At 69.2% G+C, this 55,358-nt stretch carries 51 protein-coding genes and 2 pseudogenes; 32 read left to right on the plus strand and 21 right to left on the minus strand.

Annotation, left to right across the window (positions count from 1 at the left end; translation table 11 throughout):
- The 4 genes and pseudogenes from ACLBWX_RS03960 to ACLBWX_RS03975 form a co-directional block, all read left to right on the plus strand.
- A pseudogene (locus ACLBWX_RS03960) lies at positions 1–930 on the plus strand (IS481 family transposase); the annotation flags it as partial.
- Positions 931–1,306: 376 nt separating this feature from the next.
- Positions 1,307–1,846, plus strand: coding sequence for a methanogen output domain 1-containing protein (locus ACLBWX_RS03965; RefSeq protein ID WP_447675786.1), 540 nt, complete (start codon positions 1,307–1,309; stop codon positions 1,844–1,846).
- Positions 1,847–1,886: 40 nt separating this feature from the next.
- The gene (locus ACLBWX_RS03970; RefSeq protein WP_447675787.1) at positions 1,887–3,017 is read left to right on the plus strand and encodes a sensor histidine kinase; all 1,131 of its coding nucleotides are present in this window, start codon (positions 1,887–1,889) and stop codon (positions 3,015–3,017) included.
- On the plus strand, positions 3,010–3,684 hold the full coding sequence (locus tag ACLBWX_RS03975) for a response regulator (RefSeq protein ID WP_447675788.1): 675 nt from the start codon (positions 3,010–3,012) through the stop codon (positions 3,682–3,684). Before ACLBWX_RS03970 ends, ACLBWX_RS03975 begins: the two co-directional genes overlap by 8 nt.
- 380 nt (positions 3,685–4,064) lie before the next feature.
- Here ACLBWX_RS03975 and ACLBWX_RS03980 read toward each other — a convergent pair whose 3' ends face one another.
- Together ACLBWX_RS03980 and ACLBWX_RS03985 are read right to left on the minus strand one after the other, a co-directional pair.
- Positions 4,065–4,346, minus strand: a complete 282-nt coding sequence (locus ACLBWX_RS03980; protein WP_447675789.1) for a DUF2312 domain-containing protein — start codon at positions 4,344–4,346, stop codon at positions 4,065–4,067.
- A gap of 247 nt (positions 4,347–4,593) precedes the next feature.
- Positions 4,594–4,809, minus strand: a complete 216-nt coding sequence (locus tag ACLBWX_RS03985) for a hypothetical protein (protein WP_447675790.1) — start codon at positions 4,807–4,809, stop codon at positions 4,594–4,596.
- A gap of 299 nt (positions 4,810–5,108) precedes the next feature.
- Here ACLBWX_RS03985 and ACLBWX_RS03990 point away from each other — a divergent pair, with 299 nt between their 5' ends.
- Positions 5,109–5,303 (plus strand): hypothetical protein, encoded by a 195-nt coding sequence (locus ACLBWX_RS03990; RefSeq protein WP_447675791.1) that lies wholly within the window; start codon positions 5,109–5,111, stop codon positions 5,301–5,303.
- A 600-nt stretch (positions 5,304–5,903) separates the two neighbouring features.
- The gene (locus ACLBWX_RS03995) at positions 5,904–6,920 is read left to right on the plus strand and encodes an NAD(P)H-binding protein (RefSeq protein WP_447676052.1); all 1,017 of its coding nucleotides are present in this window, start codon (positions 5,904–5,906) and stop codon (positions 6,918–6,920) included.
- A 249-nt stretch (positions 6,921–7,169) separates the two neighbouring features.
- Here the strand turns inward: ACLBWX_RS03995 and ACLBWX_RS04000 are convergent, their stop codons facing one another.
- Complete coding sequence (locus ACLBWX_RS04000; RefSeq protein WP_447675792.1) at positions 7,170–8,567, minus strand: LLM class flavin-dependent oxidoreductase; 1,398 nt, start codon at positions 8,565–8,567, stop codon at positions 7,170–7,172.
- A gap of 342 nt (positions 8,568–8,909) precedes the next feature.
- On the opposite strand from ACLBWX_RS04000, the gene ACLBWX_RS04005 reads away from it, so the two are divergent.
- The 5 genes from ACLBWX_RS04005 (at position 8,910) to ACLBWX_RS04025 (ending at position 14,204) form a co-directional block, all read left to right on the plus strand.
- Positions 8,910–10,127, plus strand: a complete 1,218-nt coding sequence (locus ACLBWX_RS04005) for an acyl-CoA dehydrogenase family protein (protein WP_447675793.1) — start codon at positions 8,910–8,912, stop codon at positions 10,125–10,127.
- A 12-nt stretch (positions 10,128–10,139) separates the two neighbouring features.
- A complete protein-coding gene (locus ACLBWX_RS04010; protein ID WP_447675794.1) occupies positions 10,140–11,504 on the plus strand; it encodes an LLM class flavin-dependent oxidoreductase in 1,365 nt (454 codons plus the stop codon).
- 35 nt (positions 11,505–11,539) lie between these two features.
- Complete coding sequence (locus ACLBWX_RS04015) at positions 11,540–12,544, plus strand: aliphatic sulfonate ABC transporter substrate-binding protein (RefSeq protein ID WP_447675795.1); 1,005 nt, start codon at positions 11,540–11,542, stop codon at positions 12,542–12,544.
- A 128-nt stretch (positions 12,545–12,672) separates the two neighbouring features.
- A complete protein-coding gene (locus tag ACLBWX_RS04020; protein ID WP_447676053.1) occupies positions 12,673–13,413 on the plus strand; it encodes an ABC transporter permease in 741 nt (246 codons plus the stop codon).
- Positions 13,414–13,448: 35 nt separating this feature from the next.
- Positions 13,449–14,204 carry an ABC transporter ATP-binding protein gene (locus ACLBWX_RS04025; protein ID WP_447675796.1) on the plus strand — a complete coding sequence of 252 codons (756 nt, stop codon included), beginning with the start codon at positions 13,449–13,451 and terminating at the stop codon, positions 14,202–14,204.
- 43 nt (positions 14,205–14,247) lie between these two features.
- Here ACLBWX_RS04025 and ACLBWX_RS04030 read toward each other — a convergent pair whose 3' ends face one another.
- From ACLBWX_RS04030 to ACLBWX_RS04055, 6 genes are all read right to left on the minus strand, one after another.
- Positions 14,248–15,039, minus strand: coding sequence for a MetQ/NlpA family ABC transporter substrate-binding protein (locus ACLBWX_RS04030; protein ID WP_447675797.1), 792 nt, complete (start codon positions 15,037–15,039; stop codon positions 14,248–14,250).
- A 50-nt stretch (positions 15,040–15,089) separates the two neighbouring features.
- Positions 15,090–15,755, minus strand: a complete 666-nt coding sequence (locus ACLBWX_RS04035; RefSeq protein ID WP_447675798.1) for a methionine ABC transporter permease — start codon at positions 15,753–15,755, stop codon at positions 15,090–15,092.
- Positions 15,745–16,842, minus strand: a complete 1,098-nt coding sequence (locus tag ACLBWX_RS04040) for a methionine ABC transporter ATP-binding protein (RefSeq protein ID WP_447675799.1) — start codon at positions 16,840–16,842, stop codon at positions 15,745–15,747. Before ACLBWX_RS04040 ends, ACLBWX_RS04035 begins: the two co-directional genes overlap by 11 nt.
- A gap of 114 nt (positions 16,843–16,956) precedes the next feature.
- Positions 16,957–18,012: an alpha/beta fold hydrolase gene (locus ACLBWX_RS04045; RefSeq protein ID WP_447675800.1), complete on the minus strand. Its 1,056-nt coding sequence runs from the start codon at positions 18,010–18,012 to the stop codon at positions 16,957–16,959.
- 185 nt (positions 18,013–18,197) lie between these two features.
- A complete protein-coding gene (locus ACLBWX_RS04050) occupies positions 18,198–18,464 on the minus strand; it encodes a hypothetical protein (protein WP_447675801.1) in 267 nt (88 codons plus the stop codon).
- A gap of 238 nt (positions 18,465–18,702) precedes the next feature.
- Positions 18,703–18,876, minus strand: a complete 174-nt coding sequence (locus ACLBWX_RS04055; protein ID WP_447675802.1) for a hypothetical protein — start codon at positions 18,874–18,876, stop codon at positions 18,703–18,705.
- Between the two features lie 712 nt (positions 18,877–19,588).
- Between ACLBWX_RS04055 and ACLBWX_RS04060 the strand changes: the two genes are divergently transcribed.
- Positions 19,589–20,410, plus strand: a complete 822-nt coding sequence (locus ACLBWX_RS04060; protein WP_447675803.1) for a PAS domain-containing protein — start codon at positions 19,589–19,591, stop codon at positions 20,408–20,410.
- Between the two features lie 82 nt (positions 20,411–20,492).
- On the opposite strand, the gene ACLBWX_RS04065 is transcribed toward ACLBWX_RS04060, so the two are convergent.
- On the minus strand, positions 20,493–21,812 hold the full coding sequence (locus tag ACLBWX_RS04065) for a polyhydroxyalkanoate depolymerase (RefSeq protein ID WP_447675804.1): 1,320 nt from the start codon (positions 21,810–21,812) through the stop codon (positions 20,493–20,495).
- Between the two features lie 1,033 nt (positions 21,813–22,845).
- On the opposite strand from ACLBWX_RS04065, the gene ACLBWX_RS04070 reads away from it, so the two are divergent.
- From ACLBWX_RS04070 to ACLBWX_RS04085, 4 genes are all read left to right on the plus strand, one after another.
- A complete protein-coding gene (locus tag ACLBWX_RS04070) occupies positions 22,846–24,165 on the plus strand; it encodes a chromosome partitioning protein ParA (protein ID WP_447675805.1) in 1,320 nt (439 codons plus the stop codon).
- A gap of 87 nt (positions 24,166–24,252) precedes the next feature.
- The gene (locus ACLBWX_RS04075) at positions 24,253–24,708 is read left to right on the plus strand and encodes a hypothetical protein (RefSeq protein WP_447675806.1); all 456 of its coding nucleotides are present in this window, start codon (positions 24,253–24,255) and stop codon (positions 24,706–24,708) included.
- A 181-nt stretch (positions 24,709–24,889) separates the two neighbouring features.
- Positions 24,890–25,540, plus strand: coding sequence for a hypothetical protein (locus tag ACLBWX_RS04080; protein ID WP_447675807.1), 651 nt, complete (start codon positions 24,890–24,892; stop codon positions 25,538–25,540).
- Between the two features lie 304 nt (positions 25,541–25,844).
- Entirely contained in the window at positions 25,845–25,997 is a 153-nt protein-coding gene (locus ACLBWX_RS04085) for a hypothetical protein (protein WP_200930052.1), read from the plus strand.
- Between the two features lie 84 nt (positions 25,998–26,081).
- On the opposite strand, the gene ACLBWX_RS04090 is transcribed toward ACLBWX_RS04085, so the two are convergent.
- Positions 26,082–26,981, minus strand: coding sequence for a metallophosphoesterase family protein (locus ACLBWX_RS04090; RefSeq protein ID WP_447676054.1), 900 nt, complete (start codon positions 26,979–26,981; stop codon positions 26,082–26,084).
- A gap of 98 nt (positions 26,982–27,079) precedes the next feature.
- A pseudogene (locus tag ACLBWX_RS04095) lies at positions 27,080–27,556 on the minus strand (VIT1/CCC1 transporter family protein); the annotation flags it as partial.
- Between the two features lie 335 nt (positions 27,557–27,891).
- Here ACLBWX_RS04095 and ACLBWX_RS04100 point away from each other — a divergent pair.
- From ACLBWX_RS04100 to lpxK, 3 genes are read left to right on the plus strand one after another with little or no spacing between them, the layout of a single operon-like run.
- Positions 27,892–28,668 carry a lysophospholipid acyltransferase family protein gene (locus ACLBWX_RS04100; RefSeq protein WP_447675808.1) on the plus strand — a complete coding sequence of 259 codons (777 nt, stop codon included), beginning with the start codon at positions 27,892–27,894 and terminating at the stop codon, positions 28,666–28,668.
- Entirely contained in the window at positions 28,665–29,981 is a 1,317-nt protein-coding gene (locus tag ACLBWX_RS04105) for a 3-deoxy-D-manno-octulosonic acid transferase (protein WP_447675809.1), read from the plus strand. The genes ACLBWX_RS04100 and ACLBWX_RS04105 overlap by 4 nt, the downstream gene beginning before the upstream one ends.
- Positions 29,982–29,991: 10 nt before the next feature.
- A complete protein-coding gene (gene lpxK / locus ACLBWX_RS04110) occupies positions 29,992–30,975 on the plus strand; it encodes a tetraacyldisaccharide 4'-kinase (RefSeq protein WP_447675810.1) in 984 nt (327 codons plus the stop codon).
- Positions 30,976–31,129: 154 nt separating this feature from the next.
- Here lpxK and ACLBWX_RS04115 read toward each other — a convergent pair whose 3' ends face one another.
- The gene (locus tag ACLBWX_RS04115) at positions 31,130–31,912 is read right to left on the minus strand and encodes a helix-turn-helix domain-containing protein (RefSeq protein WP_447675811.1); all 783 of its coding nucleotides are present in this window, start codon (positions 31,910–31,912) and stop codon (positions 31,130–31,132) included.
- Between the two features lie 354 nt (positions 31,913–32,266).
- Between ACLBWX_RS04115 and ACLBWX_RS04120 the strand changes: the two genes are divergently transcribed.
- Genes ACLBWX_RS04120 through ACLBWX_RS04130 form a run of 3 tightly spaced genes read left to right on the plus strand, consistent with a single transcriptional unit; the run spans position 32,267 to position 35,870 of the window.
- The gene (locus ACLBWX_RS04120; RefSeq protein ID WP_447675812.1) at positions 32,267–34,477 is read left to right on the plus strand and encodes a TonB-dependent receptor; all 2,211 of its coding nucleotides are present in this window, start codon (positions 32,267–32,269) and stop codon (positions 34,475–34,477) included.
- Between the two features lie 2 nt (positions 34,478–34,479).
- Positions 34,480–35,646 carry a PepSY-associated TM helix domain-containing protein gene (locus tag ACLBWX_RS04125; RefSeq protein WP_447675813.1) on the plus strand — a complete coding sequence of 389 codons (1,167 nt, stop codon included), beginning with the start codon at positions 34,480–34,482 and terminating at the stop codon, positions 35,644–35,646.
- An 11-nt stretch (positions 35,647–35,657) separates the two neighbouring features.
- Positions 35,658–35,870, plus strand: a complete 213-nt coding sequence (locus ACLBWX_RS04130) for a hypothetical protein (protein ID WP_447675814.1) — start codon at positions 35,658–35,660, stop codon at positions 35,868–35,870.
- Positions 35,871–35,891: 21 nt separating this feature from the next.
- Here ACLBWX_RS04130 and ACLBWX_RS04135 read toward each other — a convergent pair whose 3' ends face one another.
- Positions 35,892–36,113, minus strand: coding sequence for a DUF2093 domain-containing protein (locus ACLBWX_RS04135; protein WP_056473797.1), 222 nt, complete (start codon positions 36,111–36,113; stop codon positions 35,892–35,894).
- A 147-nt stretch (positions 36,114–36,260) separates the two neighbouring features.
- Between ACLBWX_RS04135 and ACLBWX_RS04140 the strand changes: the two genes are divergently transcribed.
- The 5 genes from ACLBWX_RS04140 (at position 36,261) to ACLBWX_RS04160 (ending at position 39,923) form a co-directional block, all read left to right on the plus strand.
- A complete protein-coding gene (locus ACLBWX_RS04140; RefSeq protein WP_447675815.1) occupies positions 36,261–36,671 on the plus strand; it encodes a cytidine deaminase in 411 nt (136 codons plus the stop codon).
- A complete protein-coding gene (locus ACLBWX_RS04145; protein WP_447675816.1) occupies positions 36,664–37,497 on the plus strand; it encodes a purine-nucleoside phosphorylase in 834 nt (277 codons plus the stop codon). The genes ACLBWX_RS04140 and ACLBWX_RS04145 overlap by 8 nt, the downstream gene beginning before the upstream one ends.
- A complete protein-coding gene (deoC, locus tag ACLBWX_RS04150; RefSeq protein WP_447675817.1) occupies positions 37,494–38,237 on the plus strand; it encodes a deoxyribose-phosphate aldolase in 744 nt (247 codons plus the stop codon). The genes ACLBWX_RS04145 and deoC overlap by 4 nt, the downstream gene beginning before the upstream one ends.
- On the plus strand, positions 38,234–39,547 hold the full coding sequence (gene deoA, locus ACLBWX_RS04155; RefSeq protein ID WP_447675818.1) for a thymidine phosphorylase: 1,314 nt from the start codon (positions 38,234–38,236) through the stop codon (positions 39,545–39,547). The genes deoC and deoA overlap by 4 nt, the downstream gene beginning before the upstream one ends.
- Positions 39,548–39,626: 79 nt before the next feature.
- On the plus strand, positions 39,627–39,923 hold the full coding sequence (locus tag ACLBWX_RS04160) for a hypothetical protein (RefSeq protein ID WP_447675819.1): 297 nt from the start codon (positions 39,627–39,629) through the stop codon (positions 39,921–39,923).
- Between the two features lie 131 nt (positions 39,924–40,054).
- Here the strand turns inward: ACLBWX_RS04160 and ACLBWX_RS04165 are convergent, their stop codons facing one another.
- From ACLBWX_RS04165 to dnaK, 3 genes are all read right to left on the minus strand, one after another.
- Positions 40,055–40,690, minus strand: coding sequence for a class I SAM-dependent methyltransferase (locus tag ACLBWX_RS04165; RefSeq protein ID WP_447675820.1), 636 nt, complete (start codon positions 40,688–40,690; stop codon positions 40,055–40,057).
- 179 nt (positions 40,691–40,869) lie between these two features.
- On the minus strand, positions 40,870–42,030 hold the full coding sequence (gene dnaJ, locus ACLBWX_RS04170; RefSeq protein ID WP_447675821.1) for a molecular chaperone DnaJ: 1,161 nt from the start codon (positions 42,028–42,030) through the stop codon (positions 40,870–40,872).
- 154 nt (positions 42,031–42,184) lie between these two features.
- Positions 42,185–44,098: a molecular chaperone DnaK gene (dnaK, locus tag ACLBWX_RS04175; protein ID WP_447676055.1), complete on the minus strand. Its 1,914-nt coding sequence runs from the start codon at positions 44,096–44,098 to the stop codon at positions 42,185–42,187.
- A gap of 442 nt (positions 44,099–44,540) precedes the next feature.
- On the opposite strand from dnaK, the gene ACLBWX_RS04180 reads away from it, so the two are divergent.
- Entirely contained in the window at positions 44,541–45,512 is a 972-nt protein-coding gene (locus ACLBWX_RS04180) for a hypothetical protein (protein WP_447675822.1), read from the plus strand.
- 10 nt (positions 45,513–45,522) lie between these two features.
- Here the strand turns inward: ACLBWX_RS04180 and ACLBWX_RS04185 are convergent, their stop codons facing one another.
- A complete protein-coding gene (locus tag ACLBWX_RS04185; RefSeq protein WP_447675823.1) occupies positions 45,523–46,131 on the minus strand; it encodes a YqgE/AlgH family protein in 609 nt (202 codons plus the stop codon).
- A 216-nt stretch (positions 46,132–46,347) separates the two neighbouring features.
- Between ACLBWX_RS04185 and ACLBWX_RS04190 the strand changes: the two genes are divergently transcribed.
- Positions 46,348–46,830 (plus strand): redoxin family protein, encoded by a 483-nt coding sequence (locus ACLBWX_RS04190; RefSeq protein ID WP_447675824.1) that lies wholly within the window; start codon positions 46,348–46,350, stop codon positions 46,828–46,830.
- Between the two features lie 102 nt (positions 46,831–46,932).
- Here ACLBWX_RS04190 and thrB read toward each other — a convergent pair whose 3' ends face one another.
- The 3 genes from thrB to ACLBWX_RS04205 form a co-directional block, all read right to left on the minus strand.
- Positions 46,933–47,913 (minus strand): homoserine kinase, encoded by a 981-nt coding sequence (thrB, locus tag ACLBWX_RS04195; RefSeq protein WP_447675825.1) that lies wholly within the window; start codon positions 47,911–47,913, stop codon positions 46,933–46,935.
- A gap of 89 nt (positions 47,914–48,002) precedes the next feature.
- Complete coding sequence (gene ispH / locus ACLBWX_RS04200; protein ID WP_447676056.1) at positions 48,003–49,004, minus strand: 4-hydroxy-3-methylbut-2-enyl diphosphate reductase; 1,002 nt, start codon at positions 49,002–49,004, stop codon at positions 48,003–48,005.
- A 136-nt stretch (positions 49,005–49,140) separates the two neighbouring features.
- Complete coding sequence (locus ACLBWX_RS04205) at positions 49,141–50,565, minus strand: aminotransferase-like domain-containing protein (protein ID WP_447675826.1); 1,425 nt, start codon at positions 50,563–50,565, stop codon at positions 49,141–49,143.
- A 119-nt stretch (positions 50,566–50,684) separates the two neighbouring features.
- Here ACLBWX_RS04205 and ACLBWX_RS04210 point away from each other — a divergent pair, with 119 nt between their 5' ends.
- The 3 genes from ACLBWX_RS04210 (at position 50,685) to ACLBWX_RS04220 (ending at position 54,544) form a co-directional block, all read left to right on the plus strand.
- Entirely contained in the window at positions 50,685–51,014 is a 330-nt protein-coding gene (locus ACLBWX_RS04210) for a DUF1127 domain-containing protein (RefSeq protein ID WP_447675827.1), read from the plus strand.
- Between the two features lie 187 nt (positions 51,015–51,201).
- On the plus strand, positions 51,202–53,115 hold the full coding sequence (locus ACLBWX_RS04215) for a monovalent cation:proton antiporter-2 (CPA2) family protein (protein ID WP_447675828.1): 1,914 nt from the start codon (positions 51,202–51,204) through the stop codon (positions 53,113–53,115).
- Positions 53,108–54,544: an MATE family efflux transporter gene (locus ACLBWX_RS04220; protein ID WP_447675829.1), complete on the plus strand. Its 1,437-nt coding sequence runs from the start codon at positions 53,108–53,110 to the stop codon at positions 54,542–54,544. Before ACLBWX_RS04215 ends, ACLBWX_RS04220 begins: the two co-directional genes overlap by 8 nt.
- Positions 54,545–55,358 lie beyond the last annotated feature (814 nt).

The following is a 55,358-nucleotide window of genomic DNA, read 5'->3' on the forward strand; positions in this document are numbered from 1 at the left end:
CATGGAAGCGCCACCACGACGGAGGCAGTCCGTCGCGCGATCCAGCTACGTGAAGAGAGCGTAAGGGCGCTGGCCCGGCGCTACGGCGTCAGTCCGACGACGGTGCAGAAGTGGCGCAAACGGGCGACGACGGCGGATGCCCGGATGGGACCCAAAGAGCCGCGCTCCACCGTGCTCACGCTCGAGGAGGAGGCGATCATCGTCGCTTTCCGACGGCACACGCTGCTCCCGCTCGACGACTGCCTCTATGGTCTGCAACCGACGATCCCGCACCTGACCCGGTCCTCGCTGCATCGCTGTCTGGAACGGCACGGCATCAGCCGATTGCCCGAGATCGACGGCGACAAACCCAAGAAGCAGCGCTTTGCGAGTTACGCCATCGGCTACGTCCACATCGACATCGCCGAGGTCAGCACCGCTGAGGGCAAGCTCAGGCTGTTCGTGGCCATCGACCGAACCAGCAAATTCGTCTTCGTGCGGCTGGTCGAGAGCGCCGGCAAGATGGAAGCCGCTCAGTTCCTCCGCGACTTCATCGAAGCGGTGCCTTACCGCATCCACACTGTGCTCACGGACAACGGCATTCAGTTCACGTCACGCCAGCGGGATATCTACGACAGTCAGCACATCTTCGATCGTGTATGCGACGAGCATAACATCGAGCACCGTCTGACCAAGGTGAACCACCCTTGGACCAACGGGCAAGTCGAACGAATGAACCGTACGATCAAAGACGCGACGGTCAAACGCTACCACTACGACAGCCATGCTCAGCTGCGAACGCATCTGCATCTGTTCATCGATGCCTACAACTATGCCCGCAGGCTCAAGACGCTGCGCGGCTTGACGCCCACCGAGTTCATCCTGAACGCCTGGACGAAAGAGCCCGATCGCTTCAGGCTCGATCCGTCACACCTCATCCCGGGACCGTACATCTACGTCTCGCCGTCGACGACGAAGGGGAGCAGGGACGACGCATACTACGTAGGCTACGTCGAGCTCGACGGAGGGGAACTCGACCGCCTCGGGCCAGGTAAACGCCTGGTTCCGGGCATGCCCGTGGAGGTTCACGTCGCCACGGAAGAGCGTTCGGCCCTGTCTTACCTGGTCAAGCCGGTCCTGGACCAGTTCACCCGGACTTTCCGCGAGCGATAGGGTCCGTCGACGGATGTAACCGACGATTGCGTCTCGCTCATTTTTTGAACAACACATATATCTGGTTCTTACAGTCTTACTGTACAGTCACGTAGATTTTCACGAATGGCGGTGCTATCGATTTGAGAAGCTAAGTGCAGAGGGGATTCGTGCTATGGCGGATCAAGCGACCAGCGGCGCTGACTTTGGTGATGCGCCGATCTCGATCGACCGCGAGGGCTATCTCGGCCTCGTCGTCAAGGCCTTGAGCACGACCCTCGAGGACACCGTCGGGACGCGCGAGGCGAGCGGCTTCCTCAACCTCGTCGGCCTCGCGGTCTCCGAGGAGATCCAGAGGCAGTATCTCGCGGCGGCGGGCACGCCACGGCTGAACCGCAAGGTCCTTCCGGGCGCCCTCGTCGACCTGAAGCGGCGGCTGGGAGGGGAGTTCTACGTCATCGAGGACTCCGACGACCGCATCGTCCTCGGCAACCGCCGCTGTCCCTTCGGCGACCTCGTGAGGGCCTGCCCGTCGCTCTGCAACATGACCTCGCACGTGTTCGGCCACATGGTTGCGGAGAGCCAGGGCTATGGACGGGTTACCCTCGCAGACACCATCGCCCGCGGCGCCGGCAGCTGCCGGATCGTCATCGACCTCGACGCCGACGCTCCCGGCGAGGGAGGGCAGGCCTACTACGGACGCGGCGACGCCTAGGTCCGACTTCCACGCGCTCTTCGCGTTCGTCCCCGGCCCCATGCTGATCGTCCGCCGCGGGGGGCTGCTGCAGGCGCTCAATTCGGCCGCCCGCGAATCCCTTCCCGCGCTCCGGGTCGGTGAGATCCCGGTGGGGCACGGCCCGAAGCGGGACGCCTTCCTCAGGTACCTCGATTGCTGCGCCACGACGGGCGCCCTCGTGCCGGGCGCCGTGTTCCTGGAGGGCGTCGACGGCGTCCCGGAGCGCCATACCTGCCTCGGAGCCCGTGCACGCCTCCGGGACATGGGCGAAGGCGTGTCGGTCCTGCTCCATCTCGACGGGGCGGCGTTCGACCGGCGCTTCAAGGTCCTGTCCGGCAAGCTTCACGACGCCCGACGCATCATGCAGGAGCGCAGGCGCCGCGCGCGGCAGATGCAGGCGCTCCTGGAAGAGCGGGGCCGCCTGCTCGGCCGCCTGGAGGAGGATGCGGCGGCGCGCCAGGCGGCCGAACGCGAGCGCGACACGGTGCTGAACCGGTTGTACCGCGCGGGACAGGACGAGCGCCGCCGCCTTGCCCGCGATCTCCACGACCATGCGGGACAGCATCTCGTCGCCCTCAACTTCGGGCTGCGGCGCCTCACGTCGCGGCTGGCGGATCCGAAGGCGAAGTCCGAGATCGATCAACTCCTGCGGCAAGCCCAGGACATCGAGCAGGCCCTGAGACGCGTCACACTGGAATTGCGGCCCGCGGCGCTGGACGAGTTCGGCGTCGTCACCGCCTTGCGTCATCTCGTGGGGGAATGGGGCCGCACCACCGGTGTCGCCACCGAGTTCCAGCTGGTCGGACCCGAAGCGGCCTTGTCGACCGAGGTCGCCATCACGCTCTATCGCCTGACCCAGGAAGCTCTCACGAACGTGGCCAAGCACGCGGGCGAGCCGAGCGGCGTCTCCGTCGTGCTGCTGTTCGGCCTCGACCATCTCACGCTCACCGTCGACGACGACGGCATCGGCTTCGAAGCGGACGACGCCTCGTCCCGCGCCCTCGTCGCCCAGGGCAAGCTCGGGTTGATCGGGATGCGTGAACGCATGGCCCTGGTCGGCGGCAGTCTGGAGCTCGAATCCGCGCCGGGACGCGGAACCACGGTCATGGCGCGGATCCGCCTGGTGGAGGATGCATCCGAGGATGTCTGAGCGTTCCCTCATCCGGGCCGTCCTGGCGGACGACCATCCGGTGTTCCGTCACGGCGTGGCCGACCTGCTCGCCCAGACGGGCGAGGTCGTCATCGTCGCTGCCGTGGACAACGGTCCGGCGGCGGTCCAGGCCACCCTGGAACTGGCGCCCGACATCGCCATCCTCGATCTGGCCATGCCCGAGCTGAACGGCGTCGCGGTGATCCGAAGGCTCGGCGAGCGGCAGAGCCCGGCGCGCACGATCATCCTCAGCGTCTACGAGAGCCGGGTCTACGTCGATCAGGCGTTCGAGGCCGGAGCGGGTGGTTACGTCCTGAAACGCTCGGCCTTCCTCAACATCGCGCAGGCGGTGCGTGCGGTCTGCGCGGGTGGGACCTACATCGACCCCTGCCTGCCGGCCCGCTCCACGGGTCCCCATCGCCTCGTGGCCGGTCCCGTCCATGACGAGGACAGGGCTTCCCTGACGGATCGAGAGCGGGACATCCTTCGCTTCGTGGCGTTCGGTTTCACCAGCAAGGAGGTCGCGGACCGCCTCGGAGCCACCGCCAAGGCCGTCGAAACGCAGAAGGCCAGGGCCTGCTGCCGGCTGGGCATCACCAGCCGAGCCCAGATCGTCCAGTTCGCGATCCTGCAGGGATGGTTGCAGGGCGACATCCCGGTTCGGTGAGGCCCGGCCCCGTGGACGGCTCGGTGCCCGGTCCCGCGGCGCGGTGAGAGGGGGGCGGCCAGGGACGGTCCGGCCCTCGGAACCGCGTTGCTCCAGGGCCGAGCGATCCCGGCGGGTGGGCGAGAACGCGTCTCCCGGTCGGGGTGCCCTCCCCCGCCCGAGCGCAGCGGTCGTGGCGGGGCGATCAGGCCCGGGTCGCGTTCCGGAACGCTCGGCTGCGCGAGGCGGTGGAGCAGGACCGGGCAGGTCTTGCGCCGATCACCGGCCTCGCTCGGCCACCCCGCGCCCCGGCGACGTGAACGACGCGAGGATGCGCGCTGCCGGGGAGATCCTCCGACCCCCACGGCAGCGCGGCGCGCGATCGGGTTCCCGGTCGGCGCTCAGGCGGCCTCGGCCATCGGCGCCGGGCTCGGAGCCTCCATCGCACGCATGTAGACGTCGAGCAGCGTCTCGTGCTCGTCCCGCGCGTCCTGATCCAGCTTGCGCAGCTTCAGGATCTCCTTGAGGATCTTCACGTCCAAGCCTTCGCCCTTGGCTTCCAGGAAGATCTCCTTCTTGGCTTCCATGAGGTCCTTGATCTCCTCCTCGACCTTCTCCACGCGCTCGATGATCGAGCGGATGCGGTCGCCGGCAACCCCAACGGTGTCGATGGTGTCGGACATGCTCTCTCCTGGGCTGTTCCGACCCGAAACCTCGTGGGTCTGGGTAAGCGAGAGGTTAAAGCGTGCCGCGGGATGCGCGGGAATTTCTCCGCGACGCGGGAGCCGGGGCGCTTGCCGCCTCCGTCGCCGACGTCGCTCCGTGCCGAGCCCCGGTCGAGGCGCGACCCAGCGCGAATGGACAAAGCCCCGCCAGGAGGACCCGGCGGGGCTTTCGGACGTGTCGCTTCCGTGCGGAGCCGAAGCGTGTTCAGGCGGCGGCCACGGCCGCGCCGGCCGAAGCGTTCTGGTTTCCGACCTTGATGGCGCCGGCCTTGGCAGATGCAGGCGAACCCTGGGTCGCGGCGACGAGCTCGCCGGCGGACGGAGTGGCGCCGGCCTCGGGGCCGAGGCGATCGGCCAGGAAGGTCACCAGCGCGATATTGGCGGTGCCGGCAGCGAGAACGGCGAGGAGCAGGGTGATCATGGTGCAGGGCCCGGGTGTTCGTTTGCGTTGCAGCATCTATGACAGCGCCCGCGCCTCGTTGGTATGCCAGATGCCAAATACCAGTCATTCGCTGGCTGCATGCGTCGGCCCGAATACCGGCCGAGCCCCTACTTTCAAGTAGTATAATTCGGAATCCTCGGTCCGCGACGCGCTATTTTGCATGGACAGCGGTTTGGTGATCTGCTTAACCCGGGTCGGAAGCGCGCCCGGGGAACAGCCGAGTTCGTGCGTATCGCTTGGATATCGGGTCTTGCCCGCGGAATTAAGTGGAGTTCTGGATGTCTGCTGCCAGAAATCGTGAAGCTTCTGAACAGTGGATCACGCCGCCAGAGCCTGCGCTCGACCGCTACATACTGCGCACGCGCGGCCGTGCCGCGAACGATAACCAGGGTTCCTCTTCGAAGGTTTTTCCAATTTCGGCTTGCCTGGCGCTGAGCGGTGCGCTCACGCTCCTGGTTGCCCTCGTCCGCTGAGGCGGCACGGATGGCCGGCTTCGCCATGAGCGTCGCCGTGCGACAACGACCCGTTCGGGATTCTTCCCGGATCAAGGTGCTCCCGCGGGATCCGTCGCCGGACGCGTCGAGACGGATGCGTGCCTGACCCATCGTCTGGCGAAGGAGCGGCCCATGCCTCCGCCCGCGTCCAGGGGATCTGCGAGAGCGCATGGTTGCGGCGGGGGCTGAGCGAACCCGATGCCGTGGAAGGGGCGGCCCGTTTCGGGGTGTGGCCGTCGAGCGCCGGTCCGAACGCTTCCGGCTCGAAGACCCGATCGCACCCAGACCGTCGCGCGTTCTCACCCGTCCGGACCGCTGGCGCTGGTTCAGGACGGCCATCGCCGCGACGGATCGCATCGCTTCGCCCACCTCGCGCCCTCGTGAGACCGGTACAGCCACTCGGCGGAGCTTTGCGACCCGCTCTTCGCCCGCAGGTCCCGTCCCGCGATGACATCCGCGACAGGGCGCAAAGCCATGCGGCAGGAAGCACCGCGTTCCAGGGAACAGGCCAGATTTCACGCCGGGGATGCTAACGTGCAGCGGGAGCCGTCGGATCTGGTCGGACTCGGCACGGGAGGTGTGAGCGTGGATCGACCGAACGGCGGCCGACAAAGGCGCGTTCTCGTCATCGGCGGGACCGGCACGATCGGTCGTGCCACCGTGCGGGCGCTGGTGTCGCGCGGTCACGCGGTCTCGTGCCTCGTGCGACGCAGCGCAGAGCGCGCCGACCCGTCGGGACGAGCAGACCTCGCCCGGTCGCTCTCCGGTGCAGCCGTGCGGTACGCAGACGTCACCGATCCCGCGTCGCTCGATCGGGACGGGTTCCGCGGTGAGCCCTTCGACGTCCTGGTCTCGTGTCTGGCGTCGCGCACGGGATTGCCGGATGACGCGTGGGCGATCGACTATCGCGCGCAGGTGAGCGCGTTGCAGACGAGCAAGGCTGCGGGCGTGACGCACGTCATCCTTCTCTCGGCGATCTGTGTCCAGAGACCGATTCTCGCCTTTCAACGCGCCAAACTGGCGTTCGAGAGGGAGCTGATCGCATCCGGACTCGACTACACGATCGTGCGGCCCACGGCCTTCTTCAAATCGCTCTCCGGGCAGCTCGATCGCGTGAGACGCGGAAAGCCGTTTCTGGTCTTCGGGGACGGCAGGCTGACGGCGTGCAAGCCGATCAGCGACGACGATCTGGGAGACTATCTCGCCGAGTGCCTCGATCGGGAAGACCGGCGCAATCGCATCCTCCCGATCGGGGGACCGGGCGATGCGATCACGCCGAAGGCGCAGGGCGAGCGGCTGTTCGCCCTGCTCGGGCGCAAACCGCGATTTCGGCATGTTCCGGTCAGGCTGCTGGATGTGATCATCGCCATCCTGAGCGCGTTCGGGCGTCTGGTGCCGCCCCTCGCCGCCAAAGCGGAGCTTGCACGCATCGGGCGCTACTATGCGACGGAATCCATGCTCGTCCTGGATCCGGCGACGGGCCAATACGATGCGGACGCGACCCCTTCGACGGGTTCGCAGACCTTGTTCGACTATTATGCGCGCATCGTCCGCGGCGAGGCCGTCGTCGAGCGCGGCGATCACTCCGTGTTCTGAGGCAGACGCCCACCGATCTCGACAGATCGGGCCTCCTGACCTGCCGACCGGAGCCAGAGCACGGATGACCCCTATCCCGACCCCGCAAGATCCGAATTCCCGTCGCGGTGGAATCGATACCGGCCCGTACGATCCACGTTCGATGCGGGGGGCTCGTTGCCGGTCCGCATCCGGCCGCCGAACCGGAGCGCGCGTTCGCGCGATGTCGGCAGGTGGTTCGCAGCGGGCGGCGAATTTCCATTTTCTGCTTCACGAGGCCGCCAGCGAAGCCGCCGGCGCATCCCCGCGGAACCCGGCGCCGGGATGGGTCGCCTTGAGGAGCGGGCCTGCGCCCGGGAACAGCTTCTCGCGCAGCGTGCCCGCCGCGTAGCGGGTCTTGAAGGCGCCGCGCGATTGGAGTTCCGGCACGACGAGGTCGACGAAGGCCGCCAGGGTCTCGGGCGCCACCGCGCGGGTCAGGTTGAAGCCGTCGGCATCGGTGGCCTCGGCCCAGGCCACGAGTTCGTCGGCGACCTCGGAGGGCGCGCCGACGATGAAGGGCGCGCGCGCCCCGCGCGGGCCGAACGCGGCGAAGTCCGCCCGGGTGAAGGGCCGCTCGCCGGCCTGCGTCAGGTTCTCCACCAGGGACTGCATGGCATCGGTCTTGACGTAGGCCAGGGCCTCGTCGGGTCCCAGGGCCGACAGGTCGATGCCGGTCCAGCCCGAGACCAGGGCGAGCTGACCCTCGACATCGATGTAGCGCGCATACTCGTCGCGCAAGGACAGGGCCTCGGCGCGGGTCGGCGCCACGATCACCGTGGCGCCGAGGAACATGCGGATGTCGTAGGGGTCGCGCCCGGCGGCGCGGGCCGCCTCGCGCAGCTCGCGCACGGCCTTGGCGGCCAGGGGCTTCGTCTGTCCGTTCAGGAACACCGCCTCGGCGTGGCGCCCCGCGAAGAGCCTGCCCCGGCGGGAGGTGCCCGCCTGGTAGAGCACCGGCGTGCGCTGCGGCGAGGGCTCGGCGAGATGGCGGCCGTCGACGCGGTAGTACGGCCCGTCATGCCGGATGCGATGGACCCGTGCCGGATCGGTGAAGACGCCGCCGGCCCGGTCGCGCCGGACGGCGCCCGCCTCCCAGCTGCCCTCCCAGAGCTTGTAGGCGGCCTCCAGGAAGTCGTCCCCCGCGTCGTAGCGGGTGTCGTGCGCCCGGGCCGTGTCCTGGCCCATGCCGCGGGCGCCGCTCTCGAGGTAGCCGGTGACGATGTTCCAGCCGACCCGGCCGCCGGTGAGGTGGTCGAGGGTCGTGATCCGGCGGGCGAAGGGATAGGGGTGCTCGTAGGTCAGGTTGGCGGTGACGCCGAAGCCGAGGTGGCGGGTCGCCTGCGCCATGGCGGGCACCACCAGGAACGGATCGAGGTTGGGCGCCTGCGCCGCCCGCGCCAGGGCCGCGTCGGCATTGCCGCCATAGACGTCGTACTGCCCGAGCACGTCGGCGAGGAAGACCCCGTCGAAGAGGCCGCGCTCCGCGGTGCGCGCGAGATCCACCCAGTAGTCGAGGCTGTTGTAGGCGCTGCCCGTGTCGCGCGGATGCCGCCACAGGCCGGCCCAGGTATGGCCCGGCGAGGCCATCTGGAAGGCGTTCAGCCGGAGCTCGCGGCGCGTCGTCATCGAAGGATCCGTCCGGAGGAGGCGTGAGGGAGCAGGCGTGGCCTCGCCGGCCCTCGCCCGGGCAGGCGAGAGGCACCGGCGGGCGTCTGCGAAGTTCAGGGTATTGGTCCCGACCATTCGGTCAACAAGAACCTTCTTTTTCTGATCGCGTCTTCCAGAGCATGATCGTTCTTCCAAAGATGATCCCGGAGATACGTGTCCCAAATGCATGCAATCGCACGTCATTGCTGCGACGAAGACTTGAGTTTCTGGCGATAATCACGGATCTCAGCGGCTTCTGCCCGTGGTCTTCGGCCGGTTCGGGTGGGGTGCGCACGCAGCTCAGGACGGGATTGCAGGATCATGTCGCAAACGGATGCGGGCTGGGGTGCCGGCCCGAGCGCCCGCTACGAGGACCTCGCCGGGCGCTTTCGCCCGGCCTTCGCCGAGATCCGCGCCACCGCCGTGGCGCGGGACGGCGAACGCCGGCTGCCGCATGCCGAGATCGGCCGGCTCAAGGAGGCGGGGTTCACCACCCTGCGCCTGGCCGAGGCGGAGGGCGGGCACGGGGCGAGTCTGCCCGAACTGTTCAACCTGCTGATCGAGCTGTCGCAGGGGGATTCCAACGTCACCAACGCGCTGCGCGCGCATTTCGGCTTCACCGAGGACGTGCTGTGCTCGACCTCGCCCGCCTGGCGGGCGCGCTGGACCCAGCGGATCGCCGCCGGCCAGACCATCGGCAGCGGCGTCTCGGAGACCGGGGAGGCCAAGGTCGGCCGGTTCGACACCATCATCCGCCGGCGCGGGGCCGAGCGGGTCGTCGACGGCCGGAAATTCTATACGACCGGCTCGCTGTTCGCCGACTGGATCCACCTCTCGGCCCAGGACGAGGACGGCGCGCCCGTGGTCGCGGCGGTCTCGACCGAAGCGCCGGGCGTCGAGATCGTCGACGACTGGGATGGGTTCGGACAGGCGCTGACGGCGAGCGGCACCGCGCATTTCACCGGGGTCGTGGTCGAGCCCGACTGGATCAAGCCGGACCCGGCGCGCTTCCCCTACGCCATGGCGTTCTTCCAGCTCGTGCACCTCGCGACCCTCGCGGGCATCGGCCGGGCGGCGGCCGAGGACGTCGCCCGGCTGGTGGCCGAGCGCCGGCGCGTCTACAGCCACGGCAATGCCGCGCGCAGCGGCGACGATCCGCAGATCCAGGCCGTGGTCGGCCGCGTCCGGGGCAACGCCTACGCGGCCGGCGCCATCGTGCTGAAGGCGGCCGAGGCGCTGCAGCGGGCGTTCGAGGCCCGCCGCGACGGTACCGACACGACGGGTCCGGCGGCACTCGCGGATGTCGAGGTCAACCAGGCGGTCACGGTGGTGACGAACCTCGTGCTGGAGGCCACCACCGGCCTGTTCGACGCGCTGGGCGCCTCGGCGGTGAAGGAGAGCCTGGGTCTCGACCGCTACTGGCGCAACGCCCGCACCATCGCCTCCCACAATCCGCGGATCTACCGGGACCGCATCGTCGGGGCCTTCGCGGTCAACGGGACCGCGCCGCCGCGCGAGTACCGCGTCGGCGCGGCCTGAGGGAGATTCGCGATGCCGGCCCGCTCCGACCGCATGCGCCTCGGCGCCTTCCTGTATCCCGGCGGGCACCACGTCGCGGCGTGGCGCCACCCGTCCGCCCAGGCCGATGCCGGCGTCAACGCCGCGCATTACCGGCGGATCGCCCGAACGGCGGAGGCGGCGAAGTTCGACCTGATCTTCCTCGCCGACGGCGTCGCGGTCCGGGGCGAGGACATCGACGCCCTGAGCCGCACGGCGATCCGCTACGTCGGGCAGTTCGAGCCCCTGACCCTGCTCTCCCACCTCTCGGCGGTCACCGAGCGGATCGGCCTCGTGGCCACCGCCTCCACCACCTACAACGAGCCGTTCCACGTCGCCCGCAAGTTCGCCTCCCTCGACCATCTCAGCGAGGGCCGGGCGGGCTGGAACCTCGTGACCTCCGCCGACCCGCGCGAAGCCTGGAACTTCAGCCGCGAGAGCCACCTCGCCCACGCCCATCGCTACGCCCGGGCGGAGGAGTTCGTCGACGTGGTCCGGGGCCTCTGGGATTCCTACGCGGACGACGCCTTCGTGCGCGACCGGGAGTCCGGCCGGTTCTTCGACCCGGACCGGTTGCACCTCCTCGCCCACGAGGGCGCGCACTTCTCGGTGCGCGGGCCCCTCAACGTGCCGCGCCCGCCCCAGGGCCACCCGGTCGTGGTGCAGGCGGGCTCCTCCGAGGCCGGCAAGGCGCTGGCCGCCCGCACCGCCGAGATCATCTTCACGGCCCAGACGACCCTGGAGGACGCGACCGCCTTCTACGCGGACGTGAAGGGCCGCATGGCCGGTTTCGGGCGCGACCCGGACCATCTCAAGATCATGCCCGGCGCCTTCCCGGTCGTCGGGCGGTCGGAGGGCGAAGCCCAGGACCGCTACGGCGCCTTGCAGGATCTGATCCACCCCGTGGTCGGCCGCTCGCTCCTCGAACAGCTGGCCGGCGCCGACCTGTCGGCCTATCCGGACGAGGCCCTGGTGCCCGACCTGCCCGAGACCGAGGGCGGCAAGAGCCGGCAGGCCCTGATGCTGACGCTGGCGAGGCGCGACGGGCTGACCATCCGCGAGCTCTACCTGCGCATCGCCGGGGCGCGCGGACACTGGACCCTGGTCGGCACGCCGGACCGGATCGCCGACGCGCTGCAGGAGCGCTTCGAGGCCCACGGGGCGGACGGCTTCAACATCATGCCGCCGACCCTGCCCGGCGGCCTCGACGACTTCGCCGCCCTGGTGATCCCCGAGCTCCAGCGCCGCGGCCTGTTCCGCACGGACTACGAGGGCCGCACCCTTCGCGAAAACCTCGGTTTGCCGCGGCCGCCCCATCGCCACCCCGCCGCCGCGATCCGGGGGCCGACCGCCCCATGACCCGTCCTCCCTCTCCGCACCAGGACCCCGAACCCATGACGTTTCCCCCGCGGAACCGCCGCGCCTCCCGCACCCGCCGCCGCCTCCTCGCCGTCGCCTGCGCCGCCCTCCTGCCGCTGGGCACGGCCCGGCGGAGCACGGCCGCCGAGGTGACGGAGGTCCGCCTCGACTGGGCGACCTACAACCCGGTCAGCCTCGTCCTGAAGGACAGGGGGTTCCTCGAATCCGCCCTGAAGGACCGGGGCATCGCCGTGCGCTGGACGCAGTCGCTCGGGTCGAACAAGGCGCTGGAATTCCTCAACGGCGGGGCCATCGACTTCGGTTCCTCGGCCGGCGCGGCCGCCCTGCTGGCGCGCATCAACGGCAACCCGGTCAAGGCGATCTACGCCTACTCCCAGCCGGAATGGACCGCCCTGGTGACCACCCGGGACAGCGGCATCCGGACGCCCGCGGACCTCAAGGGCAAGCGGATCGCGGTGACGCGGGGCACCGATCCGCACATCTTCCTGATCCGCGCCCTGCAGGGCGCCGGGCTCACCGAGAAGGACGCCAAGCTCGTCCTCCTCCAGCACGCCGACGGCCGCACCGCCCTGGAGCGCGGCGACGTGGATGCCTGGGCCGGCCTCGACCCGATGATGGCGGCCTCCGAGATCGAGGGCGGCACCCGGCTGTTCTTCCGGGACCCGGCCGCCAACACCTGGGGCGTCCTCGACGTGCGCGAGGATTTCGCCAAGGCCCATCCGGACCTCGTCCGGATCGTCCTCGCCGCCTACGAGCAGGCGCGCACCTACGCGATCGCCAACCCGGAGGCCGTGACGCGCGCCCTGGTGGGCGCGACGAAGCTGCCCGAACCCGTGATCGCCCGCCAGCTCGCCCGCACCGACCTCACGCGGCCCGAGATCGGCGGGGTCCAGGCCGAGAGCATCCGGGCGGCGGGCCTCGCCCTGCAGCAGGCCGGCGTGATCCCGGCGGAGACCGATGTGGCCGCGGCCGTCGACGGGCTGATCGATCCCCGCTTCGCCGCCGGGTCCGAGCGGTGAGCGCGGGCGCCGCGTCCCGGCTCCTCGCGCCCGGCGCAGGCGGCGACCGCGCCGCTCCGGCCACGACCGGGCCGAGCCATGCCTGGCGGCGGAACGCCGGGCGCGCGGGCGGGCGCCTCGTCCTCGGCGTGCTGATCCCCCTGGCCCTCGCCCTGGGCTGGGAGCTCGCCATCCGGTCCGGCCTCGCCCAGGGGCGGCTGCTGCCGCCGCCGAGCCGGGTCCTCGGCACGCTGCTGGCGCTGGCCCAGTCCGGGGACCTCCGGCTGCATGTCCAGGCGACGCTGCTGCGCGTCGCCCTCGGCTTCGTGGCCGGCGCCGGGGCGGGCATCCTCGTGGGCGCCCTCACCGGCACGCTCCCGCTCGCCCGGCATCTCCTCGACCCCAGCCTGCAGGCCCTGCGGGCGGTGCCCTCGCTCGCCTGGGTGCCGCTCTTCATCCTGTGGCTCGGAATCCTCGAGACGCCGAAGGTGGTGCTGATCGCCGTGGGCGTGTTCTTCCCGGTCTATGTCGGGGTCTCGGGCGCGATCGCCTCGGTGGATCGCAAGCTGGTGGAGGTCGGGCGCATCTTCCGCCTGTCGCGCCTCGCGCTCGCCCGCCGCATCCTGCTGCCGGCGGTGCTGCCCGGCACCCTCGTGGCGCTCCGCACGGGCCTCGGGCTCGGCTTCCTGTTCGTGGTCGCGGCCGAGCTGATGGGCGCCTCGGAGGGGCTCGGCTACCTCCTGGTGGACGGCCAGCAATTCGGGAAGCCGGACCAGATCCTGGCGGCCATCCTGGCCTTCGCCGTGCTGGGCAAGCTCGCCGACGGCCTCCTCGTCCTGGCGACCCGCCCGCTGCTGCGCTGGCAGGATGTCGGCCGCGGCACCCTCTAGGACCGCCCCATGGACCTTGCCTCGGACACACGGCGATGCTGACGATCCAGGACCTCTCGAAGACCTACGCGGACGGGACGCAGGCGCTCGCCGGCCTGACCCTCTCCCTCGCGCCCGGCGAGATCGTCGCCGTGGTCGGCGGCTCGGGTTGCGGGAAGACCACCCTCCTGCGCCTGGTGGCGGGCCTCGACGCGGAGACGGCGGGTCTGATCCGGCTCGACGGGACGACCATCGACGGCCCGCATCCCGGCCTCGGCCTCGTCTTCCAGGAGCCGCGCCTGCTGCCCTGGCTCACCATCGCCGGGAATGTCGGCTTCGGCCTCGCGGACCGGCCGGCGGCCGAGCGCCGAACCCGCGTCGCCCGGGCGCTCGCCCGCGTCGGCCTCGCCGACCATGCGGGGCGTTGGCCACGCGAGCTCTCCGGCGGCCAGCAGCAGCGCGTCGCCATCGCCCGGGCCTTCGTGGCCGACCCCCGGGTCCTCCTGCTCGACGAGCCGTTCTCGGCCCTCGACGCCGTCACGCGCGAGGACCTGCACCGCCACCTGCTGGCGCTGTGGGCCGAGACCCGCCCGACCATCGTCCTCGTCACACACGACGTCGCCGAGGCCGCTTCCCTCGCGGACCGGGTCGTGGTCATGCGCCCCCATCCCGGCCGCATCCACCGGACGGTCGCGGTCGACGCGCCCCGCTCGGGGGATGCCGTGGCCCATCTCCGGACCTCGCGGGGCCTGCGGACCCTGCTGGACGAGTCCCTCGCCCCATCCGCACGGCGGGCGGCCCTCGCCGTCTGACGGGCGTGCCCGGACGCCGTCGGCGCGTCCGGGCCTCGGCGCCCTACCAGCTCGTGAGCACCGCCCCGCCGAAGGTCGCCTCCACGAAGGCCTTGGTCTCGGGCGTGCGGTAGCTCTCCACCAGGGCCTTGACCCAGGGCTTGTCCTTGTCGGCCTCGCGCACCGCCAGCATGTTCACGTAGGGTCCCTTCGGCTCTTCCTTCAGGAGCGCGTCGGAGGGCTTGAGGCCGGCGGGCGTCGCGTAGTTGGTGTTGACCGCCGCCGCGTCCACGTCCTCGAGGGCGCGGGGCGTCTGGGCCGCATCCACCTCGATGAAGCGGAGCTTGCGCGGGTTCTCGACGATGTCGGCCACCGTGGGCTTGAAGCCGGTGCCGGCGGCGAGCTTGATCACGCCCTTGTCCTGCAGGAGCAGCAGCGAGCGCCCGCCATTGGTCGGGTCGTTCTGGATCGCGATCGTGCCGCCGTTCGGCACCGCGTCGAAGCTCCGGTGGCGCTTCGAATAGATGCCGAGGGGGAAGTTCACCGTGAGGCCGACACCGGTGATCCGGTAGCCCCGGTCGGCCTTCTGGTTGTCGAGGAAGGGCTGGTTCTGGAACGAGTTGGCCTCGATCTCGCCGGCCGACAGCGCCTCGTTCGGCACGACGTAGTCGGAGAACTCGATGATCTGGAGGTCGAGACCGTTTTTGGCCGCGTTCCGCTTCACCGCCTCGAGGATCTGCGCGTGCGGCCCCGGCGTCGCCCCGATGCGGATGCGCGTCAGGGGCTCGGCCCGGGCCGGCCCCGGAAGGACGGCAGAGGCGGCGAGGAGGGCGGCGAGGGTCAGGGCGCGCAGCATGGCGGATCGTCCGGTTCGGTAGCGGAAGGGTTGGACGGGAGAGCGGCGCGTCAGGCCGGGCGGATGCGCCGGTTCAGGCGTCGCGCCAGGCCCTCGCCGACGGTCTGTACCGCCTGCACGAGGACGACGAGGACGACGACCACGGCCAGCATCATCTCGGGCCGGAAGCGCTGGTAGCCGTAGCGGATGCCGAGGTCGCCGAGACCCCCGCCGCCGACGGCGCCGACCATGGCCGAGAACCCGAGGAGCGAGACCACCGCGAGGGTCAGCCCCGACACGATGCCGGGCAGCGCCTCGGGGATCAGCACCTTGGCGATGATCTGCCCCGGGCGGGCGCCGAAGGCGCGGGCCGCCTCGACGAGGCCCGGATCGACCTCCCGGATCGCCGCCTCGATCAGGCGCGCCAGAAAGGGGGTCGCCGCCACCGTGAGCGGCACCGTGGCGGCGAGGGTTCCGATGGAGGTGCCGGCGATGAGCCGCGTGAAGGGGATGATCGCCACCACCAGGATGATGAAGGGCGTCGAGCGGGTCGCGTTGACGACGAAGCCCAGCACCGCGTTCGCGATCGGCGCGGCGAGGAGTTCGCCCCGCCGGCTCGTCGCCAGGAAGATCCCCAGCGGCAGGCCGAACAGGGTGCCGAAGGAGGCGGCGAGCGCCACCATCGTGAGGGTGTCGAGGGTGGCCTGGACGAGGAGGCGGATCAGCTCAGGCGACACGGAACGCCTCCTGGGCCGTCGGCAGGTATCCCAGGATCTGGCTCTCGACGCCGTGCTGCGCGAGGTAGGCCCGCGCCCGTGCCGCCACGTCGGGCGCCGGCGGCAGCCCGATCGCCAGGGAGCCGAAGGGACGGCCGCCGATCTCGTCCACGGTGCCGGCCAGGATCGCGGCCTCGATGCCGGTCTCGCGGGCGAGCCGCGCCAGGATCGCGCTGCCGTCCGGCGCGTCCTCGAAGGCGATGCGCAGCACCACGGTCGCGCCGGGGCGGCCGCCGGTGCCGATCCGCGCCGCCAGCGCCGGCGGGAGCCCGTGCCCCATCTCACCGGCGAGGAGGGAGCGGGTGATCTCCGCCTGCGGCCGGGTGAAGACCGCGAAGGCCGAGCCCTCCTCGACGATCGCGCCGTGCTCGATCACCGCGACCCGGTCCGCCACGGCGCGCACCACCGACATCTCATGGGTGATGAGCACGATCGTGAGGCCGAGCTCGCGGTTGATCCGGCCCAGGAGCGCCAGGATCGAGCGGGTGGTCTCCGGGTCCAGGGCCGAGGTCGCCTCGTCGGAGAGCAGCACGTCCGGCCGCGTCGCCAGGGCGCGGGCGATGCCGACGCGCTGCTTCTGCCCGCCCGACAGCTCGGCGGGATGGCGCCCCGCCTGGTCCGCCAGCCCCACGAGGGCGAGCAACTCGGCGACCCGCGCGCGGATCGCGGCCGGCGCCCAGCCGGCGATCTCCAGGGGCAGCGCGACGTTGCCGGCCGCGTCCCGCGACGAGAGCAGGTTGAAGTGCTGGAAGATCATGCCGACCCGGGCGCGCAGGGTCCGCAGGTCCCGCTCGCGCAGGGCCGACACCTCGGACGTCCCGACCCAGACGCGGCCCGAGCTCGGCCGCTCGAGGCCGTTGATCAGGCGGATCAGGGTCGACTTGCCGGCGCCGGAGCGCCCGATGATGCCGAGGATCGACCCGGCCGGAACCGCGAGGTCGATGCCCTGGAGGGCGGCGACGGCCGGGCCGCCGCGCCGGGGCGCATAGGTCTTCGAGACGGATTCGAACCGGATCACGGCCTCGGCGGGATGGGCGGTCGACGGCATGGACGGGGATGATCCGCGGCCCGGTCCCGCGCTTGCCGGCTCGAGGAACCGGAAGACGGGAGCGGGTCTCATGAAGCACAAGATCGGGCTTCGTTTATCCGCGTCCGATCCGCATCAAGTCAATGAAAGCAGAGACCAAATTACGCCGCCGCAGAGGATGAAGCCCGTGGTGCCGGACGGTCGCGCAAGAAGGTTCTTCCCCGAAACCGCGCCGCGCGCCGCGCCGGCGCCGACGAGCGGATCGGCCTCCCGGACCGGCCGCTGCGCTATGCCGTGCCGACCGCCGCGGTCCGGTCCCGCCGGCTCGTCTCCCGCCGCGAGGAGGAACGGGAGAAGGACGGCGGCGAAGGCTTCCGGATGCGAGTAGTTGATGCCATGGGCGGCGCCCGGAATGACGGCGAGACGGCCGCGAGGCAGGGCACCGGCGAGGTCCGCGACGAAGGCCCGGGGAACGATGTAGTCCCGCGTGCCCCAGACCACGAGCGTCGGCTGCGCGATCCGGCGCACCTTCTCCCCGATGCGATTGTCGACCATGCTGCGCAGGGTCAGGATGTAGCGTCCGATCCCGCCACGGGCATAGTCGGAGAGCGCCACCCCGGCGAGCGACCAGCGCTCGAACGGCGCGATGGCGATGAAGCCGATGACCTGCCGGATGAGGTTGCGCGCCTCCGGGTCCGGCGTCGGCCCCTGCAGCACGAGGCGGTCGACGAGCTGGGGATGAGCGAGCGCCAGCTCGACCAGCACCTCGCAGCCGAGGGAATTGCCGACGAAGGCGGCGCGCTCCAGCCCGCTCGCTCGCATCCAGGCCGCCAGCGCATCCGCGAGTTCGCGAACCGTCAGAACGTGGCGAGGCTTCTCGCTCGCGCCGAAGCCGGGCAGGTCGGGTGCGTAGACCCGGACGTGAGGGGCGAGCGCGCGCGCGAGCGGAACCATGTAGCGGCTCGACATCCCGAGGCCGTGGACGAGGATCACGGGCAGCCGGTCGTTCGGGACGGGGTCGACCGAGACGCGGGCCCGCATCGTCCGGCCGTCGACGCGGATCCGCCGCGCCGCGAGCCGGCGCCGCTTCGCGCCGCAGTCCCGGCCGGCGCACCGCCGGGCCCAGGCTTGGACGAGAGCCAGACCGGCCCAGATCCCGCCAGCCGTCACGAGGATCCATCGCAGGGGCACACGCGTCTTCCCGTTTCGGCCAAGGTCGGTCTCGCACCGGGCGCCGGCAAGGGCCGCCTGCGGCAAGACGCGACCAGCGACGCGATCGTTCCGGGGGCCAGCCGGCGCGCTCGGTGCGGTCTGCGCCGAACGGCAGCGGACCTTCCGCTTGGGCAGGGGCTCGTCCGTCGCGATCTCGACCTACGTCACGCGCTGTCCCGCCGAGCCAGCAGGATCGCGGCGCGAACGACGCCGCGCTTCAATCGCGCGACCGAAATCGCGTCCGTGTCGGCCATGCAGGCCCATTCGCGAGAGGCGGCGTGATCCGCGAGGTCGATCCGGGCGCCGTCGTCGAACGCGAAGGCCGTGATGGTCGGATCCGCGAGACAGGCGTCGACGGCCGCGCCGACATTCTCCTCCGTCAGAGGCCCTGCCAGGAACGTGTTGTCTCGGATGCCGTCGACGCGCGTCATACCGCAATCTTCGCATATGTTGGGCCAACGCCGACATGCGCGCGACCAAAGCGGTGCGGTGCCGCCGGGCCGGCCGCGCTCCCCGGACCGTCGCCATCTCCCTTGGAGTGGCCGCGCCCGCGACGGCCGTCACCCGGGCGGTGCGGGTCGTCGGCGCCTCACCCGCCCGCCGACGATGCGAGGAACGCCGGCGCCCGTCGGTTCCGGCCGAACCCCGCGCGACGCCCGGGGCCGGGGTTCAGAAGGCATCGTAGGCTTCGGCCGTGCCCGGATGCGCCTCCAGCGTGAGCTTCCGGATATCGACTCCCGGGATGGCGCCCGCTTCGGATATCGGGGGGCTCGTGAACATCACGGCCCAGAAGGCCAGGGTGGCCACGCCCAAAGCCGCGGCGAACAAGGTTGACCTACGCATCGGATGAACCTCTTCAGGATCGTCGGGGAAAGAAACTCTGCCGTTCTCGAGTCCGGATCGCCGGATCACGCGTCGTCAGTGGGAGGCGGAACGCGGGCCGATCGCCGGTCCGGAGGCGGTCCGGCGGTCCCGTTCGAGCCGTGCCGTCTCGATGAGCGCGAACGGGTTCTCCGCATCGGCCAGCGCGGACATCGTCGACCCCACGGCCGGCATCCGAGCCTGTTCGAACAGCGCGAGGACCGCGAATAATCCCCAGATCGTCACAATCAGAACGGGCGGTTTTTGGTCTCGCATCGGGATCTCCCACCGAACGATCCGCGATCACTGAGCCAACTTCGGTCGATCCGCCTCCCCCATTCGTCGGATGTGCTGGTCGAATATTGCATCCCGGAAAATCGACGAATGAGATCTGTTTCCGGCGGCAACGAAGATGCTTGGGGCGGGCCGCTCAGATTTTTGTCACGAGACCCGTTGCTGCGGGATCGCGATTGTGCGACGAACCTGTGTCCGTGCAGAGCGAGACGGGAGAGCCCAGGTCGGCGCGAGCCGGTCATGGCGTCCAGGAGCGACCGCCCCCGGGAGCTCCGAGGCACAATCCCGTAGCGCTGGACGATCTGGAGTGCGACGCCGCGTGCGTCACCGATGGGCTGGCGTCGTCCTTTCGAGGGCGAGTCCGGCTCGCAGGCACCCGCGACAGAGGGGGGCGACCGAAGTGCTTGGTGCGGGCATTTCGTGCCCGCCGGTCGAGGAGTGTGCCATGTTTCCCGATGACGACGAATTCGAATTCGTTGGCCCAGATCGCGGCTGGAACTACGAGCCCTCGCGGGCCGAGCTGTTCAAGCAGTTCAGGTCGCCGGTCTACACGACCGATGCGGATGGCTGGCTGACCTATTACAACGATGCGGCGGCCGAGCTTTGGGGCTACCGCCCGGAACTCGGCAAGACCCGCTGGTGCGGCGCCTGGCGGATCTTCACGACCGACGGTGCTCCGCTGCCGCTGGACCAATGCCCGATGGCCGTGGCGATCAAGGAAGGGCGGCTGGTCCGGGGCGTTCAGGCGGTGCTGGAACGGCCGGATGGCACGCGCATTCCGTTCATGCCCTATCCCACCCCCCTGCGGGACGCGTCGGGCGCCGTGGTCGCGGCGTCCAATCAGCTGGTGCAGATCACCAACCTCGGCCGCCGGGACGCACTCGGCCAGGAGGCTTTCGGCGCGGACGGGCAGGCGCCCGGTTTCGACGATCTGACGCGCGATCTCCAGGCCACCCTGGCCGCGCGGGCCGATGTGGAGGTCGAGTACCGCGTGGACTGCGAGCGCCTCGGAGGATGGACCGGCCCCGCCGCCGAGAAGCGGACGCTCCTGCATCAGATCGAGCGGCGGCGGCAGCGGCGGCGGGCGGTCCTCGACCGGCGCCTGGACGAACTCCAGCGGCGCACGACCGCACTCATGTCTGCCGAAGTGACGGCGCCCGGTCCGTCCACGGCGGCCGCCTGGATGGGAGCCTTCCGGGCGCAGCCGACGTCGTTTCACTGACCCTGCGGGTCCGCCGATTCCGCGGCCCGGCCCAGCTCCGCCTCAGGCGTGCAGGGCCGGGTCTCGGACCTGGAGATCCGCCTCAGGCATGCAGGGCCGGCGGGACGCCGGCCGAGGCCTGCGCCGCGATGGCCACGAAGGCCGGCAATGCAGCCGCCTCCGGGCGCTGCACCGCCTCCGCGACCGGAACGGGGCGGATCTCCGCTCGGCTCGCGGCCGCGTCGCCGTGCGCCGCGATGAAGGCGCTGATCTTCGGGACGATCTCGGCCCGGAAGCGCGAGCCGTTGAAGATCCCGTAGTGGCCGGCTCCGATCTGCAGATGGTAGGCCTTCTTGTCGGGCGACAGGTTCGGCGTCAGGTCCAGCGCCGCGCGCGTTTGGCCGATGCCGGTGATGTCGTCCTTCTCGCCCTCGATCGCCATCACGGCACAGCGGCGGATCGCGCCGAGGTCCACCGGCCGGCCACGATGCTGCATCTCGCCCTTCGGCAGGCGATGCTCGATGAACACGCTCTCGATGGTCTGGAGGTAGTACTCGGCCGTGAGGTCCATCACCGCCAGGTACTCGTCGTAGAACTCGCGGTGCTTCGTGGCCGAGTCGCCGTCGCCCTGCACGAGATGATCGAACATGTCCCAATGCGCGATCCGATGCCGGTCGAGGTTCATGCTCAGGAAGCCGGCGAGCTGGAGGAAGCCGGGATAGACCTTGCGGCCGTGCCCGATCTGCGGCCAGGGCACCGGGTGGATGCAGTGCCGCTCGAACCACTCGATGGCGTGTTCCTGCGGGAGCTTGTTCACCGCGGTCGGTGAGCGGCGGGTGTCGATGGGGCCGCCGACCAGCACCACCGAGCGGGGCAACCCCCGGCGATCCTCGGCCTCCATGCGGGCGATGGCCGCGAGGACGGGCACGGAAGGCTGGCACACCGCCATCACGTTCAGGTCGGGGCCGAGCGCCTCGAACAGGTCCATGCAGTAATCGATGTAGTCGTCCAGATCGAAGGCGCCGGCCGATTGCGGCACCTGCTTGGCGTCGGCCCAATCGGTGATGAACACCTGATGCGTGTCGAGGAACGCGCTCACGGTGCCGCGCAGCAGCGTGGCGTAGTGGCCGGAGAGCGGAGCCACCAGAAGCAGCTTGGGTTTGGTCGAGGGCTCGCCGAAGGCGATGACGCGGCAGAACGGTTTTTCCCAGACGACGCGCTCGACCGCAGGCAGGTTGAAGCTCGGCTTGGCGTAGCTGCGCGTCGTGCGCTCGAACAATTCGCAGGAGGCGGCCATCGCGCGGCTGCTCGACGTGTAGGCGAAGGGGCTGAAGGGGCTCTGGCAGGCGGTTCGGGCGACACCGGCAGCCATGCGCGCCGGCATGAGCATCAGGTCGCAGACGTCACGCATCAGGTACAGCATACGGGTCTATCCTTCCGGCTCGCCAAAATCGAAGCCGTTCGTCCAATGGTGCTTAACGCTCCAGCACTATGTTGCGTTGCCTGCAGGCAGCGCGCGCATTCCTTGAGCAGCCTGCGCGAGGGTATACCAAGTGTCGCCCCTCTGGTTCCCGACTTTCGGGTCGACGGACGAGATGGCGCGGGGTGGTGCGTTTAGGCAACATAGTTCCAGGGATGGCGCTGATCCGCCTGGCCTGTCCTCCGCGCGGGCCTCGCTCCTCCGCCCGGCGGCGCGGACCGCTCGGGCACCCTCGCGGGCTCAGGGCTGCGGTCCCGCCCTGCGATGGCCGGGCATGATCCGGGTCATCGAGCCCATCGGCGTCGAACCGACGGCGGACCGGACTCCGCGCCGGAGGCGAATCCAGGCGGCCGTCGCCGCCCGGTGTCCCGACGCGACCACGGAGGTCATTCCCGGCCTCCCGGAGGACGACCGCGTCGTCGGGGTGCGGCTTCCCCGCCTCCATCCGCTGGCGTGGCGTGCGGCCCGGGAGCCCCGGGGCGACGTCGTCCTGTCCCCCGCTCAATCTTCACGCTTGCGTGAGTCGGGCCGGACCCGGTCATGCCGTCTTGCCGCAGCATCCGGCCGAAGTGCGGAAGCTGTTCTTCACCTATGTTCAGCAAAGCGTAGCAATCGCCGCGGTGGCGCGGTGCTGCGCCACAAAAGCCATACGTTAAGATTTTGCCAACACGTGCCGGGGAGCCTGATTGACAGGCGCAGGAAATTGCAACCCTGATGAATCCACCTCGCGGGTCGTACGCGAAGAGGATGGACCCGAGAAATGAGTTGGCTTTCGCTCCGCAAATCGACCGCAAGCGAAAGCAGGGCGCCGTCTTCCCAGCAGGCCGAAGCACCGACACGGACATCAATACCCGAGGTGCCTTTCATTCGCATGGGCGAAGAAGTCGAGACGTCTGAACTTTCACTGGGGGCCGAAGACCTTTCCCTGGATTCTCTTGGACAGCACAATGAGAGCCTGCGTTTCCGCGTCGCCGAAATGTCGGAACGCCTCGACGACCTGAAGTCGCTCCAGACGGATTTCTCGGCCCTGCTGGTGCCGATCGTGGCCATCACCGAGGAATTGCCGCGGGCCAAGGTCCGCACGGCGGAGCTCGAGACCCTGCTGGCGATCGAGCAGGGCAATGCCGCCACGCTCCGGCGCGACCTCGCCGACGCCACCGGCCGCCTCGCCGCGGCGACGAACGACGTCGCGGCCTCCAAGATCCAGCTGCACCACCTGGAGACCAGCCTCCAGGCCCGCGACGCCGCGGCCGAGGAGGTGCGGATCGCCCTGCGCGACAGGACCCTGCAGGCCGAGAACCTGGAGCGGCGCCTGTTCGCCGAGACCGAGCAGAGCCGCGCCCTGCAGGGAGAGAGCAAGGCCCTGCGGGTCGAGGCCAAGGCCCTCGACCAGGCGCTCGCGCGCTCGGACAGCGAATTGCAGGACCTGCGCGAGAGCCGCCACGCCCTCGACCGCGACAACCTCCGGCTCCAGAACCTCAGCGAAGCGCAGGCGGCGCAGCTCGCCGAACTGACCGCCCGCGCCCAGGAATTCGAGAACCAGGCCGAGGCCGGGCGCGTCGCCCTGCACACGATCGAGCAGCAACTGGCGGCCGAGATCGCCGCGGCCCGGAAGGCGGAGGCCCAGTCCGAGGCCGAGATCGCCAATCACCGCACCGAGCGCGCGAGCCTCGCCATGCGGGTGGAGGCGGCCACGAGCCGGCTCGCCGCCACCGAGCAGATGCTGGCCCAGCTGCGCACCCAGCTGCGCGAGCGCGACGAGGCCGGCCGCTCCGCCGAGCGCGGGCTCAAGGAAGCCTCGATCGAGCGCGTCACCCTGGAGCGCCGCCTGGAGAGCGCCCAGGCGGATCTCGCTCGCCAGAACGAGCGCTTCCTCGAGATGCAGCGGACCCGTTCGGAGTTCGAGCATCGCTGCGCGATGCTGACCAAGGCCATGGCCGCCAAGGACGCGGCCCTGGAGCAGGCCCTCGGCCGGGCCGCGAGCCTGTCCGACCGCATCGACCATCTCGTCCACCGCCAGGAGGTGGAGCGCGCCGATTTCGAGACCGTCAACCACCGCCTGATCGAGGAGCTCCAGCACGAGCGCTCGGAGCGCAAGCTCGCCCAGGGCGCCCTCGACATCGCCCGCGAGAGCCGGATCGCCCTGCAGAAGCAGCACGAGGCCCTGCGCCGCTCGGCCCGCACCTTCGCGGCGGACGAGGCGGCGCGACCCGAGCCGGCCCAAGCCTCGGCCCCGGCCCCGGCCCCGGCCGAGCCGAGCAACGTCCGCCCGTTCACGCCCGCGCCCGAGAAATAGGGTCCGCGCCCGCCTCGACCCAGCCTCGCCGACCCCTTCACCCCATCGAGAGACGACGCGGCGGAGACCCCGCGCAGGGAACACCACATGTCCGAGACCGCCCTTCGCGACCGAGAGACCTCTTCCGCCGGGGCCTGGCTGATGCGCAGCCTGCCGAGCCCGAACAACCGCGGCCCGGCCGCGCCCGAGCCGCAGCAGGCCTCCCAGATCGAGGCCGGCACCGGGCGCAAGCGCGACTGGTCCGCCTCCCTCGACCTCATCCACGAGGCGACGGCGGCCATCCGCATCAGCGAGGAGCGCGCCGCCGAACTGGAGCAGGAACTGGAGCGCACGGTCGCCCGTGCCCTGGAGCGGGCGACCGCCCTGGAGGCCCAGGTCGCCGCCGCCCAGACCCGGGCCGACCTCGCGGAGCGCCGGGCGGAGGAGGCCGAGGAATGGCTGGCCCGCCTGCACGATGCGGTGGTGGACGGCTTCACCCGCCGCCCGTCGCAGGACGAGACCGCCCCGGCCCAGACAGCCCCGGCCCAGGCCGCCTCAGTCTAGGCCGCCGTCTCCCGACGCGCGGAGCTCCGGAGCCGCGATCCGCGGACCCGCGTCCTCGCGAGACCGTTGGTCACGATCGTTTCCCCATCGGGTTCCCGCCTTCATGCTCGCCTCCGAGTCCCCTTCCAAGTCCCCTTCCAAGTCCTCCATCATGTCCTCTTCCGCCATGTCTTCCTCTGCCATGTCCTCTGTCGCCTCCCCTCTCCCGTCGCCCGTGGTCGCCATCGCGCGCGCCCGGCTGCCCGTGCGCCACGGGGCGGGGATCGCCGAGGTGCACAAGCCCGGGGTGCACAAGGCCGGGGTGCATGGGGGCGAGTCGCTCGAGGTCGAGACCGAGGAAGTCGAGCTGGATGAGCGGGCGGCGACCGAGCGACTCCCCGGCCAGGCCCTGGCCCTGGTGCCGCCTGCGGCGGCGACCCCGGCCTCGGAGCTCGGGGCGACGACCCTGCGCCTCGTCGAACACAGCATGGAGACGATCCAGGCCCTGCACGCGCGGGTCGACACGATCTCGGACCAGGCCCGGGACCTGATCCGCCTCACGCATCGCGAGCGCGTCGAGCAGCAGGGCGAGCTCGACCGCGTCCGCGCCGAGGCGGCGACCTGGCGGCGCCAGGCCATGGAGCTGGAGATCCGGCTGCGCGAGGCCCAGCTGCGGGTCCGCGAGGCCGAGATGGCGCAACGCGAGGCCGACGCCGCCGCCCTCGAGGCCCGCCAGCGGGCCCGTGCCGCCGAGGCGGAGGTTCAGGGCCTCGAATCCTACCTGCGCCGGATCAGCGACTTCCTGCAGACCAATCTCGGCCGCGGTCCGGTCCGGTCCTCCCGCGACGGCTGACCGGCCGGCGCGGGAGAATCAGCGCCGGGTCGGGATGGGGTCGACCGCGCCTCGCCTGCGCGGACCGGCCCGTCGGCCCCCGCGCTCTCCCGCGGAAACGATGCTGCGGTGCAAGCGTGGCCATTCGTTGAGAAGGTTGGCGGTTTTTTCAGTCCAAGCGTGGAATACCAGTATTTTCGCTGCGACGCGGGATCGAATTCTGCTCGTCCCGGACGCCCAGGACTTGCGTAGTCTGAACCGGAAGTTAAGACTTCAACTCCGCCAAAATAATATCGCGTCTAACCTTTTTGACGGGGTGACAGCCATGTCCAACGTGATTCGCGTGAAGCCGACGCATGACGGCACCTATACGGTCTATCGCGGCGAAGCTGTTCTGGTCAGCGGCCTGACCCGCCTGCAGGCGGAGCGCTATCAGGCCAGCATCGACGCCCAGGCGAAGGTCCTGGAGGACGCCTGAACTCTTGCCCGAGTACCTGCCCGGGCACTTGCCCGAGTACTTGCGTGAGTACTTGCCCGAGGCGATGCCCTGTTCGGCGTCGCCTCAGGTCCGGGCCAGCGCGAGCGCACCGAGATCCGCGATCATGCCGGTCTCGGTCAGGCCCCGCTCGATGCCGGCGACGGCGTAGCCCGTCGCCCCGCGCGTGATCGTGTAGAGGTGGTAGCTCGCCCGGTGATGCCGGGCGTCGCCCCGGGCCGAGGCCGAGGCGGCCCCCACCACCGGAATCGACGTCCCCCCCGGCCCCGGCACGAACGCGACGCTGCGGACGTGGTTGTGGCCGTGCAGGATCAGCTCCGCGCCCGCATGGGCGACCATGGCGGTGAAGGCCCCCGCATCCTTCAGTTCGCGCCCGGCGCTCGTGCCGCCGGGATGCGAGGGATGGTGGATCATCACCACGCGGAAGGGTGGCTCGGGCTCGGCCCCGAGGGTCCGGAGCATGGCCTCGGTGGCGGCGATCTGCTGCGGGCCGAGGCGTCCGCTCGCCATCAGGGGCTTGGTCGGGATCGCCGAGGACAGGCCGATCAGCGCCACCGGCCCGCGCCGGCGGAGGTACGGGAAGTGCCCGGGGATGCCGTCGTCCCCCGCCGTCCAGGCGCCGCAGGCCAGCAGCAGCCCTTCGAGGGAGCCGCGCACGTAGGCGTCGTGGTTGCCCGGCACGAAGCTGACGGCGTCCGGTGCGCCGAGGGCTTCGAGGAACACCTTCGCGGTCGACCACTCGCTCGGCAGGCCGATGTTGCAGAGGTCGCCCGTGCAGGCGATGTGGTCGTGCCCCTGCGCCTGGAGGTCGGCGACGAGGGCGGCCAGCACCTCCATGTCGTGGGCGTCCTTGCGGCCGCGCTGCCAGTTCACGTAGCCGGTGGCGCGCTTGCTGAGGAGCTGGCGCAGGCGCGGTCGCGTCAGCGGCCCCACATGGGGGTCGGTCAGGTGGGCGAGGCGGAACATCATCCCCCAGTGGACGGTCGACGATCGGGATTTCGGGCTCGGCATCGCCCCATCCGGGCCTGACGGTCAACCCTCGGGGCGCGAATCCCGCCCGCGCGTCAGGCGCTGCCGATGGCGATCCCGGCGAGCAGCACCAGGGCGCCGCCGAGGACGACCTGCATCGCCGCGCGCCAGAACGGGGTGGCCATGTAGCGGGTGCGGATCGCCGCGATCACCAGCAGTTCCACCACCACCACCAGGATCGCCAGGGCCGTCGCGATGCCGAAGGCGTTCGACCAACTGGACGGGATCGCGTAGGGCAGCGTGTGGCCGAGGCCGCCCAGCGTGGTCATCGCCCCGCAGACCAGGCCGCGCATCCAGGGCGTCCCGCGCCCGGTGATCTGCCCGTCGTCCGAGAGCGCCTCGGTGAAGCCCATGCTGATCCCCGCCCCGATGGAGGCGGCGAGTCCCACCAGGAAGGTGGCGCCGTTGCTGTGGGTGGCGAAGGCGGCCGCGAAGATCGGCGCCAGGGTCGAGACGGATCCGTCGATGAGCCCGGCGAGGCCCGGCTGCACGTAGCGCAGGACGAAGGCGCGGTGCGCCTCGGCCGCGCCGGCTTCGATGGCGGCGACCGGATCCGGAGCGCCCGGGACGGGAGAGATCAGCATCGTGAGCACCCTTTCGCGCCGCGAGTCCTGTTTGGATTGATTCCAATCTATAACTTGGAATGGATCTAAACAAGCGCCAAAGACCGCTTTCTGTCTCCGAAACGGCCGATCGCGCCCCCGGGACGCCGTTGCGCCGGCCTCGGGATCGGAGCTAGACAGCCCGCTCGCCGCCCGGCGCGCCCGCGCGCGCCGAGCGGGCCGGCCCCGTGGACATCCCCTCCCCGAAGGCATCGCCGGTGCGCCGGCGACGCGAAAGCGACGTGATGAGCCTCGTCAAACGCATCGGCCGCGCGCCCGCGGTCCAGCAGGCCCTCGGCATCCTCGCCGGCGGCTATCTCCGGCTCGTGCGGCGCACCAACCGCTTCACGATGGAGCCGGCCGCGCCGGATGCCTGGCTCGACGGGCTCAGCCCCTTCATCGCCGGCATGTGGCACGGCCAGCACACGATGATCTCGTTCATGCGCCGGCCGCACGACCGGATCGCCACGATCATCTCGCGCTCGCCCGACGGCAACATCAACACCATCGCGCTCACCCGGATGGGCGTTCGGGTCATCCGGGCGTCCGGTGCCCGCGGCCGCGCCCTGCGGGATGCCAAGGCGAAGGGTGGGGCCGAGGGCCTGCGCGCCATGCTGCGCGCCCTGAAGGACGGCGAGTCGGTGGCCTTCAGCGCCGATGTGCCGAAGGTCTCGCGCCGGGCCGATGCCGGCATCCTCACCCTGGCGCGCTTCTCCGGCCGGCCGATCGTCCCGGTGGCGGTGGTGACGAGCCGGCACTGGCGCTTCGACAGCTGGGACCGAGCCTGCCTCGGCCTGCCCTTCGGCCGGGGCGCGATGGTGTTCGGCGAGCCGATCCTCGTGCCGCGCGAGATCGAGCCGGACGCCCTCGAGACCCTGCGCCTGCGGCTGGAGGCCGAGATGAACCGCGTCCACGACCGGGCCTACACCCTGGTCGGTCGGCCCGATCGGGTCGGCCCCCACGACCGCGTCGGCCATCCCGACCGGGTCGGGGCCGGCCGCGGCACCGGGGAGCCGGCATGAAGGCGATGGCGAAGGCCCCGCCCCTGACGGCGATCCTGCGGGCCTATCGCTCCGGGCTCTATCTCGGCGAGCCGGCGGTGGCGGGCCTCCTCGCCTGGCGCGCGCGCCGGGGCAAGGAGGATCCCGGGCGCCTGGCCGAGCGGCGCGGGCTGCCCGGCCGGGCGCGGCCCCTCGGCCGCCTCGCCTGGATGCACGGGGCGAGCGTCGGCGAGGTCCTGTCCCTGGTCGGCCTCGTCGACGGCATGATCGCCCGCGGCTTCTCGGTGCTGGTGACCACCGGCACCCGCAGCGCGGCCGACCTGATCGGGCAGCGCCTGCCGGCCGGGGCCGTGCACCAGTACGTGCCCCTCGACGCCCCGCGCTGGGTCGACCGGTTCCTCGACCATTGGCGGCCCGACCTCGCCCTCGTCGCCGAATCCGAGATCTGGCCGAACACGATCCTGGGCCTGCACCGGCGCGGCATCCCGCTGCTCCTCGTCAACGGGCGGATGTCGGAGCGCTCGGCGAAGGGCTGGGCCCGGACGCCGCGCACCGCGGAAGCCCTCCTGGCCCGCATCGCGATCTGCCTGGCCCAGACCGAGGCGGATGCCGATCGCTTCCGCCGCCTCGGCGCGCCCCGCGTCAGCATCTCGGGGAACCTCAAATACGATTCCGAGGTGCCGCCGGCGGACGGCCAGCAGCTCGCCCACCTGCGGGACCTCATCGGCGACCGCCCCGTCTGGGTCGCGGCCAGCACCCATCCGGGCGAGGACGCCGTGGCCGCCCGCGCCCATGCCCGCCTGCGGGCGCGCTGGCCCCGGCTCCTCACCATCGTCGTGCCGCGCCACCCCCATCGCGGCGGCGACGTCGCCGCCTGCGCCGGGGCCGAGGGCCTGACGAGCGCCCGGCGCTCGCAGGGCGGTCGCCCCCATGGCGGCATCGACCTCTACGTCGCCGACACCCTGGGCGAGCTCGGCCTGTTCTACCGCCTCAGCCGCATCGTCTATCTCGGCGGCTCCCTGGTGCCCCATGGCGGCCAGAACCCGATCGAGCCGACGCGCCTGCGGGCCGCGGTGCTGCACGGCCCGCACGTCCACAACTTCACCCAGGTCTACGAAGCCCTCGACGGGGCCGGCGGCGCCCTGGCGGTGGCCGATGCCGACGCCCTGCCGGCGACCCTCGACGGCCTCCTCGGCGACCGCCCCCGCATCGAGGCGATGAACCGGGCGGGGGCGGAGGCCCTCCGGCCCTTCGAGGGCGCCGTCGCCCGCACCCTGGCGGTGCTCGATCCCTTCATCGCGCAGATGACCCTCAAGGCCATGGCGGCCCCGTGAGCGCCGGCTGATGCGCCCCCCCGCCTTCTGGGACGCGGCGCCCGGCCACCCCGCCGCCCGGCTGCTCGCGCCGCTCGGGTCCCTCTACGGCCGGCACACCGCCGCGCGCATGGACCGCCCCGGAGCCGAAGCCCCCTGCCCCGTGCTCTGCGTCGGCAACTTCACCCTGGGCGGGGCCGGCAAGACCCCGACCGCCCTGGCGCTGGCCGCCCGGCTGCGGGCGCTGGGGGCCAACCCGGCCTTCCTGACCCGCGGCTATGGCGGGCGCCTCGCCGGGCCGCTGCGCGTCGATCCGGCCCGCCTCTCCGCCGCCAAGACCGGCGACGAGCCCCGGCTGCTGGCCCGCGTCGCCCCGACGATCCTCGCCCGCGACCGCCCGGCCGGCGCCGCGCTCTGCGTCCGCGAAGGCGCCGACGTCATCGTGATGGATGACGGCCTGCAGAACCCGAGCCTCGCGAAGTCGCTGTCGCTGGCCGTGGTCGATGCCGGCGCCGGCCTCGGCAACGGGCGGCCCTTCCCGGCCGGCCCCCTGCGGGTGCCCCTCGCCCGGCAATGGCGCCACGTCCACGGGCTCGTGCTGATCGGGACCGGAGACCGGGGCGAGGCCGTGGCCGAAGCGGCGCGCGCCCGCGGCCTGCCCGTCCACCGCGCCCGCCTGGTCCCCGGCGCCGATCTCACGGGCCGCCGCGTCCTCGCCTTCGCGGGCATCGGCCGCCCCGAAAAATTCTTCGCGAGCCTCGAAGAGGCCGGCGCCGAGATCGTCGGCCGCCGCAGCTTCGCGGACCACCACGCCTACGCCGCCGCGGACCAGCGGGCGCTGGCGACCGAAGCCGACCGCCTCGGCGCCGACCTCGTCACCACCGAGAAGGACCACGTTCGCCTCTCGCCCCCCTTCGCCGCCCGCGTCGCGGTCCTGCCGGTCAGTCTCGCCTTCGCCGACGACGGCCCGCTGCGGGTGCAGTTGCGGAGCCTGCTGGGAGCGACACCGGGATAGAGGGATGCGCCCGGTCCGCTTGGGTCGAAAACCTTCGAAGACGGGTCTCGGATCGGAAAGGGGTATGGGCGGGCTTCCCGCGTGGAAGCCCCGCGACCCGACGCGGTGATCGCCGAACGTGACGGCGCGGTCTGGAAGTGACGCGCCGAGCGGCCTAGCGACCTCTCGCACGCCTCCAGGCAAGGGGCGTCATGAGCGTGTGGCGCTTGAAGGCCGCGGCGAACTGGCTTGGGTCGTTGTAGCCGACGAGGGCGGCGATGGCGGCAACCGGCAGCGGGGAGTCGGCGAGGAGCGCGGACGCCCGATCCAGGCGGCGGCGGGTAATGAAGGCGTAGGGAGGCAAGCCGTAGGAGGCACGGAAACAGCGGCTGAAGTGATGCTCGCTCATGTCCAGGACCCGCGCGAGGTCTGGGACGCGCAGATCGCCGCCGAGTTCGGCTTCGATGTAGGCGACGACGTCGGACCTCTGCCGCCTCGTCAGACCCTGGACCGGAGCTGCCACGGGCGCGGGCTGCGTCTGCGAGCGCGCAAGCCGATGCATCACGATCGCGAGGGCATGATCGTAGAACGCCGTGGCGAAGCCGTGCAGTCCGGCCTCCTCCCACATGGCGGTGAGCGTGGCGCTCAGCAGCGCGTCGTCGTGGAAGGTCGAGGCCAGGGCTTCGAGGTCAAGCCGCCCGCCCGGCAGTTCGGTGACCAGCCCCTTCCAGCGTCGCTCGGAGATCCCGAGGCCGAGCAGGCTCAGGCGGGGGCCGAAGCCCTCGCCGCCATCGTAGGGCGCGCCGAGCCCGATCCGGCCCGGCGTGAAGAGACCGTCGAGCTTCTGGGTTTCGCTGTGCCGGAACAGGCGGCCGCCTCCGCTCGTGCAGAGGTGGATCCAGAGCGAGTCCGTGTTCTCGTAGGCACCGTCGAACGCCGCGTAATCCGACTGGATCATCACCGCATCCCGGCGAACATCGTTCCGCCGGATCTCACGCGTCGACCTGATCAGCCGGGGAACGGGGGTTGTGCTCATGGGATCGCCAGCATTGCAGGAGCCGCACGGGGTTGGTCGACCTGCGGTCGGAGAACATCACCAGATCGGACGCTGCGAACGACGGGGCGTAGATTGTAATTGTTCAAATTTCACTGTGTATCAGCGCAACAGAGCGAGCATTTCTTCAATAGACCGGATTGAATAGCAGGATATCCATATTTTTCCCGGGAATCCAATACCACCCGTCGTCGGGGGGTGATTAAGCCGATCGTTGACCGGCAGCCTTTCGTCGCCGGCAAACGACGCGAGACGGCGATGCGGGACGGTCTACAAAAGCTCTGGAATGCGAGTCTGCGCGGCGTCGTCCTCGGTACGCTGATCTCCGGAAGCTTCGCGCGGGCGGCCTACGCGCAGGGGGACGGGCAGGGCGTGACCCTCGCCGAACTGAGCGTCGAGGGCGCCGGGATGGGCCGGTCCCCCGGGATCATCGGCGCACCGCCACCGGCCTATGCCGGAGGGCAGGTCGGGAGCGGCACGCGGGTCGGTTTTCTCGGCAACAGCACCGTCTTCGACACGCCGTTCAACATCACCGGCTATACCGATACGCTGATCCGCAACCAGCAATCCCAGAGCCTCCTCGACGTCGTGTCGAACGACCCCTCCGTCCGCGCGGTCACCTCCGCGACGGGGGCCGCGGGCGAACAGCTCTACATCCGTGGATTCCCGGTCTATGCCGCCGACATCGCCTTCGACGGGCTCTACGGCCTCGTCGACCAGCGTCGGCCGGCCATCTACAACGTCGAGCGCGTCGAGGTGCTGAAGGGCGCGAGTGCCCTCGTCAACGGCATCTCCCCCATCGGCGGTATCGGCGGCAGCATCAACCTGATCCCCAAGCGCGCCTATGACGAGGCACTGACCCGCATCACGCCGTTCTTCATCTCGCGGAGCCAGTTCGGCACGGCCGTGGATGTCGGCCGTCGCTTCGGTGCGGCCGGGGAATGGGGCGTGCGCGTCAACGGCGTCTACCGCGACGGCGGATCGGCGATCGACCGCGAACGGCTCGAGATCGGTTTCGGCTCGGTCGGCGCCGATTATCGCGGCGAGCGCGTGCGCGTCTCCGTGGATCTCGGCTACCAGAGCAACGATTACCGGCGGAACCGCTCGTTCCTCACCGTCGATCCGGACGTCGTGATTCCCCGGGCCCCGGATCTCACCCGCAACCAGAACCAACCCTACGAGTTCCAGCGGACGCAGACCCGGTTCGGGGCCTTCCGCGCCGAGTACGACGTCGGCGCCGACACCACGGTCTACGCGGCGTTCGGCGCCCGCTCGACCCGGGAGAGCGCGCTGGCCAACTTCCAGAGCCTGAGTTCCTCGACGGGCGACCTCAGCGGCCTGTTCGCGCGCCAGCAATACATCGCCGAGGCCCAGACCGCCGAGACCGGCGTGCGAACCCGCTTCGTAACGGGACCGGTCGCTCATCGTGCCACGCTCTCGGCCGCGGGCTACTGGGCCACCACGAGCTACCCCAAGGCCGTGCAGTTCCTGAGTGCCGGCCCCTCGAACATCTACGACCCAGCCGCGATCGCGGCGCCGTCCTATGCGGACATCGACATCGGGAATGCCCGGGGCTCGCTCACCGTCAACCGCAGCATCGCCTTCGCCGACACCCTGTCCTCCCTCGATGAGCGCGTGCTGCTCACGGTCGGGGGCCGCGTCCAGCAGATCGGAACCAAGGGATACGATTTCACGCCCGGCAGCCCGACCTTCGGCGACGCGACGTCGCGCTACGACAAGGTAGCGGTCACACCGGCGGTCGGCCTCGTCATCAAGCCGCTGGAACACCTCTCTCTCTATGGCAACTACATCGAGGGCCTGCTCTCGACCGGCGCTGCGCCGATCACGGCGAGCAACGCCAATCAGGCGTTGCCCCCGACCATCGCCGACCAGAAGGAAGTCGGCCTGAAGTACGATTTCGGGGTGGTCGGCGTGAGCGCGGCCCTGTTCGAGATCAACCAGCCCAACGCCTTTCAGGACCCGGCGACGCGCAACTTCGCCCTCAACGGGCTCCAGCGGAACCGGGGGATCGAGTTGAACGTATTCGGCGAGTTCGCGCCGGGCCTGCGCCTCATCGGCGGCGTCGCGTTCACGGACGGGCGTCTCGTCCGCACCGAAGGCGGGACCTTCGACGGCCGGATCGCGCCGGGCGTGCCCGCGACCACGGTCAACCTCTACGGCGAGTACGACCTGCCGCCGTGGCTCGCGCGAGGGCTGACGCTGACCGGGCGCCTCATCCACACGGCGTCGCAATTCTACGATCAGGGCAACCTGCAGCGCATTCCGGACTGGACCCGGTTCGATGCGGGGCTTCGCTACACGTTCCTGGGCTCCTGGGATAAGCCCGTCACGCTGCGGGCCACCGTCGAGAACGTCACGGGCGAGAATTACTGGGCCTCCACCGGGAACGGTTTCCTCACCCTCGGAACGCCCCGGACCTACCTTCTGTCCGCGCAGCTGGACTTCTGACGATGGCGGCGAGACCCGGCCCCGACGCGCCGCGCCTTCGGGCCTTCCGGCTCTGGTCGTTCGTCCACACGTGGACGAGTCTGATCAGCATGGTCTTCCTGCTGATGCTGTGCCTGACGGGCCTGCCGCTGATCTTCCATCACGAGATCAACGGCCTCCTCGGCTACGAGCCCGAGCTGCCGGCGATGCCCGCCGGCACGCCGCATGCCTCCCTCGACCGGGTCCTCGAAGCGGCCCAGGCCCTGAAGCCCGGTCTGGTCGTCCAGTACGTCGTGTTCGACCATGACGAGCCGGATCTCGCCTTCGTCAATCTCGCGCGGGATGTCCGCTCCGCCCCCACGGACCTGACGATCCTGGCCATGGACCGGCGCAGCGCCGCGCCGCTGCGGGAACCCAAACCCAACGAAGGGCCGATCGGCTTCCTGTTCCGGCTGCACGTCGACCTGTTCCTCGGTCTCGGCGGCAAGCTCTTCCTCGGGGCGATGGGCCTCCTGTTCGTCGTGGCCGTGGTCTCGGGTGTCGTCCTGTACGGCCCGTTCATGCGGAAGCTCGATTTCGGCACCGTCCGGCGCGACCGGAGGCAACGGATCAAATGGCTCGACTGGCACAACCTCATCGGGGTCGCGACGCTCGCCTGGGCACTGATCGTCGGTGGGACGGGGGTGGTGAACACCTGGGCCGAACTGATGCTGAAGGCCTGGCAAGTCGGCCAGCTCGCCGAGATGACGGCGCCTTATCGCGACGCGTCCCGCCCCACCCGGCTCGCATCCCTCGCCGGGGCCGTGGCGACCGCGAAGGCGGCCGCGCCCGAGATGACGCCGCGCTTCATCGCCTTCCCCGGCACGATCGTGAGCAGCAACAATCACTACGCGGTCTTCATGGCGGGCAACACGCCCCTCACCGCGCGCCTCCTCAAGCCCGCCCTCATCGATGCGGAGACGGGACGATTGACCGACATGCGGGCCATGCCCTGGTACATGCAGGCGCTTCTGATTTCCCAACCGCTGCATTTCGGCGATTACGGCGGGTTTCCGTTCAAGGTCGTCTGGGCGCTCCTCGATGTCGCGACCATCGTGGTTCTCGGCAGCGGACTGTATCTCTGGATCGACCGGAGACGGTCGCGCTCCGCCGACCGCCCGACTTCGTCCACTGCTCTGCCCAACACTTAGGACGCTTTCCCATGCGGCCACGCATCTGGACCGTTCCCGTCATCCTCAACAGCCTGATCGTGGTGAGCCTTCTGGGCGCGCTCGTCGCGGAAGAGGTCTGGGATGGGGTCGCCGGCGCCTTGCTGTCGGGCATCCTTCTGTATGTGTTCGGCAAGGGCTTGCGTCGACCATCCTCGCCAGGGCTGGCGAGCGGAGCGCGGTCACGGGCACGACCGTCGCGTTGACCGATCGGATCGCGAAAAACCCTAGCCCGGCCGTCCGGTCTCGGCGAGGCGCTTCATCACCGCCTCGGGGCTGGCATAGGCCTCCTGCAGGGTCGCGCTCCAGTAGCGCAGGGCGTCGAGGGCGATCGCCTCGCCCGTCACGGCGCAGCGCACGAAGCTGCCGGGCTTGATCACCCGCATGGTGCCGTCGCCGTACTCCACCACCGCCTCGCCGGAGGCGCCGCGCTCGAACCGTCCCAACATGATCGTCTGCCTTCCGGGCTCCCGTCCGCTCCGTCATAGGAGCCGGGTCGCGCCCTGTCGATGCGGATGTCCACGGCGGCGCCCGGCCCTCGACAGCCGCCCCGCTTGGTGCCTAAGTCGGGCGATGCCGCGCAACGTTCCGCCCCGATGAGTCCGGACCTGTCCCGCCTGTTCGAGGCCGCCCGCGCGGCGCAGGCGCGGGCCTATGCGCCCTACTCGCGCTTTCCCGTCGGCGCGGCGCTCCGCGACGAATCGGGCGCCGTCCATGCCGGCTGCAACGTCGAGAACGCGGCCTATCCGGTGGGGACCTGCGCCGAGGCCGGCGCCATCGCCGCCATGGTGGCGGCGGGCGGGCGCCGGATCGCCGCGATGCTGGTCCTCGGCCCGGGGCCGGGCCTCGTGACCCCCTGCGGCGCCTGCCGCCAGCGCATCCGGGAATTCGCCGGGCCGGAGGTCCGGGTCCACGTCGCCGACGCGGCGGACATCCGCGCCGCTTTTTCCGTCGGGGCGCTGCTGCCCGATTCCTTCGGCCCGGACAACCTGGTGTCCCATGCGTGAGCCGGAGCCGGGTGTCCAGGCCGCCGCCGGACTTCTGCGCGCGCAGGGGTTCGGCGGACCGTTCGCCTGCGCCATCGTCACCGGCACGGGTCTCGGCGGATTCGTGCGTGACCTCGACACGACCCTCTCGGTATCCTACGCCCAGATTCCGGGGTTTCCGGCCCCGCGCGTGAGCGGCCATGGCGGCCGCCTCCATGCCGGGCGGCTCGCGGGGCGCCGGGTCCTCGTCTTCGAGGGGCGCGCCCACGCCTACGAGGCGGGCGACGCCGCCGTCATGCGGGTGCCCCTCGCCGTCGCCCAAGTCCTCGGCGCAGAAGCGCTTCTCCTCACCAACGCCGCCGGCTCCCTGCGGCCGGCGGTCGGTCCCGGCAGCCTCGTGGCACTCACGGACCACATCAACCTCTCCGGCCTCAACCCCCTGATCGGCGAGGCCAGCGACGCCCGCTTCGTGCCCATGGTCGGGGCCTACGACGCCGGCCTTCGCGCCCATCTCGTTGAAGCCGCACGGGAATCCGGGATCGCCCTGCATCAGGGGGTCTATGCCTGGTTCTCCGGCCCGAGCTTCGAGACCCCGGCGGAAGTCCGCATGGCCGGCCATCTCGGGGCCGACCTCGTCGGCATGTCGACGGTCCCGGAGGTCATCCTCGCCCGCTTCTACGGCCTGCCCGTCGCCGCCCTCTCGGTGGTGACCAACCTCGGCGCCGGCATCGGCGACGGCGATCCCCACCACGCGGAGACCAAGGCCGCCGCGGCCCGGGCCGGCGACGCTCTCGCCCGCCTCGTCGCCGCCTTCGTCACCCGCCTGCCTGCGAGTGCCCCCCGATGACCGACGCCGCCTCCATCGCCCGACGCGCCCTGCCCCTTCTGGATCTCACCGACCTCGGCGATTCCTGCTCCGAGGCCGACATCGACAGGCTCTGCCGCGACGCTCGGGCCAGCGCGGTCGCCGCCGTCTGCGTCTGGCCGCACTACGTGACCCACGCCGCCCGGCTGCTCGCCGGATCGCCTGTGCGCGTCGCCACCGTCATCAACTTCCCCGCCGGCGGCGACGACATCGAGCGGGCCGTGGAGGACACGACCGAGGCGCTCGCCGACGGCGCCCATGAGATCGACCTCGTCCTGCCCTATCGCAGCTTCCTGGCCGGCGAGACCGGTCGGTCGCAGGCCATGCTCGCCGCGGTCCGAGACGTCTGCGATGCCGGTCGGCTGCTCAAGGTCATCCTCGAGACCGGCGCCCTGGCGGTCCCGGAGGTCATCGCCGCCGCGAGCCGCCTCGCCATCGCGTCGGGAGCGGATTTCATCAAGACCTCCACGGGCAAGAGCCCGGTCTCCGCCACCCCGGCGGCGGCCGAGGCGATGCTCTTCGCCATCCGGGACCACGCCGCGGGGCATCCCGTCGGCCTCAAGGTCTCGGGCGGCCTGCGCAGCGTCGCCGATACCGGATCCTACCTCGCCCTCGCGGACCGGATCATGGGACCGGACTGGATCTCGCCCCGGACCTTCCGCCTCGGTGCCAGCAGCCTGCACGCGGCCCTGGTCGCGGCCTCCGCCGAAGTCGCCCCATGAGGCTGCCGCAGGAGCTCATCCGCGCCAAGCGCGACGGCGGGGAGATCCCGTCCGACGAGATCGCGGGCTTCATCCTGGGCCTGACGGAGGGACGGGTCACCGAGGGACAGGCCGCAGCCTTCGCCATGGCGGTCTACTTCCGAGGCCTGTCGCGTTCGGAACGCGTGGCGCTGACGCGAGCGATGACCGAGTCCGGCACCGTCCTCACGTGGGATCTGCCTGGGCCCGTCCTCGACAAGCACTCGTCTGGCGGGGTCGGCGACGCCGTCAGCCTCGCGCTCGCGCCCATGGTCGCGGCCTGCGGGGGCTACGTGCCGATGATCTCGGGCCGCGGCCTCGGGCATACTGGCGGCACCCTCGACAAGCTCGCGAGTATCCCGGGCTACGACGCGATGCCGGGTCTCGACCGCTTCCGGCGGGTCACCGCGGAGGTCGGCTGCGCCATCATCGGGCAGACGGCCGATCTCGCGCCGGCGGATCGGCGCCTCTACGCGATCCGCGACGTGACCGGTACGGTCGAGTCTCTTGATCTGATCACCGCCTCCATCCTGTCGAAGAAACTCGCCGCCGGCCTCGACGGACTCGTGATGGATGTGAAGACGGGCTCGGGAGCGTTCATGGCCGAGCGTGCCCAGGCCCAGGGTCTCGCGCGCAGCATCGTCGATGTCGCGGGCGGGGCAGGCCTACGCACGGTGGCGCTGATCACCGACATGGATTCGCCCCTCGCCTCGGCCGCCGGAAACGCTTTGGAGGTGACCTACACCCTCGACTATCTGACCGGCCGCGCACGCGAGCCGGCCTTTCACGCGGTCACGCTGGCTCTTGCCGCAGAGATGCTGATGGTCGGCGGACTCAGCTCCGACCTCACCGAAGCCTCCACTCGATTGGAGGAGGCTCTGAGTTCGGGACGCGCGATCGAGATTTTCGCCCGGATGGTCGCCGCGCTCGGCGGACCCGCCGACCTCGTCGAACGGATGGGGGCTTACCTGCCGCCGTCACCGGTCGTGCGGGCCATTCTGGCGGAGGCGGACGGCTTCGTCGCCTCGGTCGCAACGCGGGACCTGGGCATCGCGGTGATCGGACTCGGCGGGGGCCGAACCCGGCCGCAGGACGACATTGATCCGCGCGTCGGCCTCACCGGTCTGCCGCGCGTGGGAGCCAGGATCGCTCGCGGTCAGCCGCTCGCGACGATCCATGCCCCGGATATTCAGACGGCCGAGCGGGCCGAAGCCATCCTTCGGTCGGCGTATCGCATTGCTCCGGCGCCGTCGGCATCAGGACCCGCGATCCTGGAGCGGATTACGGGATAGGCCGGTACCAGACTCTCGCGTTGAACCCCGACCGAAAGGATCGCCACGCTCAGTAGTCGTAGCGGCCGTGTCCGCGGTGATGATGATGGTGATGCCGGTCCCAGCCACGGTGATGATCCCAGCCGTGATGGCGGTGACCCCATCCCTGATGGCGGCCGCGGTGGCCATAGTCGTGATCGTGATGATGGTGCCGGTGATGGCCCCATTCGCGATGGCCACCCCAGTACTGGACAGATGTGATGGCGCTCTGCTGATCGCCAAGCATGGGCGTCGCCAAGGGCGCGGACTGCGCCGTAGTTGCGGCTGCGGCGAGGCCTCCGGCCAGGGTCACAGCAACGAACAGGGCTTTCAGTCTCCGGGAGGAACCGGCGCGTGAAGTGGGCATCGTGAAACTCCTGTTTCGTTCGCGAAGACGAAAATCACCCGTCACGATACGAATAGGAGATCAGCACTGAACCCACCCTGATAGTGCCCTTCAGCCTGCGTTCGGAAAAGCCGGTGTTGCGCTCATGGTCGGCGATAGACCCAGACGCGAGCCGGCGGCAGGTTCAGCCAAACCCTATTCGAACGGCTGGCTGTGTAAGTGCCGGCATCGCAGCGCGCCGGGATCGGCGGAACTACGGCGTAGGTAAACTGCACAAAGGGCGCGCTCGGATGCATCATCTCGTGGGCAGCGTTCAGGAGGTCGAGACGCTGTTCAAGCGGCTTCGTAAACAGCGGTAGACTCGAGACCATTGCCGCCGCTTTCTCCTTCAGCATCGTACCGAAGGTCTCGCGAATGTTGTAGGCGTCGCCCCGCAGGATGGTGGCCCGGGGGAAGCGTTTCTGCAGCAGCTTGCAGAAGTCGGGATTGTACTCCACCAGGATCAGGCGCTCTTGCTCAATGCCGCGTCGGATCAGCGCCTCGGTGACGGGGCCTGTCCCCGGACCGAGTTCTATGACCGGTCCGGGGACGCGGGGGTCGACATAGGAAGCCATCGTGCGGGCAAGCATCCTGCCCGACGGTGTTACGGCCCCTGTAACGAGGGGCCGCTCGAACCAAGAACGCAGGAAGCGAGCCTCGTCCTCCAGCGGGTCCCGCTTCGTACGGTTGGCACCGGAGGCGGGGTCGGCTTTTGCGCTGAAGCGGCGGAGCGGCGGCAAGACCCTATGTCCTTAGATCACGGGTTGGGAAGGAAAGGCTAGACGACGAAGCTCTCCGACAGTCAAGCTTGCAACCCTCGAACGCGCCCCAGCGCTCACAAGGATTGCGGAAGCGGTGCCAGTCCGCCACATGCGACAACCGTGGCCGAACGGGTTTTGATCCGCAGGATATTGCAAATCTACGTCCTGGCCGCTCCGCCGAGCCCGTCAAAGAAGTCTTTGACTTTGGAGAAAAAGCCGGCGCTCTCAGGGTGATTCTCGTCAGAGGCCGATTGATCGAACTCCTGAAGCAATTCGCGCTGGCGCTTCGAGAGGTTCTGCGGGGTCTCGACGAACACCTGGATGTAGAGGTCGCCCACATCCCGCGATCGCAGCACCGGCATGCCCTTTCCCTTGATACGGAACTGCTTCGCCGTCTGGGTGCCGGCGGGGATGCGAACCTGGGTCTGCGAGCCGTCGATGACCGGGACGGTGATCTCGCCCGAAAGGGCCGCGGAGACCATCGAGATCGGGACGCGGCAAAACAGATCGGCCCCGTCGCGTTGAAAGAACTCGTGCGGCTTGATCGAGAGGAAGACGTAGAGATCGCCAGCCGGACCTCCGCGAAGGCCCGTCTCGCCCTCCCCGGCCAAGCGAATGCGCAGGCCATCATCAACACCGGCTGGAACGTTGATCGATAAGGAGCGCTCGCGCGTCACCCGGCCCGCGCCGCTGCAGGCGCCGCAGGGATCGTCGATCACCTCGCCGCGACCGTGGCAGTTCGGACAGGTGCGCTCGATCGCAAAGAAGCCTTGCGCCGCGCGGATGCGGCCGTAGCCGCCGCAGGTCTGACAAGGACGCGGCTTGGAACCGGCCTTGGCTCCCGAGCCCGAGCAGACTTCGCAGGTGACCGAGGTAGCCATCTTGATGGTCTCGGCCTTTCCGCTGAAGGCCTCTTCGAGAGAGATCTCGAGATTGTAGCGCAGGTCCGCACCGCGCTCGCGGGTCGGGCCACCACGTGCCCCACCGCGCCCGGGAGCGGCGCCGGCCCGACCGTCTCCGAAGAAGTTGTCGAAGATGTCCGACATGAAGTCGCCGAACTCGTTGCCGAATCCGGGGCCGCCGGCGCCACCCTGCTGAAAGGCGGCGTGACCGAAGCGGTCATAGGCGGCTCGCTTCTGTCCGTCGGAGAGGCATTGATAGGCCTCGTTAATTTCCTTGAACTTGAGCTCGGCCTCCGCATTCCCCGGATTTCGATCCGGGTGGTAGGTCATGGCGAGCTTGCGGAAGGCGACTTTCATCTCGCCGTCGGTTGCGGTCTTGGAGACGCCCAGGATCTCGTAATAGTCCCGCTTCGACATTCCCGTCCTCAAAGTCCACCGGCGCGACGATCCAACGAGATCACGCCGTCCTCGTCATATACGGTGCTCTCGATACCCGCTCGGCTCCGCCCCTGGTGCAAGCCGGACATGGCACGGGGCCAGATTGCTCCGGCCCCGTCTTCAGATGCAGGCGTTATGCCCGCTTTTTCTGATCCTTGTCATCGACTTCCTGGAAGTCGGCGTCGATGACATCGTCCTTCTTCGCCTCACCAGCGCTGGCTTCGGCGCCTGCCTCACCAGCCTGATTGGCGGCGTACATTGCCTCGCCGAGCTTCATCGAGGCCTGCATCACGTCGGTTGTGCGTGCCTTGATCACCTCCACGTCGTCTCCGTCAAGAGCGGTGCGGAGCGCCGTGATCGCGGTTTCGATGGCGCCCTTGTCGTCGGCGGAGACCTTGTCGCCGTACTCCTTGACCGACTTCTCGGTGGCGTGGATCAGGCTTTCGCCCTGGTTCTTCACCTCGACGAGTTCGCGGCGCTTCTTGTCCGCCTCGGCATTCGCCTCGGCGTCCTTGACCATCCGCTCAATGTCGGCATCCGACAGGCCGCCAGAGGCCTGGATGCGGATCTGGTGCTCCTTGTTCGTCGCCTTGTCCTTGGCCGTCACGTTGACGATGCCGTTGGCGTCGATGTCGAAGGTCACCTCGATCTGCGGCATGCCGCGCGGGGCCGGCGGGATGCCCATCAGGTCGAACTGGCCGAGCATCTTGTTGTCGGCTGCCATCTCGCGCTCACCCTGGAAGACCCGGATGGTGACCGCGTTCTGGTTGTCCTCGGCCGTCGAGAAGGTCTGCGACTTCTTCGTCGGGATCGTGGTGTTGCGGTCGATGAGCCGCGTGAACACGCCGCCGAGCGTCTCGATGCCCAGCGACAGCGGGGTCACGTCGAGGAGCAGAACGTCCTTGACGTCGCCCTGAAGCACGCCGGCCTGGACCGCCGCGCCGATGGCAACGACCTCATCCGGGTTGACGCCCTTATGGGGCTCCTTGCCGAAGAACGACTTTACGACTTCTTGGATCTTCGGCATGCGGATCATGCCGCCGACCAGAACCACTTCGTCGATCTCGGAGGCCGAGACTCCGGCGTCCTTGAGCGCCTTGCGGCAAGGCTCGATCGTGCGCTGGACCAAGTCGTCTACGAGGGACTCGAATTTCGCGCGGCTCAGCTTGAGCGCGAGGTGCTTCGGGCCCGTGGCATCGGCCGTGATGTAAGGCAAGTTGATTTCCGTCTGCGTCGCCGAGGACAGCTCGATCTTAGCCTTCTCAGCGGCCTCCTTGAGACGCTGGAGGGCGAGCTTATCCTTTGTCAGGTCGATACCCTGCTCACGCTTGAACTCGCTCGTCAGATATTCGACCACGCGGTTGTCGAAATCTTCACCGCCGAGGAAGGTATCGCCATTGGTGGACTTCACCTCGAACACGCCGTCGCCGATCTCGAGGATCGAGACGTCGAAGGTGCCGCCGCCGAGGTCGTAGACCGCGATGGTGCCGGCCTTCTTCTTGTCGAGGCCATAGGCGAGCGCGGCCGCAGTCGGCTCGTTGATGATGCGCAGCACCTCGAGGCCGGCGATCTTGCCGGCATCCTTGGTGGCTTGGCGCTGAGCATCGTTGAAATAGGCAGGTACCGTGATGACCGCCTGGGTCACAGGCTGGCCGAGATGCGCCTCTGCCGTTTCCTTCATCTTCTGCAGAGTGAAGGCGGAGATCTGCGAGGGGGAGTATTTTTTGCCGTCTGCCTCGACCCAGGCGTCGCCGTTGTCACCACGGACGATCTTGTAGGGGACGAGGCCCTTGTCCTTCTGCGTCATCGGATCGTCGTAGGTGCGACCCACGAGACGCTTGATCGCGAAGAAGGTACGCTCGGGGTTCGTGACCGCCTGGCGCTTGGCCGGCTGACCGACGAGACGCTCGCCCTCGTCGGTGAACGCGACGATGGACGGCGTGGTGCGCGCGCCTTCCGAATTCTCGACGACCTTGGGCTGCGTGCCTTCCATGACGGCCACGCAGGAATTGGTGGTGCCGAGGTCGATACCGATTACCTTACCCATGGTGGGATCCCTCTGTTGTCGTTTGGTCAAGCAGACCGCCGAGCCCCGAAGCAGCTCGGCCCATGGCTGTGCAAAACTGATTGTGTGAGAACGGGTTTGAGCACCGGTTCGCACCCCGGAATGGTGCAGAGCCGGGTCTTAATCCCGCGTCTCGGCCGATATAAGAAGGGTGTCGCGACGCCGCAAGGCGACGCACCGCGACGAGGTGCGTCCGAACCGTTCGTTCTGCGTTATCCCCCTCATCGCCCTGGACTTCGGGGCGACCCGCTGACATCTCGGAGGCCATCTGCGCGCCTATGGTACCGGCTTCGCTCACCTGCACCATGAACGATGATAACCATCGTCGCCGTCATGGCAGGTTGGTTCGCACATGGTAAGTGGTGTGTGAGCGTGCTTGGCTGCGCATCCCGTCGCTTCCACGGAAATAGGCCCGAAAGTTTCGATGCGTCTGACCCGCGTACTCCTTCTCCTGCCGGTGCTGGCAGCCATTCCGCATCCGGCCTGTGCGCAATCGTTCTTCGAGGAATTGTTCGGGATCGGGCGGGCGGCGAGGCCGCCGGTGCCCCCGCGTGGTGTCCCTACCGCTCCGCCGGCGCCGGTGCCGGGCGTGCCGGGTGACGGCGCCCCGCCCTCCTCTGTCGAGGTGCCTAGGGCGCCGCCGGTTCCGCGCCAGCCCGTCGTCCTGAGGGCTCCGTCCGAGGACAACGTGATGGGGCAAGAACTGTTGCTCAACGGGTTGAGCGGCAGCCTGAAGGTGGAACGCGCGGGTACTGGGGCCACGGCCCGCATCGTACTACCGGGCAACAAGATTTCACAGCCGGTGGAGACCTGCAAGGTGCCGCTGAACGCCGGCTCGCCGCTGGCTCTCTCTTCGGAAGGGCGACCCGAAGGTTTGGGCCGGTTCGAGGTTTCGGGTGGCGAATGCCCCCTGAGGCTCGACGTACTCGACGGTGCCGTTCTGGTGAAGTCGCTCTCCAGTCCCGTCTGCACCTTCGCGGCAGCCGATTGTGCGACGACACCGACCGGCCTTTGGGGGCCGGCGGCTGCGACGCTCATTCCACGAGCCGGTGAGTTCGAGGCCGCACGCGGCGGCGCCGACCGTGCGGTGCGGGAAAACTACAAGCTGATGAGCCAGCGCCTGCGCGGTCCGGAACTCCGCCCCGTCGTAACCGAGCAGGCGGCCTTCTCCTCTGATCGCGAGCAGATGTGCCGAACCTATGCCCGTGAGGGCGCGCACGGGTTCTGCAATCTGCGCTTCACCGAGGCCCGGGCCCTCGCTCTCGCCACCCGCCTCGGCGTGAACACAAGCACCGCGGCACCGAGCGCCTCGGCGGCTCCGCCCCGCCTGCGACGCAAGCCGCCGGTCGAAGGCATGAACCCGGATTCGGGTGGCGCCCCCCTTGCTGATCAATAGCCATCAATGCTCAGCTGTGGCCGGCGCTGACCGAGAGCATCGCCAAGTCGATACCGTTGTTGCGCAGTGTGCGATCGTACTTCGCGTCGAGGGCGGTGTGGAAGATCATGTCGGGGTCGGCTGGACAGACCAGCCAGCCGTTGGCCAGGATCTCGTTCTCAAGCTGTCCAGCCTGCCAGCCGGCATAGCCAAGAGCCAGGACCGCGCTGGCTGGACCGTCTCCCGCCGCGATCGCCCGGAGGATGTCCACCGTCGCCGTGAGGCAGATCCCATCGTCGATGATCAACGTGGATTGGTCGATGTGGAAGTCGTCGGTGTGGAGGACGAAGCCGCGCTTTGCGTCCACCGGTCCGCCCATCAGCACCGGCATGTGACCGACGCGCTCGCGTAGCCGGATCGCGTCGGTCTCGCTCGCGATATCGAGCTGGATCAGCAGATCGGGCATGTTCAGGTCGGAGACGGCCTTGTTGAGGATGATCCCCATCGCCCCGTCGGCGGAGTGCGCGCACAGATAGATCACCGACCGGGCGAAGCGCGAATCCGCCATGCCCGGCATCGCTACGAGAAACTGACCGTCTAGATAGGCGGGGTCACCCGCACGGGCCTGAGAACGCTGCATCCAACCATGCTACGCGGGCAGGCCGCGTTGTCCAGAGCATGGCACGCCATCGGATCGATATCCATTGCATCGCGGCGATCGAACCTCGACAGGCTAACTCCTGCGAGCTAGACGGTTTTCCGTGTGTCGGAACGTCGTGCCGGCCGAGTGCAACGATGTGGCAAGGACCGAGGCGCCGCTGCTGCGGATGCCCCGGCGATCTCAAGGAGACGACGGATGACCATTCAGGTTGGCGACCACCTCCCCCAGGTCACGTTCCGCGTGAGTGGAACGGACGGTCCGGAAGCCAAGACCACCGACGACCTGTTCAAGGGCCGCCGCGTCGTTCTCGTCGGCGTGCCCGGCGCGTTCACGCCGAGCTGTCATCGCAACCACTTGCCTGGCTTTGTCGAGAAGCAGGCCGAGATCAAAGCGCGGGGCGTCGACGCCATCGCGGTCACCTCGGTCAACGACGTGTTCGTGCTCGACGCGTGGCAGAAGGCGAGCGGCGCTGAGCCGCTCGAGTTCCTCGCCGACGGCAATGCCGAGTTCGCCAAGGCGATCGGCCTCGATATGGATGGCGCCGGCTTCGGACTAGGCACCCGTTCGAAGCGCTATGCCATGCTCGTCGAGGACGGTGTCGTGCGCGTTCTCAATGTAGAGGATTCTCCGGCCAAGACGGAGCTGTCCGGCGCTGAAGCGCTCCTCAAGGTCATCTGACCATTCGCCGACGGATGTTTTACATCCGTCGGCATTCGGCCGCACCATCCCGGATACCGGAAGGTTCGCCGGGAGGGATTGCCGAGCGATCAGCGGAACTCGTTAGGAACGCTGGTTCGAGTGGGTCCAGCCATAGTTCTGAGCATCGGTCGCACTGCGATGGAATGTCAGCCGGCGGTCGTACTCCAGCGGGTCTTTCGGCTGGACTAGGGCGCCGGCGGGCACGTTGAGCCAGTCGACGAGCCGGGTCAGCATGAAGCGCAGGGCCGCCCCCCGGCATAGGATGGGCAGTGCCGCGACCTCTGCCGGAACGAGAGGGCGCACCGCCTCGTAGCCGGCGATCAGGGCCGCCCCCATATTTCGGTCGAATGTGCCGTTGGCCTCGAAACACCAAGCGTTGAGGCAGATCGCCAAGTCGTACGCGAACGCGTCGGTACAGGCGAAATAGAAGTCGATCAGGCCCGACAACTCATCGCCGATGAAGAACACGTTGTCTGTAAAGAGGTCGGCGTGGATCACGCCGGATGGCAGGCCTGTCGGCCAATCGTCCTGCAGGACGGTGAGATCGGCGAGGACTCGGTCGGTGAGGCCGGGTGATACGGTGTCCGCCTGGGGTTCCGCGAGGCGGAACAGTGGTTCCCAGGCGCCCACGGACAGATTGTTGGCCCGTTGCATGCTGAAATCGGCGCCCGCGGCGTGCAGGCCGGCAAGGGCGCGGCCCAGTGCACGGCAATGATCCAGGCCGGGCCTCTTCACCGAGACACCGTCGAGGAAGGTGACGATCACTGCGGGCCGCCCGCAGAGCTCTCTGAGCGCCTCGCCCGCGCGGTCACGGATCGGCTGCGGGCAAGCGAGTCCTCGCGCGGCGAGGTGATCCATCAGGTTGAGGAAGAACGGCAGATCGTCGGCCCGGACCCGCTTCTCGTAGAGCGTGAGGATGAACGAGCCGCCCGTCGTGTGGAGGTAGAAGTTGGTGTTCTCAACACCTTCGGCGATGCCTTTGTAGGAAAGCAGCGTGCCGATGTCGTAGGCGGACAGGAAGGCGGTCAGCGCCGCGTCGGAGACCTCGGTATAGACAGCCACGTCACGTTCGCTTGAATTTCCGGGGACGAAATGGACAGAGGCGCCGAACGGCGCCTCTGCTGACGATGGAATTCCTGAGGGCCGGACGCCTATTCGGCGGCCTCGCTGCGCAGTTCGCGCGGCAGCGGAAAGGACATGTCCTCGACCACCGTCGAGACCGTATCCACCGTCACAGTGTAGCGAGCCGCGAAGGCATCGATGATTTCTTCCACCAGCACTTCCGGAGCGGACGCGCCAGCCGTGAGACCGAGCTTGCGGATACCCTCGAAGGCGGGCCAATCGATCTCCTCGGCACGGAGCACCAAACGGGTGATCGGGCAACCGACGCGCTCGGCGACCTCGCGCAGGCGCTGCGAGTTCGAGGAATTCGACGAGCCGACCACGATGACCGCATCAACGAGCGGCGCCACCTGCTTCACCGCTTCCTGACGGTTGGTGGTGGCGTAACAGATGTCGTCCTTGTGTGGACCGGTGATGGTCGGGAACTTCTTCTTCAGAGCTTCGACAATGTGGTGCGTGTCGTCCACCGACAGGGTCGTCTGCGTCACCCAGGCGAGGTTGTCGCGGTTCTCCGGCTCCAGGGCGGCGATCTGCTCCAGATCCTCGACCAGGGTGATAGAGCCCTTGGGCAACTGACCCATGGTTCCGACCACCTCGGGATGTCCGGAATGGCCGACGAGCAGCACATGGCGGCCGCGCTTATGATGGATCTCAGCCTCGCGGTGGACTTTGGTCACCAGCGGGCAGGTGGCGTCGATGGTGGTGAGACCACGGGAATCCGCGTTGTGCGGCACGGTTTTGGCGACGCCGTGGGCCGAGAAGATCACCGGGGCGGAGCCGTCCGGAACCTCGTCGAGCTCGCGCACGAACACTGCGCCCTTCCGCTTCAGGCTCTCGACCACGTACTTGTTGTGGACGATCTCATGCCGAACGTAGACCGGGGGTCCATAGATGGCGAGTGCACGCTCGACCACATCGATCGCCCGCACGACGCCGGCGCAGAACCCGCGCGGTGCGCAGAGCAGGATCTCCAGGGGCGGCTTGACCGCATCGCCGGGGGCGGGGGAAGTCGTCAGATTCGCGTCGCTCATGATAGCCGGGATGTGGCGAGGCGGGGACGCCCCTGTCAACCTGTCATAGCGGAAAACTCCTGCGCGGGCACCCACGGTCCGATGAAAGCGGGTCCGCGTGGCGCGCAGGACCCGGAAAGTCCCTTGAAAATCGGCCTCAGGCCGCTCGCGTGGACGTGGCCGCCGCGCAGTCGGCAAGGGAGGCCTCCAGCATGGGGATCATGCGCGGGTCGGCACATTGCGCCACGTTGAACCGTAGGAAGCTGTTGCCGACCGATGATGGGCTGAAAGCCCCCCCCGGGGCGAGGACGAGCCCGCGCGCGAGGGCATGTCGGGCGATGTCCGCCGAATCTGCGCCGACGGGAAGGCGCATCCAGAGGAAGAACCCACCGGACGGCTCCAGCCAGGCACTGAGTCCGCATCCCTCCAGCCGGCGTAGGGCCGGCGCCATCGCTCGACCCAGTTTTTCTCGGACTTCCGAGAGGTGCCGACGGTAGGTTCCGTCGGTCAGAAGGCCGTGCATGAGGCTCGCGGACAGATGGCTGTTGCCCAGGCTCATGGCGAGCTTGAGGTCGATGAGGGGCTCCACCCAATCCTCGCGCAGCGCGATGTACCCGCAGCGAATGGCTGCCGAGAGGGTCTTGGAGAAGCTGCCGATCTGAATCACGCGCTCCAGCCCGTCAAAGCCAGCGAGCCGCGGGGAGGGCTCACCTTCAAAATCGCCGAAGATGTCGTCCTCGATGATCAGTGTGTCATGCGCTTCAGCGAGCTTCAGGATGCGGTGCGCGATCGCCGGTGCCAGTGTCGACCCTGTCGGGTTCTGGAGCGCGGAGTTGATGACGTAGAAGCGCGGCCGATGCTCGGCGAGCAGCGTCGCGAGGGCATTGAGGTCCGGGCCGTTCGGCGTCATCGGCACGCCGACGATCCGAGCGCGCTGTGCGCGAAGCAGTCCGTGGTAGTTGAAGTAACAGGGGTCATCCACCAGAACGGTGTCGCCCGGTTCGAGAAGGAACCGGCAGAGCAGGTCGAGGGCCTGCGTCGCGGAGTCGACCAGAACGACCTGATCGGCCCTGGCCTCGACCCCCTTCTCCGCGAGCCGACGGGCGATCTGCGCGCGCAGCGGCGGGAAGCCGAGGGGCTGGTCGTGTGAGACGAGGTTCGTCTCGGAGCCGCGTGCGAGCTGGCGCAGGCCGCGTCGGATCGCGTCGTCGGGCATCCAGGCGGGCGGCAGCCAGCCGGAGCCAGGCATCACAAGGTCCGGGCCGGCCTGCATCGACTGCCGCGTGATCCAGAGTGGGTCCACTGCGCGGTCGAGTTGGGGGCCCACCGTTTTGAGGCAAAGCGGACGCGTCTTGCCCGCCACGTAGAAACCCGAGCCCCGTCGCGCCACGATGGCGCCCTCCGCACCCAATCGATCATAGGCGTCCACCACCGTCGATTTCGACACGCCCATCGCCGCCGCGAAGGCGCGGACTGACGGCAGGCGAGCGCCCGGTATCAGCTGGCGGCTCGCGATCCGCTCCGTGATCGCCGCCGCGACAGTCTCAACCAAGGTGGACGCGGACACGGGTGGGGCCTTCATCTGTCCTGCTCCTCGTACCGGACAATTCAGTCGTATCGTACTGGATTGTCCCTGTCTCGGCCAGTCGCCTTCCCGCATGGTCCCGGTATCTGCACGCGGATCAGGAAAGCACGCACACCATGGACGGCCTCACCACTCAGCCCGTTGCATCCGTCACCCATGGCAGGACCTCGTCCACCCTGGCATTAATTAGATCGTGGCTGATGCGTGGGGCGGGGGTCGCCGCCGCCGGGATGTCGCGTGCCGCAATCAATCGCCGGGTCGTGCGGCAATTGTCGGTGATGTCGGACCGCGAACTCCGGGACATCGGTCTCGTCCGTCAAGACGTGCTGGATTCCGAGATGTTACTTTTGGAAGGCGATGCTTCGAGCTTCCTGGTGGGTCGCCGAGACGAGCGCCGAGCCGGTCGCCGGGTTCCCCGCGGTCACTGGCCTCCACGGCGGATCTGAGACGAAATCCGGAAAGGTGCCGATTCGCACCGCGGGAGGCTTGCCGGACCGTTTGCGGGAGGCGGCCCGTCTTCCCGGGCGTGACGGCTGGTCTCCCGCTCGTTAAGACGGACTGCCGGCACGCGTCGATCGCTCCGAACGGATTCGGCCATCGCCGCCTTGGATTCCCATCCAACCTCGGATTCTCATGGCAAGCGCCGCGACCCACGTCAGCTTCCTTCCCCCCGTGCTGACGTTCCTGTCTGCGGCGGTGATCGGCGTGCCGATCTTCCGCCTCATCGGTCAGAGTGCCGTTCTTGGTTACCTCGTGGCCGGCGTGGTGATCGGGCCATTCGGTTTTTCGCTGATCGCGGAGCCCGAAACGGCCGCGAGCGTCGCCGAACTCGGCGTTGTACTGCTGCTCTTCATCGTCGGTCTCGAACTGCAGATCTCCCGACTCGTCTCGATGCGGAGGGATATTTTCGGGCTCGGCACCGCCCAATTGATCGTCTGTTCGGCGGTCCTGGCGGGGGTCGGCATCCTCATGGGCGCTAAGCCCTCGGCGAGCCTCGTCATCGGCATCGCGCTTGCGCTCTCGGCCACCGCCGTCGCCCTTCAGTTACTGGAGGAACGCGGTGACATGGGGACACCCTACGGCGGGCGGGCCTTCGCGGTGCTGCTGTTTCAGGATATCTCCGTCGTCGCCATCCTGGCGCTGATGCCCCTGGTCGCTTCGTCCGGCACCGGCGGTGGCGACGGCTGGCTCCTCTCGGCCCTGCAATCCACTGGTACAGTGGGCGCGGCGATCCTGGCTGTGGTGCTGGTCGGGCGCTACGGCCTCAACCCCTTCTTCGGTCTGCTGGCGGCCAGCGGCGCCCGCGAGGTCATGACGGCGGCTGCTCTCCTCGTGGTGCTCGGCACTGCGATGCTGATGGAGCATGTCGGCCTGTCGATGGCGATGGGCGCGTTCCTGGCCGGCGTATTGCTGGCCGAATCCAATTTCCGCCACCAGCTCGAAGCCGATATCGAGCCGTTCCGCGGTATGCTGCTCGGTCTATTCTTCATGAGCGTGGGCATGTCGATCGACGGCGGCCTGCTCAAAGCCGAATGGCCGACTCTACTCGGGGCAACGGCCGGCGCGATCCTGCTGAAGGTTGCCCTCGTGGCCGGCCTGTTTCGCCTGTTCGGCTCACCCTGGCTCGACGCGGTGCGGGGCGGCGCCATCCTGGCGCCGGCGGGCGAATTCGCCTTCGTGCTCCTGCCGGCAGGTGGAGAACTCGGCCTCGTCGATCCGGCCAGCACCCGCTTTGCGGTGGCGCTCGCGGCGCTGACCATGCTGGTCGGTCCGGTGGCGGCGAAGACCCTGGATGCCGTGCTCGCCAGGCGCCCCGAAGGCCCCGAAGCGATGCCGGAAGCCATCGAAAGCACCGAGGCCCGCGTCCTGGTCATCGGCTTTGGTCGCTTTGGCCAGATTCTCACGCAGGTGCTGCTCGCCGAGGGTATCAACGTCACGGTGATCGACAAGGACGTCGAGCAGATCCGCAGCGCCGCGCGCTTCGGGTTTCGTATCTTTTATGGTGACGGCACCCGCCTCGACGTGCTGCGCGCCGCCGGGATTGGGCGGGCCGAACTCGTCTGCGTCTGTGTCGACGACTCCGAGGCCGCGCTCAAGATCGTCGATATCGTGCACGAGGAATTCGCGAGTGTGCGCACCTATGTGCGAGCCTATGACCGGATGCACGCTGTCGAACTCATGAACCGGGACGTCGATTTCCAGCTGCGCGAGACGGTGGAATCCGCCCTCGCCTTCGGGCGCGCCACCCTGGAAGGCCTCGGCCTCAGCGTCGAGGCGGCCGCCGCCACCGCCGAGGACGTACGCAAGCGCGACGTCGCCCGGCTCGTGCTTCAGCAGGCGGGAGCACTGCCGGACGCAATGACCTGGGCGCGTGGCCTCAACGAGATCAAGCCGGAGCCGTTGACAGAGCCGAAGAGGCCCTCGCGCGCTCTCAACGCCGAGACCCGCGACATCATCGGATTTCAGCGAAGAGAGGCGGCCACCCGGACATTGGAGCCTCAGGACGCGCAGAACGACGAGCACCAGGAAGCCCGCACGGATGCCTGAGGCGACATCCGGTCCGGCGCGGTTCGTCGAGGGCTCGATCCTGCGACACGTGGTGACGATGAGCGCCACAGGCTCGGTCGGGCTGATGGCGATCTTCGTCGTCGACTTTTTGTCCCTGCTCTACGTCTCCAAGCTCGGCAATCCGACGCTGACAGCGGCAGTGGGCCTTGCCACCATCGTCCAGTTCTTTGCCATTGCCATCAATATCGGCCTGATGATCGCGGCCGGAGCCCTGGTCTCGCGGGCGATCGGGGTCGGAAACGCAGAAGGCGCACGGCGCCTCGCTACCTCGGGCACCATTCAGGGCATCGTCGTCTCCGGTGTCCTCGTTTTGGCGATGCTCCCGTTTCTGCCCACCTTCCTCGGTTGGATCGGCGCCGATGCCGAGACCCTACCGGTGGCGATCCGCTTCCTCTGGATCACCCTGCCCTCCAACCTGCTGATGGGACCGGGGATGATGTTCTCCGGCTTGCTGCGCGCGGTGGGGGCCGCCCGTCAGGCCATGTACGTCACCCTTGGCGGCGCCATCGTCACCGCCGGTCTCGATCCACTGCTGATCTTCGGCGCCGGCCTCGGTGTCGACGGAGCGGCTATCACAACCTGCTTTGCCCGGGCCACCTTCGCGGTCATCGGCCTCTGGGGCGTGCGCCAGCATCGCCTGCTCGCTCGCCCGAAGCTGACCGACGTCATCGCCGACGCGCCTATCGTCATGCGGATCGCCCTGCCGGCGGTGCTGACGAACCTCGCGCCTTCGGTGGCAAGTGCGTTCATCGCTCATGCGTTGGCACAGTTCGGTGCCGTGGCGGTGGCCGGCAACGTGGTGGTCGACCGCCTCACCCCCGTGGCCTTCGGCGGCCTCTTCGCCATGTCGGGCTCGATCGGACCGATCCTCGGCCAGAACTGGGGCGCGGCCCGCTTCGACCGGATGCGTGGCGTCTTGCGCGACGGCACTTTGGTGACCGCTGCCTACGTGCTCGTCGTCTGGGTCGCGCTGATCCTGGGAGCCGGTCCCCTCACCCGTCTCTTCGCCCTCGAAGGCGTCGCGGCGGACCTGTTCGGGTTCTTCTGTATGGTCAGCGGAGGCGTCTGGTTCTTCACCGGGCTTCTGTTCCTGGCCAACGCCTCGTTCAACAACCTCGGCTTCCCGTTCTACTCCACTGCCCTGAACTGGGGGCGCGCTACCCTCGGCACCGTGCCGCCGGCCCTGATCGGCGCCCATGTCTACGGACCGAAGGGCGTCGTTGCCGGGGTCGGCTTCGGTTCCGTCCTCTTCGGCCTCGTCGGAATCACCCTCGCCTTCCGCACCGTGGTCACACTCGAGCGGCGCGCTGGTTCCGCCGCCGGCAAACGCGACGCCGTGGAGGCACCCAATCCCGGCACGGATGCTGCGCGGGCTGCCGCACCGGCGCAATCCGGGGCGCTGGTCTGAACGCCGCCATTCCGTGAGGCTTCTCAGCGAACAATGCCTCAGGACCGTGCCTTGTCCGTCCCTTTGCAGGGATCGAGGATGACGTTGGGAGAGGTGTCCGGGGCGAGTTCGCAAATCTCGGCGTCCGCGTTCATGGCGATGTCGAGATCAGCGGCGATCGCCGGAGACCATGGGACCAGCCTCGTGGCGTCGTGCTCGACGAGAAGCCCGATATGCAGGACACGAATGGCCTACTGTCGCTGAATCGGCTGATGGTCTCGGTGAAGAAATCCGCGCGGCTCGTCCCTTGCTCGTCCGCCGCTGCTGCAGAGCCCGGATGTTGCACGCGATTGCCGGTAAGATGCCGGTCGGCTGGGGTGGCCCCGTAGATCGAGCTGTCCGGGTGGACGTCCTGAAGCGCACGAAGGGGGCGGGACGGCGCTCCAGCGGACATCGGGATCGTGGAAAAGGGTCGCCTGCCTGACATCCAACCATCCTCGGCCCGTGCCTGATCTCCAGGAATGCGCATGCTATCGCTTGGTCCTCGCATCAACGGACTTCGTGCAGTGTGAGATCCTAGCTCAAGCCACCGGATACGGTCCCATTCCGGTTGACCTGCGCGGCGTTTCGGATGAGGCGGTGGCACTTGCGGCCGAACGGAGCCGTGGAGAGGGAACCCACCGTCGATGTCCTCAACTCCCTGGGTCCTCTGCGACACCAGCGCCATCCCTGGTAGTTCCGCCCGCCTGAATCTTCTGCGCCAGGGCGATGCCTACTCGATTCAGGTCGGGACGGCGGAGCTCATGACGAATCTGGATCGCCGCTCCGAGCAGGC

It is taken from the genome of Methylobacterium sp. M6A4_1b, assembly GCF_053345175.1.

Excerpts from the sequence above, each read along its gene's own strand:
- ACLBWX_RS03965 (WP_447675786.1), top strand. The coding sequence starts at position 1,307 with ATGGCGGATCAAGCGACCAGCGGCGCTGACTTTGGTGATGCGCCGATC.
- ACLBWX_RS03970 (WP_447675787.1), top strand. The coding sequence starts at position 1,887 with ATGCTGATCGTCCGCCGCGGGGGGCTGCTGCAGGCGCTCAATTCGGCC.
- ACLBWX_RS03975 (WP_447675788.1), top strand. The coding sequence starts at position 3,010 with ATGTCTGAGCGTTCCCTCATCCGGGCCGTCCTGGCGGACGACCATCCG.
- ACLBWX_RS03980 (WP_447675789.1), bottom strand. The coding sequence starts at position 4,346 with ATGTCCGACACCATCGACACCGTTGGGGTTGCCGGCGACCGCATCCGC.
- ACLBWX_RS03985 (WP_447675790.1), bottom strand. The coding sequence starts at position 4,809 with ATGATCACCCTGCTCCTCGCCGTTCTCGCTGCCGGCACCGCCAATATC.
- ACLBWX_RS03990 (WP_447675791.1), top strand. The coding sequence starts at position 5,109 with ATGTCTGCTGCCAGAAATCGTGAAGCTTCTGAACAGTGGATCACGCCG.
- ACLBWX_RS04000 (WP_447675792.1), bottom strand. The coding sequence starts at position 8,567 with ATGACGACGCGCCGCGAGCTCCGGCTGAACGCCTTCCAGATGGCCTCG.
- ACLBWX_RS04005 (WP_447675793.1), top strand. The coding sequence starts at position 8,910 with ATGTCGCAAACGGATGCGGGCTGGGGTGCCGGCCCGAGCGCCCGCTAC.
- ACLBWX_RS04010 (WP_447675794.1), top strand. The coding sequence starts at position 10,140 with ATGCCGGCCCGCTCCGACCGCATGCGCCTCGGCGCCTTCCTGTATCCC.
- ACLBWX_RS04015 (WP_447675795.1), top strand. The coding sequence starts at position 11,540 with ATGACGTTTCCCCCGCGGAACCGCCGCGCCTCCCGCACCCGCCGCCGC.
- ACLBWX_RS04025 (WP_447675796.1), top strand. The coding sequence starts at position 13,449 with ATGCTGACGATCCAGGACCTCTCGAAGACCTACGCGGACGGGACGCAG.
- ACLBWX_RS04030 (WP_447675797.1), bottom strand. The coding sequence starts at position 15,039 with ATGCTGCGCGCCCTGACCCTCGCCGCCCTCCTCGCCGCCTCTGCCGTC.
- ACLBWX_RS04040 (WP_447675799.1), bottom strand. The coding sequence starts at position 16,842 with ATGCCGTCGACCGCCCATCCCGCCGAGGCCGTGATCCGGTTCGAATCC.
- ACLBWX_RS04050 (WP_447675801.1), bottom strand. The coding sequence starts at position 18,464 with ATGACGCGCGTCGACGGCATCCGAGACAACACGTTCCTGGCAGGGCCT.
- ACLBWX_RS04055 (WP_447675802.1), bottom strand. The coding sequence starts at position 18,876 with ATGCGTAGGTCAACCTTGTTCGCCGCGGCTTTGGGCGTGGCCACCCTG.
- ACLBWX_RS04065 (WP_447675804.1), bottom strand. The coding sequence starts at position 21,812 with ATGCTGTACCTGATGCGTGACGTCTGCGACCTGATGCTCATGCCGGCG.
- ACLBWX_RS04070 (WP_447675805.1), top strand. The coding sequence starts at position 22,846 with ATGTCGGAACGCCTCGACGACCTGAAGTCGCTCCAGACGGATTTCTCG.
- ACLBWX_RS04075 (WP_447675806.1), top strand. The coding sequence starts at position 24,253 with ATGTCCGAGACCGCCCTTCGCGACCGAGAGACCTCTTCCGCCGGGGCC.
- ACLBWX_RS04080 (WP_447675807.1), top strand. The coding sequence starts at position 24,890 with ATGTCCTCTGTCGCCTCCCCTCTCCCGTCGCCCGTGGTCGCCATCGCG.
- ACLBWX_RS04085 (WP_200930052.1), top strand. The coding sequence starts at position 25,845 with ATGTCCAACGTGATTCGCGTGAAGCCGACGCATGACGGCACCTATACG.
- ACLBWX_RS04090 (WP_447676054.1), bottom strand. The coding sequence starts at position 26,981 with ATGTTCCGCCTCGCCCACCTGACCGACCCCCATGTGGGGCCGCTGACG.
- ACLBWX_RS04100 (WP_447675808.1), top strand. The coding sequence starts at position 27,892 with ATGAGCCTCGTCAAACGCATCGGCCGCGCGCCCGCGGTCCAGCAGGCC.
- ACLBWX_RS04105 (WP_447675809.1), top strand. The coding sequence starts at position 28,665 with ATGAAGGCGATGGCGAAGGCCCCGCCCCTGACGGCGATCCTGCGGGCC.
- lpxK (WP_447675810.1), top strand. The coding sequence starts at position 29,992 with ATGCGCCCCCCCGCCTTCTGGGACGCGGCGCCCGGCCACCCCGCCGCC.
- ACLBWX_RS04115 (WP_447675811.1), bottom strand. The coding sequence starts at position 31,912 with ATGATCCAGTCGGATTACGCGGCGTTCGACGGTGCCTACGAGAACACG.
- ACLBWX_RS04120 (WP_447675812.1), top strand. The coding sequence starts at position 32,267 with ATGCGGGACGGTCTACAAAAGCTCTGGAATGCGAGTCTGCGCGGCGTC.
- ACLBWX_RS04125 (WP_447675813.1), top strand. The coding sequence starts at position 34,480 with ATGGCGGCGAGACCCGGCCCCGACGCGCCGCGCCTTCGGGCCTTCCGG.
- ACLBWX_RS04130 (WP_447675814.1), top strand. The coding sequence starts at position 35,658 with ATGCGGCCACGCATCTGGACCGTTCCCGTCATCCTCAACAGCCTGATC.
- ACLBWX_RS04135 (WP_056473797.1), bottom strand. The coding sequence starts at position 36,113 with ATGTTGGGACGGTTCGAGCGCGGCGCCTCCGGCGAGGCGGTGGTGGAG.
- ACLBWX_RS04140 (WP_447675815.1), top strand. The coding sequence starts at position 36,261 with ATGAGTCCGGACCTGTCCCGCCTGTTCGAGGCCGCCCGCGCGGCGCAG.
- ACLBWX_RS04145 (WP_447675816.1), top strand. The coding sequence starts at position 36,664 with ATGCGTGAGCCGGAGCCGGGTGTCCAGGCCGCCGCCGGACTTCTGCGC.
- deoC (WP_447675817.1), top strand. The coding sequence starts at position 37,494 with ATGACCGACGCCGCCTCCATCGCCCGACGCGCCCTGCCCCTTCTGGAT.
- deoA (WP_447675818.1), top strand. The coding sequence starts at position 38,234 with ATGAGGCTGCCGCAGGAGCTCATCCGCGCCAAGCGCGACGGCGGGGAG.
- ACLBWX_RS04160 (WP_447675819.1), top strand. The coding sequence starts at position 39,627 with ATGATGATGGTGATGCCGGTCCCAGCCACGGTGATGATCCCAGCCGTG.
- dnaJ (WP_447675821.1), bottom strand. The coding sequence starts at position 42,030 with ATGTCGAAGCGGGACTATTACGAGATCCTGGGCGTCTCCAAGACCGCA.
- dnaK (WP_447676055.1), bottom strand. The coding sequence starts at position 44,098 with ATGGGTAAGGTAATCGGTATCGACCTCGGCACCACCAATTCCTGCGTG.
- ACLBWX_RS04180 (WP_447675822.1), top strand. The coding sequence starts at position 44,541 with ATGCGTCTGACCCGCGTACTCCTTCTCCTGCCGGTGCTGGCAGCCATT.
- ACLBWX_RS04185 (WP_447675823.1), bottom strand. The coding sequence starts at position 46,131 with ATGCAGCGTTCTCAGGCCCGTGCGGGTGACCCCGCCTATCTAGACGGT.
- ACLBWX_RS04190 (WP_447675824.1), top strand. The coding sequence starts at position 46,348 with ATGACCATTCAGGTTGGCGACCACCTCCCCCAGGTCACGTTCCGCGTG.
- ispH (WP_447676056.1), bottom strand. The coding sequence starts at position 49,004 with ATGAGCGACGCGAATCTGACGACTTCCCCCGCCCCCGGCGATGCGGTC.
- ACLBWX_RS04205 (WP_447675826.1), bottom strand. The coding sequence starts at position 50,565 with ATGAAGGCCCCACCCGTGTCCGCGTCCACCTTGGTTGAGACTGTCGCG.
- ACLBWX_RS04210 (WP_447675827.1), top strand. The coding sequence starts at position 50,685 with ATGGACGGCCTCACCACTCAGCCCGTTGCATCCGTCACCCATGGCAGG.
- ACLBWX_RS04215 (WP_447675828.1), top strand. The coding sequence starts at position 51,202 with ATGGCAAGCGCCGCGACCCACGTCAGCTTCCTTCCCCCCGTGCTGACG.
- ACLBWX_RS04220 (WP_447675829.1), top strand. The coding sequence starts at position 53,108 with ATGCCTGAGGCGACATCCGGTCCGGCGCGGTTCGTCGAGGGCTCGATC.